Origin of the sequence: Mesorhizobium sp. M1403 (assembly GCF_040317695.1) — a bacterium.
Classification (GTDB): Bacteria; Pseudomonadota; Alphaproteobacteria; order Rhizobiales; family Rhizobiaceae; genus Mesorhizobium.
This window is the reverse complement of record NZ_JAMYKY010000002.1, coordinates 335,133-392,803: the sequence shown is the minus strand read 5'-3', so window position 1 is coordinate 392,803 and position 57,671 is coordinate 335,133. Positions and strand designations below refer to the sequence as shown.

Below are 57,671 nucleotides of genomic sequence, written 5' to 3'. Positions count from 1 at the left end.
TGTAGCGCTCCAGCCTGCCGCCGGAGACGATCAGGTGCGGATCGACCTTGATGCCGGGGCTCGGAGCCGGCATCGCGGCGCCGTTCGGGATGACGACAAACCGTTCCCGCGGTACACCCATCCTCATGCTGAAGAAGCTGGCTTCGAATTCGGAGACGCCAATCAGCCGCGCGGCCCGGGCCACCAGGGGCCGGAGCAGCGCGTGCTGTGTGCCGCGGACGGCGTTGCGCAGCCGGGAGGAATGCCCGCCGCTGTGGAAGGTCAGGACGAACGGCAGGTGCCCGCGGACGGCCGCGAGCAGCCCGATCGGCGCCACGAAGGTGTTGTAACCTTGGAAATGGATCAGATCCCAAGCCCCGCGCCGGATTGCGGTATAAATGCCGGGCGCAAAATAGAGGTCCAGCTCCCGCGGCCAGGCCCGCACGCGCCGCACGCGCATGCCGCGCACCTCCTCCTCAACCGGCAACTCCCCCGAGGGATCGGTAGTGAGCACGTCGACGGCGTGGCCACGCGCCACCAAGCGGGGACCGACTTCCTGGATGTGAGTTTCGATGCCGCCTATGAGGGGGTAGCAGCGAGCGGCAACCATCAGGATCCGCATCAGGTCTGTCCACCGACAACACAGGCTGTCGCGCTCCGCCTGCGCTGTTGGTGCACCCTCTCGCGCAGGATGGTTTTCAGGACGCGCCAGCCGTCCGGCATGGCGCGCAGATGGCTCACACCGCTGATGCGCGGAGCTTCGAAACTCGCCACCTCGACGATATTGAGGTGGTTCTTCAAGGCCCGCACGTTGATAAGGGTCTCGATCTCGAACCCATCGCAATCACAGTCCAGCGTGGCGACGTGCTTGGTCCAGAAGGCTATGTATCCGTAGCATAGATCGGAGAACCAACCGCCATAGAGCAGCCGCACGAACAGTGTCAGCCCCTTATTACCGAACATCCGGAACAGCGACATGTCGTCGGTGCCGGCGCCCTGGATAAAGCGTGAACCCTTGACGAGATCCGCGCCGGCCATCAGCGCACTGACAAAAACGATCGCCTCCTCCGGCACCATGGAGCCGTCGGCGTCCAGCATGACGATGATTTCGCCTGTGGCGGCCAAGAATCCCGCTTGCAGTGCCGCGCCCTTGCCCCGCCGGGGCTCCATGACAACCTTCACGTCCTCGCGCAGGCGGCGCGCGACCGCGACCGTGTCGTCGGTCGAGCGACCATCCACGATAATGATCTCATGCGCCCAGTCGGGGATGCGCGGCAGAAGCCAAGGGAGGTTCTCGGCTTCATTGAGCGTCGGGACGACGAAGCTGACCCGGGGCAGAGTCAGCGATCGGCGCAGCGCGAAATCAATCGGGTCAGGCGGCGATACGGCGCCGACAGGGGCGAGAATGCTGGCGAGACGGGCGTTCATGACAGCGCTTTGAGGTCGTACGATGGAACCCATCCGGGGGACATGTTGTGCTTCCATGACCCTATGAGCTCCCTGCAAATCCGGTGCTCCACATTACGCGCACGCAAATGCGCGGCCAGCGCCAAACCGTAGCGGCCAACTCCAATGACCGCCACATCCACGGATGTGCTTGATCCAACCATATGCGGGCTCCTGATCGTAATAAAACAAAGATTAAATGAAAGAAGATTGGTACCCTTGTGGCCCCCTAATCTTAGTTTGTTGTTCAAGCATTACTGATGCATATCTGAAATGGAAGGACGATGATGGTTAGGAAAAGACAAAAGATGATTAGCTCATTTGGGGTATCCCTCCAGGTTATTTCCAGCCCATACCCCAGCGTGGATAGTACGGCAGCGGCACCGATCACCTTCAGCAGCTGTGTTGGCAGCGTTGCCAAACCCGTTTAGACCTCTGGGGCCACCTTCAACGCCAGCGAGGACATTCATCGACCGCGGCCGGCACTAGCGCACAAGCGACAATTTCTACCGAGCGAGCCGTTCAGAAGGCAGCGAAGGTTGCCGGCAGCGCAACGCTGAGATTGCCACTGGCCAGAAGTTGCGAAGTGCAGGTGGACTCTCTCCTTCAATCGGCCGTGATTTCCGAGCTTATTCTGTGCTCGAGATAGGTCGAGCGCGCCCGGCCCTTTGCAGGCGGGGTACCTTGCGCTCGACCGTCTGGCTACCGGTAACTAACCCGGGCGCGAGACCGGTCAGGAGGGGGGCTGTCACGCGGCCCGAGACCGGCGCGTCGGGTACCAGCGACCGATACGAGGTCGTGACCTCTCGCGAACCCCGGATATGCCCGAACAGGTCGATCACCTCCAAGCCAGACCGGCGGTTGTAGGTGTGACACCCAAACCCTCCGCACCAAATGCGACCGACCGGGGTCTGGGCAAACTCCGACGCGCCGAGCGCATCGATCTGGCAGAACGTCACCGCGCCGCCATAGCCGCCCCCGCAGTCTTGGACCGGGCGTAGCGTGCGTCCGCCGTGTCGGATGACGGCGCCTGCGGGGCGGCTGAGCCTGGCATCGAGCAGGACGGGGTTGCCGGCATGGGGCGTCCAAGACCCGGTCAGGCTCTCGGCACGGTAAAGGCTGAGGACGTCCCAGGACGTGGACCTCCACAGCCTTGGGCTGACGAAAAACCAAAAGCCGCCCTCATGGCAGAGCGGCGTCGTATCGTAGCCCTCAATGCCTTCCATGAGGCAGGCCTCCCGCGTCCACCGGTAAGGGAATTCAACTGCCCTGTAGAGGCTGACATTCCTGGCCGCCCCCGATTCGGGGATCATCCAGATCTGCCCATCCTGCTCGAACACGAACGGGTACGAGAGGTGATGCGGTTCCTCCAGCACGATCCGGGATGCGCCGGCTGTCCCGTCCCGGTTCACTGTCACGACCGCAATGCACCCCCGGTTCTTCGAGTAGAGGAACTGTTCGACAAAGATGAAATCCTGCCCCTGGTGCCGGAACGGGAACGGGTCGGCAAGGTAGCTGTCGGCCTTTCCGGTGAGCACCCGGAAGGCTGCTTCGCCTTTGTCGAGCAGGCTCGCCGATTCATCGAAGCGCCAGCCAATCTCCCACGTCCTGCCGCCCCTCGCCAGGACGTCCAAAAGCCCGATCGCCTTTGATGCTACCGTGCCGGTCGCCCTTGCAAGCGCGGAAAGCGCGCCAAACGAAGGCACTGCCGTCCCTAGACGGGGGATACCGGACGCAGTTGAACCGGTTTCCTCGCACAGGACTTTGAGAATCAGCGGCACAGCGCAGGAAAGGGCGCTGTCGAGCCTCGCTGCCAACACTTCACGGTCTGCACAGGCCGGACGCGCCGTCCACGGCCGCAACGGGCGCGCGGTGTCATGCAGGTCGACGAGAATATCCTGATGATTCACCCAAGCCGCCACGACTCCGATCTCGCCGGGTGCGCCGTTGAAGACCGGGGTGAGCACGCGCCGCCCCGCCGGGAGCGATTCCGCCCCGCTCAAATCGATCACCACATCCACTTGGTCGGCCGGAGGCGGGGGCAGGCACCGCAGCGCCGCCTCGACGGGGTCGATGGCGCCGTTCCCGCGAAAGCCATAGACCAGTCGTTCGAGTTCGAGCAGCAGACGGCAGATTAACGGCAGCGGGCGGCGACCGGCCGCCAAAGCGCAGGAGACTTCGTTACCGGGCACTTCAGCAAGCGCTTCTGCCAGCCAGAGGTGCCACCGCAGTAGCCGGGATGGATCAAGACTCAGGCAAATGCGCATTGTTGTTCTCACGGCGGATTTCAAAAGGACGCCAGCTCACAGCTCCCACGAGAACCACCTCAGGCGATCCGCCTAACCTGCACTCCGCCGCGGGCTCGCGAGCCAAGGGCGGCAGATGGAAAGCCGCAGCGCGCGCCGCAGCGCGAGGATGGGTTCCACCTACTGCGGTTGCGGGGACTGGCCATGGGGGGAGCCGAACGCTTGATTGGGAGATGCCTGAGAGCACGGGTCCATACTCGAGCGGCTGGAAGTCAGCCAGGCACCACTATGCCCGATCGACGCCGGCCTGTGTGAGGCCAGAGGGGGTAGTCCTTCGGGGGCTCTTGCGCTGTGCTTCCGGCAAGGGTCACGTGGAGGGATGATTATCGACTGGCAACGGGCGAAATACGGACTGCGCAACGCATGGTTGTATGCGCTCGTGTTCGCGTTCGTGTCCGTTCCGGCAGTCGCGAGCGCCGCGGACCATCCATCGGCAACGTCCTTCATCAAGACTTCCGGAACGAACTTCACGTTGGACGGCAGCCCGTTCTTCGTGACCGGGGTAAACAACCACTATCTGACCTACGGTTCGCAGGATGAGGTCACCCGCGTTCTCGATGACGCGGTGGCGATGGGCGCCAATGTGGTCCGCATCTTCCTCCAGCCGGTGATCGGGTCGCTCGACGGAAACGTCGCTACGATCTGGGATTGGCGGCGTGAAGGCGATGCCAGCAATCTCGCGGTCAAGGGCACGTACCTGCTCTACTGGGATCCGAGTCAAAGCAGGATGGCGATCAATGACGGCGCCAGCGGCATGCAGAAGGTTGATTTTCTCATCGCCGAGGCCGGCAAGCGGCGCCTGAGGCTCATCATCGCCGTCTTGGATTTCTGGGCATTCACGGGCGGCGTCCAGCAGATGCGGGCCTGGTATGGGAGCCGCGACGAGTCCACGTTTTTTTTCAATGACGCACGAACGAAGCGGGACTACACGACCTGGGTCCGCCACGTCGTGCAGCGCGTCAACCCGCTCACCGGACTTGCCTACCGGGACGACCCGACCATTATGGCCTGGGAGCTGATGAACGAAGGCAATGCGCGGCCGGAGGCCTTGCGGCTGGCCTGGACTGCCGAAATGTCAGCGTACGTGAAGTCGCTCGATCCCAATCACCTTGTCAGCTCAGGGAGTGCCAACATTCTCCAGAAGAAGTTATCCGATTTGACGATCCCCACTCTCGATTTCGGGACCTGGCACGGCTACCCGCTCTATTACAACCTGACGGTCCAGCAATTCAACGACATGATTACCGAGTTCTGCCAGCTAGCGGCCCGCGCCAAAAAGCCGGTCCTTATGGAGGAATTCGGCTACGCCCGCTCCAATCGGGACTCCGCCGAGGCTTACGCCATGTGGCTTGATACGCTTACCCGTGATCCCAGCTGCGCTGGTTGGATGGTGTGGCGGCTGGTATCGCTGCAGGACAGCGGACGCTATCCCATCGACGAACATGACCAGTTCGATGTCCGCAATGACGGAAGCGCGATCTGGAACATCCTCAAAGCCGCGACGGCGCGGGCGGCGCAGACCCGCGAAACCGCCTCAGAAATCATCCGGCAAGTCCCATGACCGAAGCCTCTGTCGTGATCTGCGCGCAAACGCTCGACCGCTGGCTGAACGTGGCAACCGCTTCGGTGCGCCGCCAGACCCGCCCCGCCCGCGAGATCATCCTCGTCGACAACAATGAAGCGCTTTTGGGGCGCACGCAGCGCGAGATCAACGGTGTCGTCGTCACACCTCTGTGCGGCTGTCGCACGACGGGAGCCGGATCGTCGACGGCGCCGGTCCTGGCGTTTCTCGATGACGATGCGATCGCCGATGAGCGCTGGCTGGACGAGTTGCTGATGCCTACGCCGACCCACGCGTGCTTGGCGTCCGCGCCCGCATCGAGCCTCTATGGCGCAAACCTCGGCCCTGGTGGTTTTTTATGCCGAAAACCGGATTCCGGGTAGGCCGAATCCCGCGTGGAAGCCTGGCATCTCAAAACCAAGACCATCGCACTGTCTATCGAAGGGCTTGGGCAGATATTGGCAGCTCAAGTCGGGAGAATTCCTAGATGCGTATCCTGATGCTTGCGCAATCTTATCCGCCGATTGGCGTTGGCCAGGAGGGCGACGTCCGAAACCTAAGTATCGGTCTCGCACGCCGCGGTGATGACGTTGCCGGTGCCACAACCGGGCAGCCTGGATCAAAAACCGGGCAGACAGAGGATAGCGTCAGTAGCGAACACCGGCAGATTCCGCGGTCCCCGACCATCTCGGTGATTATCTGTGCCTACACGCAGGACAGATGGGAGCTGATGCTTCAGTCGGTGGCCTCGGTTCAGGAGCAGAGCTTGCAACCCTGCGAGACCATCGTATGCATCGACCATAATGAGATCCTGTTCCACCGTTGTGCCGCGTACTGGGCTGACTTTGCCGCATCCACTCCTCCGATACGGGTGATCCAGAATAAGTATGACGGGCACCTGGGGTCGGCCCGAAACACGGCAGCCGAAACAGCTGCCGGAGAGATCCTGGCGTTTTTGGATGACGATGCAGCGGCCGACAAGGACTGGCTGCAAATTCTTACCCATCCGTATCGTGATGAGCGCATCGGCGCCGTCGGCGGGCGTCCCTTACCAGTTTTCGAGGCTGGCCGCCCGGCCTGGTTTCCTGTGCAGTTCGACTGGGTGTTCGGATGCGCTTATGACGGTCTTCCGACCAGCCGAGGCCCTTTGGCTCACCTCATAGGTGCCACCATGTCGGTGCGGCGGCCCCTCCTCGAGCAGGTGGGAGGGTTCCACTCCGACAATCACGACGACATGGACATGTGCCACCGCTTGGCGCACATCAAGGGCAGTGAGGCGGTCATCTACGAACCGGCAGCGACCGTCCGCCACTTTGTACCCGCCTCACGGCCGAGTTGGAAGTACTTCTGGCGCCGCTGCTTCTTCGTCAACAAGGGGAAGGTCGAGGCCTTTGCCCAGATGGGCGACGCCGCTACTCTGGGTGCAGAGACCCGCTTCGTCTGGTACGCGCTGACCAAGGGCGTACCGCGGGGGATTTCGCAAGCGGCCAAGGGTGACGCCCACGGGCTGGCCCGGTCCGCGGCAATAATCGCTGGCCTGGGGCTGGCCGCGGCAGGCCACGTCGCCGGCCGGATCGACCTGGCGCGGCGATTGCGCCGGCAGCGCCAACAGGCTGCCAGGCAGGTATTTGACACAGCCGCGCAAGCCGGTGGGCGAGAGAAGTGAATGCCATCTTCGATAATCATTGGTTCGGGTCCGGCTGCAGCCGCCGCCGTGTTGGCGCTGTCCGAGAAGCCGGACGAGACGATAACCGTGTTCGATCCGGGCACCGTGCTGGACGCGGAGACGCAGGAGGTAATCTCCAGGCTGTCCAAGCTGCGTGTCGACGACTGGGATGAGGAGGACGTCCGCCGGGTCGGCCTGCAACCCAAGCAGGTCCAGTCCGATTCGCTGCCTGAAAAGAGAAGCTATGGATCCGATTTCCCGTTTGTCAACAGGGGCCAGCTCGACGGAGTCCACTCCCAGGGTAGAGTCAACTCAGCTGTCATCTCATGCGCCTACGGGGGGTTCAGCAATGTCTGGGGGGCCCAGATCATGCCCTTCAGTGCCGCGACATTCAAGAGATGGCCGTTCGGCTTCTCGGATATGGAAGAGCACTATCGGACGATCCTGGGTCACATTCCTTTCGCTGGAGAGTCCGACGATCTCGATGAGTGGTTTCCGCTAATCGGATCCCCGAACCCGCTTCCGCCGCTGGCACCGCGGACACAGATGGTCCTGGCCAATTACGACCGGCACCGCGATCGTGTACGCTCCACGGGAATAAGGATAGGCCGCGCCCGGCTCGCCTTCTCAGCGCCCGAATGCCAGCCCTGCGGCCTATGCATGACTGGGTGCCCGCGGTCACTGATCTTTTCGGCCTCGCACAGCTTCGACCGCTTCAGGCGCAGCGGGAGGATTGACTACCACAGCGGGCTGCTCGCGGTGCGAGTCGGCCAGGAGGCCGATAGGGCCATTGTGGTGGCCCGGGAGCTGTCCAGCGGCCGGATCCAGCGATTCACAGCGGACCGGGTCTTCGTAGGTTGCGGAGCAATCGGGACCACCCGGCTGATCCTGGGCTCGCTCGGATCGGACCAGCCGGTCCATCTTTCGGAATCGGCTCAGTTCGTTCTTCCAATGATGTCGGCGAAGCCGACCCCCGATCCACGTGCAAGGCGCGAGTTCACACTCAACCAGTTCAACATGGTCATCGGCCGGGACGACGAAGGCTTCGATGTCTCACAGATTCACTTTTATCCGTTCAACCAGGCATACTACGATGCGCTGCCCGGCTTCCTCCAACATCCCGCCGCCGCCTTCGCGACGGATCGGCTCCTGAGCCGGTTGACGGTGGGCCTCGGCTATTTGCCGTCCTGGGCGTCACCTAAGATCCGGGTCACGGCCCAGCTGCCCGCAGCTCCTGATGAGCTACCCCAGATCACCCTTGCTTCGGAGGGCTTCAGCGAGGCCAGGGTCAGGGGCAAAGACGTGCCTCCGATGCTGCCTGACGTAATAAAGCGGATTTACAGGGCGGCACCTTATCTCGACTTGTGGCCAGTCACGTCGCAAATGCTGTGGTCGGGCGGGGCCAAGAGCTACCACTTTGGCGGCAGCTTTCCCCACGCCAGTGAGCCGGATACCGGGAGTGCGACGACAGACCGCCTCGGGCGGCTGGCGCGCTGGGATCGGATCCATCTTATCGACGGGTCGGTTTTCCCAAATGTTCCAGCTACTACCTTTACCCTGACTGTGATGGCAAATTCTCATCGCATCGCCTGCGAAGCGATGGAACTGACGGGGTGAGCGTTCGATGCGGGTCGGTATCACCGGGGCCAATGGATATGTCGGGACCATTCTGCGTGCCGCCTTCGCCGAAGAAGGGCATGAGGTCATCGCGTTCGCCCGTCCGAACCGGGTGACCTCCGAATCTGCCGCCGCAATGGCCGGCATCGCCGAGTGGCGCCCATATGAGATCAAGCGCCCGCCGTCGGCGGCCGCATTCAGCGACCTAGATGTGCTCATCCATGGTGCATGGGACCTGACTCTCGTCAGCGCCGGCGATGTCTGGGGTGTGAATGTGTCCGGCTCGCAGCATCTCCTACGCAATGCCGCCAACGCAGGGGTTCGCCGGGTCATTTTCATCTCCTCGATGTCCGCTTATACGGGAACCCGTCAGCTGTACGGCCAGGCGAAGTTGGCCTGCGAGCGCACCGCCAGCAGTCTGGGAGGCGTCTCCACCCGCCTCGGACTGGTGTACGGCCCCAGTTGGCGCGGGATGACAGGCGCGCTCCGCAAGCTCACCAACCTGCCGGTCACACCTCTCATCGGGGCGCGCTCGCATCAGTTCACCGTGCATGAGGCGGACGTGGCAGCCGCCATGGTGCGTATTGCCGAGTCGGACATGCCCCTCCCGGAACCGGTAGGGCTGGCCAACCCCGAACCGGTGCCGTTCCGACGGCTCATGAAAGAGATCGCCGCGTCACAAGGCAGAACACTGCGCGCCGTCCCGGTGCCCTCTCAGCTTGTCAGTGGCGTCCTCAAGGCAGCTGAGGCCCTGCATGTCCCCCTACCCTTCCGATCCGACTCCATCCTTGGGCTCGTGCACCCGGCGGCAGAGGTTCCCGGCGTAGAGCGGCTCAAGCAGCTCGGAATCGAGTTTCGGAGCTTCTCGCTGGACGGCGATCGACCTTGAAAGTATGGGAGATCCGCCCGGCCTTGCGGGGGTGACAGTAGCAGTTTGACGTTTCCTGGAGGCCACTTGCCACTGCAACTTTCGCCTTCGTGAGCCTCCACGCACACGAAAAGTCAGTTCGCGCTGGGCGACTTTGAGAGCCCAAGTCACAAGAGCCGGGTCTGCAATTGCCACGTCGGCTTCATACCGAAGGATCAGCGCAACGGGTTGTATGGGCATCTGCGCAAGCACCTTGGCGAGGTGTTGCCAAGAGCGCGAGGATCAACGGCAGGATCAATTGAATTCCTGGCGCTGACTTGTCACCTTTTGTGGCACATCAATCAGGGGCCGCGTCGCCGCTTTGCGTGACTCAAGTCCAAAGGCCCCGGCTTCGCCGGTGAATGGCTACTCTAGGGTGCGTGGGGAACACCCGAGATTGGTGGAGAGGAGAGGCGCCAGCGTCGAGCGAAATTCGATACCGCAGCGTCTCGCCCCTCGGGTCTCGCCATTTTCCCTTGCCGCTACTCCGACTCGGTTGTTCTGACGCGTGCCTAACACCAACTCAGCTAGTGAGGACCATCAGCGAGGCGCCGCCGAGTAAGCGCACCGACAGGTCCTCTCCGGCAATAGTCCGGACAATGTGCCGTGCGGCGTTACCGAGGATGGCCGTCGTAGTTCGCCATTCGGGATGAATCTGCAGGATATCTTCCGCCGTCCTAGTGTACTGTGCGCCAATAATCTCAAAGCCCGTGTCGCGCAGAGTCGCTAGAGCTGTTGCTTGATCAAAGTAATGCAGGTGACCGACCTCCTTACGTTGCTTAAGGTGCTGACCGCGCAAAAGCCCGACGATACTAATGTCGAGAGGAATATGAAACACATAGTATTTCGAACGTCCTCTGAGCCTTCGAAGAAAGCCCATATAGTCATCGATATGTTCGAAAACATCGATGCACAAAAGAAGATCGCAATTTTCGTTTGTTTGAAAGAAATCGCCGCAGTGAAAGCTTAGGTTGTTTCTTTCTCGCTGTTTGGCCAAATTTATAGCATAGGGAGCGATATCGTAGCCGATGGCCTTTGAGTCACGGAAGATATCGTGCTGAAGAAGGGCATTCAGAACGCCTCCCGTCCCGCAACCTGTGTCGACAATTTTCTGGCAGCTGATGTTGTTAGCGCGCACGATCTTGGCGATGTTCGCGGCCTTGATACCGCCATCTTCATCATGCCAAGTCGGATTGGCAGCGGCATAATCTTTTCCGGTGTAGAGGTCATTACTTGACATCGTCTCTGCCCATCTGCGTGTGCTCGAACCAGACTAAGTTGCCTCGCCGAATGCTTCGATGTTACTAATAATTGCTTGTGGCTTTGAATGAAAAACAACCAGCGATCGAAATCTCTGCATGGCCCCAAGGCCAGTCCAGAACGGGAATCCTCGTCAACTTTGAAGTCGCCCCGTTGATCGCACTTCACATTTTGGGGAAGAACGAATCTCGGGACGGCACCGTCCGCGTTGAGGTCGCTCCAGAGTTCGAGAGTCCCTCCCTTGCCCCGGGCTGCACACTAGGTGCAAACCGCGCACCTCAGAAAGTGGGCGCAACCGGATAAAAACAAAACCTAGTCATTACAAATGTAACGACACTCTCGATGCCGTCAAGCCGCCCCTTCGGGCTAGGCAAGGCAGCGACAAGTCGGTTCTCGTCAGATTACATGGGCGAAGCTGGCGCCGTTGGGCCCATCTGAGGTAGCTCATGGGAACCAAAATCTCCGCGTTCCACAGCGACCCTGACTGCTAGAATGCTGTCGCCGATCAGGGACAAGCGATGCCGCATTACCGGCTCTACGTTCTGAACGAACACGGCTAATTCATGGGCGCGGTCAACCTTGCCTGCATAGACGACGATGCAGCGAAAGAGCACAGTAACCGGTTGGCAGTTGGCCACGAGGTGGAGCTTTGGCGACTGGTTGCTCGTTCAAATTCGGGGGACGTCCCGCGGCGACGAGGCGCCCACACCCAGGGGCCCGTTTCAGCCATTTCAACAATCCGCTTGAGCGATCGTACTTCCCTTGGATGCGGTTGCAGGTTTTACCGCTGTTCGATGCAGGGACGTTGGCGTTGCGATTGAACGGCCTGTCCGGTGCTGTAGGGGCTGCGCTCGACAACGGTGCCCGCTTCCACTTTCAATCATTGAAAGCGGATGATGCGGACATCGCCGCCGTGCCACCGGCGACGTCGCTCAGCGACACGTGTAGAGACTGGAGCGTAGTCGACGCCGCAATGGCGCACCTCGGCCAGCGCATCGGCCGCGCACACGGCACGGTCGAGCATCCAGGCCGGCAGCTCCGGCCATTGGCTCGACGGCTCGTCCGCCACGCAGCTCGGAAGACATCCCGGCCGTCCTTCTCGACGACCTCATATGTGAACGACCCGCTCGAACCGCGGGCCCCCAAACCAGTGCGACATTTTAGCCGACGGACACGGTTTTCCTAGGACGTCCGGAAGGCTGTTTCGGTGCGGTTGTTCGACACACTATCTGAGAGTGTTTATAGGTTTTCACACTATATGAGAGTGTTGATAAGTTTTCGCCTAGCCTCATTCTCGCCGCAAATGGCAGTAATGTCTCATAGCTTGCGTACATCGTCCACGAACAATCCATTCACGTAGGTACAAGACGGTGTGCGGATAAGCTAGGAATCGTAAATGCTGCGTTTTACTTAGGGCGCTGGTGGAATGACAACAAAAAAAACGCAATGAACTAAGGATCTACCGTTGCTTTTACTAAACGGCATGCTTGGCGGCGCGTCCGCCGGAAGAGCTGCGCTCGGCTTCAATGCGGCTGCGGCCCGAACCGTTGAACACCTTGCGTGCGTCAGCTGCGACACCGTTTCAAGGGAGGGCCTGATGGGCATTCCCGTCGACAAAACTCACCTTCGATGGCGAGTTCAACGTTAAGCTCGCTCGACAATAATGTCTGGGCGACTTCCAAAGCTCCGCTACTTTGAAATCCGTTCGCGGTGCCCAACTGCGAGTATGCGATATGTCGCGCGCCTGGCGATGCGCGGCAGTGGAATTCCCTGTTTTCAACGCCAAATAAGGATCACCGAATGGCTCTTTCCGCACCTGCAGGCTTTGCCTCTAGCGACCTCGTCTTCGAGGAAAACTTCTCCGGTACGGCCCTCGACAGCGACTGGCATACCTACATCACCAGCAATGCCGCCAACGGCTGGCCATGGAATAGCAATGGATCAGGAGGAAGCAACGCAGGCTCGCAGTATTATGCCGACTATGATGTGCCGAGCCAAGTGTCCGTGAGCAACGGGCAGTTGGATCTCACGGCGATCAAGCAGCCCATCAGCGGCATAAATCAGGGGACGACACAGACATACCCGGTCACGTCCGGCGGGGTCAGCAGCTACGGCAACTTCGAATTCGATGGCGGCTACCTTCAGATCAGCATGAAGGCGCCGAGCGGCGACGGTGCATGGCCAGCCCTCTGGCTGTTGCCCGGGCAAGGCGCCGGCAGCAGCGGCGACAATTTCGAGATCGATATGCAGGAGGGTGGATTTACCGGTTCGGGGCCGGCAGACCAGATGTTTTCCTGGCACCTCCACTCGCCGTCAGGGTGGGTCGGCGACAGCATCGATACCGGCATCGACCTCACGGCCGGCTTCCACACATACGGCATCAACTGGGTGCCCGGTGAATCGATCACCTGGTATCTCGACGGGAAACAGATGGCGCAAGTGACCAGCGCACAGGGCCCGATCCCGGATGAACCGATGCAATTGATCATGAACAATGGGGTCGCGAATTCGAACGTGACCGGGTGGCATACGGCTCTGGATAGCTCGACCCCTTCGTCAATGCAGATGCAGGTCGATGGGGTTCAGCTCTATCAGAAGGCGGGCAGCGGCGACACCGTCACGGGTGCGAACGTCGCTCCCCCAATCACTGGCTCGACCGGGACCGAGACTGGGTCTGGAACCGGGACTGTCCCTCCTTCCGGCGACACCAGCGATGGCACCTTGTACGGCACCAGCGGCGCCGATGTATTCCACGGAACCAGCGGCCACACGATGATCGGCTATGGCGGCGACGACACCTACCATGTCGATAATGCCAGCGAGAAGGTGGTTGAAGCGGTGGGCGGCGGCAACGACAGTGTGCTCGCCTCGGTGAGCTATGCGCTTTCGGCCGGCTCGGAGATCGAGCATCTCGCCACCAACAACCCGTCCGGCACGAAGGCGATCAGCTTCACCGGCAACGAGTTCGCCCAGACCATCCAGGGCAATGCCGGCAACAATGTCATCAACGGCGGGCTCGGCGCCGACGTCTTGACCGGTTACGGAGGCCACGATGCCTTCTCGTTCAATACTGCTCTTGGAGCCGGCAATGTCGATAAGATCACCGACTTCCAGCGCTCCCAGGACACGTTCCATCTCAGCGATACCGTTTTTGCCGGGCTTCAGCCGGGAGGGCTTCCATCCAAAGCTTTCTTTGTTGGTGCAGCCGCGCATGACAGTTCCGATCATATCATCTACGACAGTGCAACCGGGGCGCTCTCTTTCGACAGCGACGGGGCCGGCGGCGCATCTCAAACACAGTTCGCCACCCTTTCCCCACATCTCTCGCTCACCGCAGCCTCATTCTATGTGACCTGAAGGAACGCGGGGCTGCCGTGGCCAAATAAGATTGGATAAACAGCACCTCAAAGCCATGATCCCGAACCGAAGTCAGTGTAGCAAAAGGCGGGAGCCGGTTTTCGGAGAAGATCCTGCTCAAGCAAAAGACATGGGGTTCCATCCCGATGCCATCGGGATGGAACAGGCTCTAGTTGTGAGCTTTCTGTAGGTTGTCCATTCGGACCGAACCGAGGGAACTGGAGTTACCAAGCTTCGGGTCCGAATGAACCTCCCAGACCGGCACGCGCAACATCATCAGCTACTTTCTCTCGCCAATGATGCAATACAAGCAGGAAACACTGCGAGAGCGGTAAGAAGCCGGTTTGCAGCCGACGAAAGTTCGCCCTCCGGTTTCAACTCGAGAGCGGTGCAATCTTGTCGAGGCGCAGCCGAAGCATGCGATACGTCAAAGGCGGGAAGCGGTCGGCTCGAAGCTGGATGACCAAAGCCGGTTGTGGAAGGTCGAACTGCACAACTCGCTCGCGAGACAGGCCTCGCGCTCCACATTGCATCACCATCCGACGGGCACATCGACGTGGAGCAACATTGAACACCCCTGTTCTGCGCATCACGCAAACCTGGCGCGGACCGCGCCCTCCTCGATCGCGTGGCCCTGGTCGAGCTGATCGCAGTCACGACAACCAAACGGGCCTGAAGTTGGGCGCGCGGTCGATGCCGCGACCGAGGAAAAAAAGGGATCAAGTGAACGATGTCGAGATGGAGGCGCTCGCCATTAAGGCGACGCATTCATCCGGAATGGAACTACACCATCCGCCCGAGATCAGTGGCAAATCGGAGCAGTTGACGGGTCCTAGCCCGAGCTCCCTCCCCTGCGCCATAAAGACCGATGCTTGCAGGTGACGCCGATTTGGGAAACTATTGACCCCGCGAGGCCTCTCACGCGATTGATTTGGTTCAGGCTGCCGCAGCTGAATTCGTGGCGATCTCTAAAACCGACCTCGTTCTGCTGGGAAATACAAGTGCTGACGTCGCGGCGGTCATTCCTGAAGCTCTTTGGCGCCATGTCGCTCGCGGCATTCGGGCTGGTGAGTTATGCCGTCGCGATTGAACCTCGGTTTCGACTGCGTGTCACTCGCTACAAGCTCCTACCGCCGCGCTGGCCGGCGGCTGCCAAGCCTCTGCGCATCGTCGTGATCGCTGACATCCATGCCTGCGAGCCCTGGATGTCTGTTTCCAGGATCGACGAGATCGTCGGTGTTTCGAATAGCCTGCAGCCCGATATCATCCTTCTCCTTGGCGACTATGTGATGGGCGTGCGGCCGCGCTATGCCACCGGGATCGTGCCCGACACTGTTTGGGGCAGTTCACTTTCAAAACTTTCCGCGCCACTTGGCTGCCACGCCATTCTCGGCAACCACGACTGGTGGCACGGTGTCGACAGCGTCCGCGCAGCCCTCGTCGACAATGGAATTCCGGTCCTCGAGAACACCGCGACGCTTATCCGGCAGCAGGATGGCCCAGCGTTCTGGCTCGCGGGTCTTGGCGACCAGTGGGCCATGCAGTTTTCTCGCGGCGTGTACAAGGGGGTGGACGATCTGCCTGGAACAATGGCCGGAATACCCGACGACGGCAATCCGATTTTGCTCCTTGCGCATGAACCCGACATCTTCATCGCTGTTCCTGACCGTGTCAGCCTGACGTTATGCGGCCATACACATGGCGGGCAGGTGCGCTTGCCATTCATAGGCACCCCCATCATCAATTCAGCCTACGGACAGCGCTTCGCCTACGGGCATATCGTCGAGGGTGGGCGGCACATGATCGTATCCGGGGGTTTGGGCGTATCGTGGCTGCCGGTACGCTTCGGCGTGTCGCCGGAGATCATGGTCGTCGATATCGGCCCCAAAACGTCCTCTCGTCCTGTCGACGAATGACATCTGCTGTCCCCAGAGAGACCTGCCGTCCGCGGACCGTTCCGCGTGAGGGTATTGATGGTCGTGTACATGCGGTCGGGGTTTCGCCGTGTTCCCATCGCCTCCAAGACGAACGCGGCGCAGTCCATCATCCTTTCCCTGGACAGACGGAGTTCCGCTGATCCCTTTCGATTTCCACTTGAATGCCATTGAGAAGGCGAGCCAGGCGTCCGAAACGCCTTTCGTCGACATTCTCGCGGAACGGGAACTTGAATGCGGTCAGCGGCATCTAGCAGCCCACCCTTGTCGTCAGCGCCTGAGCAGGAAGCACCTCCAGAATACAAAGCCCGAGAGATCCTTTCGGCCATCGGCAGGCATGGTCCTGTTGAATGAGGGGGGCGAACCAGGGCGTTGGGGCTACCCCCATTCCCGAAGGGGCCTGCGCCCGGCAGCGTGCTAGCATTGTTGCCCGCAATTGCGGAGCAAAAACCGTGACCCTGAACATAGTCGGCCAAGCCAGACCAAACACTTTTGAATTCGAAACCTCGGCGTTGATCAAGCCGTCCGGGTTTCGCGAATATGATGCACGCTGGTGGTTCGGCCATCCGGGCTCGAACGAGCCGCCGGAACTCAATCTGATCGGCGTCCAGGCGCTCGGCATGGGGCTCGGCACGCTGATCCGGCGCCTGGGTGCGGGACCTGATATCGTGACCGGCCATGATTTCCGCTCCTATTCGCTTGCCATCAAGCTGGCGCTGGTTTCCGGGCTGATGGCCGCCGGCGCGCGGGTCAAGGATGTCGGGCTGGCCTTGTCGCCGATGGCCTATTTCGCCCAATTCGCGCTCGACACGCCGTCCGTCGCCATGGTCACCGCCTCGCACAACGAGAACGGCTGGACCGGCGTCAAGATGGGCGCGGCGCGCCCGCTGACCTTTGGTCCGGAGGAGATGAGCGCGCTGAAGGCGATCGTGCTCTCAGGCGATTTCGACCTTGTCGGTGGCGGCTCCTATGACTTCGTTGCGGATTTCCGCAAAACCTACCTCGACGATCTGACAGCGGGAAAGCGTATCTCGAGGAAGCTCAAGGTGGTGGCCGCCTGCGGCAACGGCACCGCCGGGGCTTTCGCTCCCGAGGCACTGGAAAGGATCGGCTGCGAGGTGATCCCGCTCGACGTCGCGCTCGATCATACGTTTCCCAATTACAATCCCAACCCCGAAGACATGAAGATGCTGCACGCCATTCGCGACAAGGTGCTGGAAACCGGCGCCGATGTCGGGCTCGGCTTCGACGGCGACGGCGACCGCTGCGGCGTGGTCGACAATGAAGGCAACGAGATCTTCGCCGACAAGGTCGGCGTCATGCTCGCGCGCGACATTTCGCACCTCTATCCCGGCTCGACTTTCGTCGTCGACGTCAAGTCGACCGGCTTGTTCAAGACCGACAAGGTGCTGCGGGAAAATGGCGCGGTCACCGATTGGAAAACCGGCCATTCCTACATCAAACGGCGCGTCGCCGAACTCGGCGCCGCCGCCGGTTTCGAGAAATCGGGCCACTTCTTCTTCAATCCTCCGATCGGCCGCGGCTATGACGATGGCCTGGTCACGGCTATCGCCATCTGCCAGATGCTGGATCGCAGCCCGCAAAGCAGCATGGCCGACCTCTACCGCGATCTGCCGCTGACCTTCGGCACGCCGACCATGTCGCCACATTGCGCCGACGAGCTCAAATACGAGGTGGTCGCGAAAGTTGTCGGGGAATTCACGAAAATGAAGGCGGACGGGATCGAGTTCGCTGGCCAGCCGCCGGCCAATCTCGTCACCGTGAATGGGGTGCGTGTCGTTGCCCAAGCCGGCACGTGGGGTCTGGTCAGGGCCTCGTCGAACAAGGCGGAAATTGTTCTCGTCGTGGAAAGCCCTGTCTCGCCGGAACGACGTCGCGAGATGTTCGAGGCTGTCGATGCCGTGCTGCGTCGCAATCCAGAGGTCGGAGCCTACAACCAGACATTTTGAGAGGACTGGCCCATGCCGGAGCGGATCGTAAGTTTTGTGATGAGCGGCGGCATCGGCTCGCGGCTGTGGCCGCTCTCGCGCGAAGACAATCCCAAGCAATTCCACGACCTTTCGGGCGACGGCTCCATGCTTGCGAAGACTGTCCGACGCCTCAAGGCGCGGTCGGACGGCGAGACGCCGATCTATGTGGTAGCCTCCGAACGGCATGCCGACCGCGTTATCTCGGACATCGGTCCGCTCGGCCTGAACGGCGGCAGCCCGATTTTCGAACCCGTCGGCCGCAATACCGCCGCTGCGGTGGCCATAGCCACCTTGCACACGATCTCCAAATATGGCGGCGAGGCGCTTGTGCTCGTGGTCCCTTCCGACCATCAGATATCCACCGAAACGCAATTCTGGGAAACCGTCGAGGCGGGCATGCCTGCCGCCGATTCAGGCAGCATTGTCGTATTCGGCATCAAGCCGACGCATCCCGAAACCGGCTACGGTTACATCGAGGTTGGGGCAACTGGTGACGGAGTGGCCGCCGTTTTGCACTTTGTCGAAAAGCCCAATGCCGAGACGGCCCGCAAATATGTGGCTTCGGGAAGATTCTACTGGAACGCCGGCATCTTCCTGTTTCGTGCCGACACGATGCGGAAGGCATTTCTCGAGTTCCGGCCGGACATCTGGGACACCGCGGAACGGGCCTTTAAGGCTGCACGGACCGACGTCTTGGGCATCTACCTGCCCCAGAGCCTCTATTCGGCTGTCCCGTCGACGTCGATCGACTACGCAGTCATGGAGCATGCACGCGGTATTGCGATGGTTACGGCTTCTTTCCGCTGGAACGACCTTGGATCGTGGCAATCGCTTCTCGAAGCCAGCCCGACGGACCGCGACGGCAATGTCGTAATGGGCGACGTTGTCGCCATGGATTGCGGCAACTCCTATCTCAGAAGCCAGGGCAGACTGCTGACAGTCATTGGAATGAAGCATGTGGCGGTGGTGACGACACCGGACGCGGTATTCGTCGCTCCTGTCAGCCACAGCCAGAACGTGAAGAAAGTCGTCGAACAACTCGAGAAGAGCGGACGCCTTGAAACGAAGTTCACGGGGTCGGACGACCGGGTCATCATCAGCGGGTCATGGCGCAAGCGGGTCGAGCACTGGCTCTTCAACGAAACCTTGCCGCTGTGGTCCACTGCAGGTGTCGACGATGCGTATGGCGGCTTCCACGAGGCGCTCGGTTTCGATGCAAGGCCGTTGGGCAAACCCAAGCGCATGCGGACGATGGCTCGCCAGATTTACGCCTTCGCGGTGGCCAAAGAACGCGGCTGGGCTGGACCGGCCGACAAGCTCATCGACCACGGCATCGAGTTCATCGCCAGACACGGCCGCACCGATCGCGGTGGCTGGGTGCGCACCCTCAATTGCGACGGCAGCGTGGCTGACCCGACGGAGGACGCCTACGACCATTCCTGCGTGCTCCTGGCGCTTGCCCATGCTCACCGATGCGGCCATCAGGATGCCATGCAGCTGGCACAAGAGACGTTCCATTTCATCGACACCCATCTCGAGGACGTCAGCTTGAACGGCTTCCTCGAGACCCCCGGCTGGAAGGGGGTGCGGTTCTCGAACCCGCACATGCACATGCTGGAATCCTTCCTTGCCTGGCATGGCGTCACCGGCGAGCGTGCATATCTCCGTCGGGCGGCACGCGTCGTCGATCTCTTCCGGTGCCATTTCTTCGACCAGGAGAGCTGGACGCTTGGGGAACATTTCGACGTCGATTGGTTACCGTTGCCGGGAGACGAGGGACAGTGGACCGAACCAGGGCACCATTTCGAATGGGCTTCGCTCCTCGTCGAGTTCGCGCGGGCAAGCGGGCAGAAAGACTTGGCAGCCTACGCCAGGAAGCTCTACTCGTCGGCGATCGCCAGCGGATTGAACCGGGCCACGGGCCTGGCTTATGCAGCCGTGTCGCGGCAGGGAATTCCCTTCGACCGGCTCTCCCGCAGCTGGCCGCAATGCGAAGCCGTCAAGGCGGCCGTCGCCCTCGACGGCATCGGCGGGCCTGATCTGAAACCCGAGATCGAAGCTCGTGTCGCCCGCCTCTTTAAATGGCATATCGATCCCGCACCGCTTGGCTTGTGGATCGACAGGATTGACGAGCGCGGAAGGTCACTGGCAACGGAGGTCCCCGCGAGCATTTTCTACCACCTCGTGACGGCCTTGATGCAGTATTTGGACAAGACCGGAGGGCAGGTCGAACCATTCCCGCTGCCAGCTTTGGATACGAGCAAGAGCGTTGCGATGCAGGGTTACGGCTGACCCAACTGTCCGCGTAGCTGCGTGTTGGTCAAACGATCAATAGCGAAACTAGTAGAAGATCGGGAGGAATACCCATGAAAGTGACAATACTGGCAAACTATCCGCCCCATGCCTACAAGGGGTTGATACAAGGCTCAGACAGAGAAGCTGCAATCAAGGCGGTTTTGGAAAGCGTTGGTGGCAAGGTGTCCGGTGTGATGTTTACTCGCGGCGCCTATGATATTGTCATCAATGCTGAGGTTCCGGACCAGGCCGATGGGATGGGCCTAGCACTGGCGGTGCGGGCAAGCGGCTGGGTAAACGACCTCGTTGTCCTCGAAGAACTCGACATAAATGCGGTGCTCGCAGCTGCCAAAAAGGCTGCCGGCGTTTACAAGCTCGCCGGCTGATTGGACTGGCTGTACATTGAAGGCAGCACGGTTCCGATTGAACGCGCCGTGCTGCCAAGCCTCAAGGAAAGACAAGCTGGGGTTTCGGAAAGCCGAAGCAGGCGCCGCATTGGTTCTGCTTCGATACCGCGCCGACAGCGAACACGCCCGGCTCAGGGGTCAGAAACGGAGGTCATGCCGAGCTAATTTTGGAATGTACACCCTAGAAGGTGCGCCCGACGGATCGGCGAGATCCGGTTTTGTAGAGGTTTCTTGTCGGAGCGCTTCTTTATCTAATCGGAGCGCGACAAGGCAATCGAGATCACATTGTCAGTATCTGTTTCAGGTAGCTCGAACAGCATTGGCAAAAATTGGCGCTCGGGCGGCGTTCTCATGATCACCGTCCCTAAGCGAGCTCGGACCTTACGACTTTCCAGGATACTTATGGTCATGACGCAGCGGCTGGAGCTAGCCGTCACCTCCCTGCACCCTGTGCGCCGCCACCAATCTCGCGTAGAAGGGCCCTGGCCGAACCCGGCCCTGCGACGCGAGAATTCCATGCGAATAGTGTTGCCTGTCCTGTTTCTCGGCGCCGCCCTCGCCAGCCTGTCGTCCGCCCGGGCAGCGGCCGGCGATTGCGGCGATGCCGCCGCCCTGGTGCAGCAGGCCTATCCCAAGGCCCGAAAGAGCGCCGACGGCGCCTCGTTCACGCTTGCACCCCATACGAGCATCGCCTCAATGATCCCGGAGAGCGATGCGCCATTCGGCCTGGCCTGCAAGATCTGGCCGGCTCATGACGACCTGCTTTTGGTCGCGGTACCGCTGATCGACAGCGCTAACAGCGACCACCTGCATGTCGGCGACATCGAGCTACTGGTCGTCGATAGAAAGAGCCTGCGGGTGCGCCAGCGCCTGCTCCAGCCTGGACTGATGACCGATGATGCCATCGCGATCCGTAAGGTGGAATTCGACACCGGCCGCTATGCACTGGCCCCTGAGGTCACCGCCTTCGGCCTGCGCATCGAAATGGCAAACCATTCGCAGGCTACTCCCTTCACTGAAACCGACCTGCGGCTCTATGCCGTCGCCAGCGATGCGCTGCGCTTGGTGCTCGACGGCCTCGTGGTGACCGGCCATGGCGGCGAAGGCGATGCCAGTTGCGCCGGATCGTTTCATTCCAGCCAGGTCAGCCTGGCGATGAGCCCGGCGAGCCATCACGGCTATCATGACATCATTGCGGTCGAGCGGACGGACACCGACGATCCCTCCCCCGACAAGGATGGCGAGTGCCAGTCCCATCCCGGCAAGCCTGTGAAGCGGATCTACCAGCTGCGCTATGACGGCAGCCGCTATTCGGTTCCCGCGGCACTCAAGGTGATGGGGTTGTGACGCGGCCGCACACGTCCCTGCCTTGGTTCATCAATGTGATCAATTCCAGTTGAATGGGTATCGACCATTAATTCTCTCGTGGTAGGAGGCGCTCAAGGGGGCTCTTCCCAAAGGAGCTGATGATTTGTGGTGGTCAAGATTCAAAAGGGGTTTTGCCGGAACGTGGGACGACAGACTGGACGGGCTATTCTCCGCAAAGGTCGACTACGCCGGGAAATCCATTCTCGATGTTGGCTGCAATATGGGTGTTGTCGCCTATGAGATATCCAAGCTGAAACCCAGCTCGATCCACGGGATCGACATTGCCAAGCCGCACATCCAGACTGCAAAAATGTTATTGAGCGGCTCCCCGGTGCATGCCCGGTTCGATCGCCTGAATCTTGGCAGCCGGCGCCTCGGCAATATCCTTCTACCGAAATACGATATCGTCCTGCTGCTGGCCGTCTATCAGCACATGCAGCGCAACATCGGCCCAGGCAAGGCGCGAAGGGTGCTTTCCAATATTGTGAGGCGCACCTCAAACGTTGTTGCCCGCGTTCCGCCTGGAACGGATGGCGAATTCATCGAAACGCTGTCCGACGAGGGATTCCAAGTTAAGAGCACTCACACATCCCCTCTTGGTAGTCATGTGCTCGTTCTTGAGAAACCTGCCTTCGGAAATCCGCAGCCATGATGACACATTCCTTGTGGTAGTCTGCCCACTAACATCCATGTGCCAGCAGCGGGCGCAGACCAGCTGCCTGCCTGCAGCTCGGCCCGGGGAGCGCTGATTCGCCGGCAGAAAGCATCTTGCGGATGGACTTCGCGCCAATACCGATGACATTGAGGGTTGCGGCTACGGTGTTGTCTGCTAGTGCCTTGACGGCCAGGATGCGCCCGTTGGCATAAGTGGCGAAAGAAGAATTTGGCGACCACGGCGAGAGCATTGGCCGTCCCGCCTGCGGTCAGCGCGCCGCCACTATCGAAATTCAGCCAGGTGCGCCATCATCTCGCGGCGCCCTCCCAGCGCTCATGGCTCATGGCGCCGAACGGGTGAACAGGGTTCGGAATCGCTCCTGCGCACGCCGCAGTCCTTCATCTGTCAGAACCACTGACTTCGCCTTGTTTGCTGGATTCGCGATCAGCCCCTTCTGGTGCAAGCGATCCAGAGCGCTCCAATCGAATCCCTTCCAGACGCGCCTCTCTTCATGCAGCGTCAGCCAAAGCAGGCCCAGAACGGCTTCGTCGATCTTGTCGGTGTCGATCTCCATGCAAGCAGTCTAACACGCGAAAGGGCCTCTGCCACGATCCACACCGGATAGTTACTCCCTGCCACGAGGGTTCGTCTGAAAATAAGTGCTTCACTCAGGCGTCGCATGCGCGACAGCGTCATTTGCGCGGGCGACGAGCCGGGATGGGATCGGAGTTCATCATGGTGCCTAAGCGGCCGTGGCAGCCTTGCCGCTGGCAATGAAATGCGGATTGGCGGAATCCTCGTCGTCGCTCTGGTTGCGCTTACCGCAGGCGAGCGGCGCGCTATCCAGCGTGCGCGTCATGCCGCCGGCAGCGCGCAGCACCGCGTCACCCGCCGCGGTGTCCCATTCCATAGTGCGGCCGAAACGCGGATACGTTTGGCGGGACACTTTCTTTTCCGACGCGCTCTCCGGCCGCAGAAGTCTCAACCTTGCCAGAGGTGAATTTTGACCCCTGAGCGGTTATCGCGGAGCGCATTCCGGGCCACAACCGACTTTGCGACATCCCCTTCACTGATTCACTGCCCGTCTAGCGCCAGAATGCGAAATCCGCTGTGAGGGTCGGGTAGCAACAACCGTTCAAGGTCGGTCCGACGTTGCAGGGCTGACGTGTTTTCATCGAGCCAAGACTGACTCTAGTACCGTGCCGGGAATGAGCTATAGTTCAGATACTGTGACGGCCGGGGGCTTGCACAATGGCTGGACTGGGTGAACAGATTGCGCGTCAGCAGCGCACCATGGGACCGCTCCTGGTGACGGCAGTGGTCATCGGCCTTGTCGGTCTGCCCGTCGCAGCCTGGCTCGACCTCCGAGACCTATCGGAACGGATGCTGCGCAGGCAAGCCAGCGAAATCAGCCGGATCATCGACGAAATGCGCGGATTCTACGGCAGCGACGTCGTGGGACGCGTGCTGCAAGCTAACGGCGCCGTGACCGCGACGCACAACTATCGGGACGTGCCAGGTGCGATCCCTATTCCAGCAACCCTCTCGATCGAACTCGGCAAGCGCATCAGCGCTCATGACGGGTCGGTCAAATATCGGTTCGTCTCGGATCTGCCTTTCAAAGGTCGCGCGCCCCACCAGCTCGATGTTTTCGAGCGGAATGCAATCTTGGCTTTGCGCGCCAACCCGAAGGAGCCGATCATCGAAGTCTCGGGCTCACTGTTTGACCGGCAGGTCCGCGCCGCGGCCCCTGTCATAATGGGACAAGTGTGCGTGACCTGCCATAACTCACACCCGGACAGCCCCAAGACGGACTGGAAGGTAGGGGATGTCCGAGGGATCCAGGAGATATCAGTCAATCAGCCTATTGCTGCGAACGTGCTGACCTTCAAGTATCTGCTCCTATATTTCGGTTTCGCGGCGGCGGCGGGCCTGACGTTCATTCTCCTGCAGCGTCGGCAGTCCGCGTTGATTCAGGGCATCAACAAGGAGCTTTCCGAGGCAAACGACTTTCTGGCCGCGATTTCATTGAAGATCGCCAAATACCTTTCGCCTCAAATCTACAAAAGCATCTTCAGCGGCCAGAAGGACGTCACCATCGCAACCGAGCGCAAGAAGCTCACGATCTTTTTCTCCGACGTCAAGGATTTCACCGCGATCGTGGAACGGCTCCAGCCCGAGGACTTGACGCTTCTCCTCAACGAGTACTTCACCGAGATGTCGACGATCGCGCTCAAACACGGCGGCACCGTCGACAAGTTCATCGGCGACGCGCTTCTTGTGTTCTTCGGAGACCCCGAGACGCAGGGCGTCGAGGAAGACGCGAGAGCCTGCTTGCGCATGGCTGTCGACATGCAGCGTCGGCTGGAGCAGTTGAACAGGGTGTGGCATGACCGCGGAGTTGAACGGCCCTTCCGAGCTCGCATGGGCATCAACACGGGCTATTGCAATGTTGGGAACTTCGGTTCCGATGATCGGATGGACTACACGATCATTGGAGCCGAGGCGAACTTGGCGGCCCGGCTGCAGTCGATTGCCGAGCCCGGCGGCATCTGCCTCAGCTATGAGACTTACGCGCTCGTGCGCGACCTTGTCCGGGCGCGTCCATTAGCACCGATTGCCATGAAGGGGATCAGCCGGGAGGTTGTCCCCTACGAAGTCGAGGGCCTCCTGGGTGAACTCGCCCAGCGCCCTCAGGTCATCAGCGAGCATACGACTGGTCTCGACTTGTTCCTCGATGTTGAGGCAATCGACGAGAACGGGGTGGAGCGGGCGAAGAAACGACTTTCGGAGGCGCTCCTGGCCTTAACCATCCGAAGCAAGCCCGCCGCATTTTAGGTTCTTGAACGTGATCCAATCTGGACCGTGGCCAGCCAAGTAAAGTCCGGTTCAACACCGTTCAGCCGCGCCGGGTCCCGACCAGGAGTTCGCGCGCATCATCCTCGTTGGTCATCAGCGCCGTCAGGGCCGAGGCGTCGATGAACATCATCATTCTCGTACAGGCTGTCGCGAAACGCCTTGTCGGCGGGCCTGCCGTGATCAGGCTTGCCCCGGGCTCGCAGATCACGGCAGAACCTGACGCCGATCTCTACGAGGGACGGTCTAGCCTGTTCGCGCTCAAGCTCATGCTTGAGCGCGGCATGGACGGCCTCTGTCAGACCAGTTCTCTTAAGTGCGGCGACCCGGCGGGCCAGTGCGTCGGTCTCGGGATTTTTGATGTGGAACGCCATCACTCGCTCGTATAGCCGTTCAAGTGTATCGGTATACAGCAATTTGGATACACCGTGTGAAGGCCCCGCAGCATCGGCCGGACACGAAGAGAATCGCCACGCCGACCCTACTGTAGGCCGGATGGGGATCGTACCGTTGTGTTTACAGATCTCGAGCAGTATCTGAGGTCGCTTCCGTAAGTCACTTGCAACACCCGCACTTTCGTACGGGTCTGGAACTGCGCAATCATCGCCTAGCCAGATCCAGCAGCCTTGCCGCTGGCGATGAAATGCGGATTGGCGAAATCCTCGTCATCGCTCTGGTTGCGCTTGCCGTAGGCGAGCGGCTGGCCGTCCAGCGTGCGCGTCATGCCGCCGGCAGCGCGTAGCACCGCATCACCCGCGGCAGTGTCCCATTCCATAGTGCGGCCGAAGCGTGGGTAGACGTCTGCCTCGGCGCCGGCGACGAGACAGAATTTCAGCGATGAGCCGACCGAAACGATCTCGGCAGCGCCAAGCGCGCGGATATAGGCGTCGGTTTCCGGCGTGTTGTGGGAGCGGCTGGCAACGACGGTCAGCGGCACCATACCGGCCCTCGCCGAAATCGGCTGGCGATCGACGATCTCATAGTCGTCATTGATCTCGATCGCTTCCGCTTTGCCCGGCCGGCCGGAAAAGAAGCGGCCGGTGCAAGGCGCGAAGACAACGCCGATCTCCGGCACGCCATGGCGAACCAGCGCGATGTTGACAGTGAAATCGGTCCGCCGGTTGACGAACTCCTTGGTGCCGTCGAGCGGATCGATCAGGAAAAAGGCGTCGCCGAGATCCGGCGCCATGATGCCGGCAGAGGCTTCCTCCTCTGCCACGCATGGAATCTCTGGAAAAGCGGCGCGCAGCCCGGCAAGGATGATCTTCTCGCTCTCGCGATCGGCTTCGGTCACCGGCGAACTGTCCAACTTGCTGTCGACCGCACAGCCGGCACGAAAGACGCGCATCACCTCGCGCCCCGCCGCCAAGGCAAGGCGCTCGAAGACGGCGAGCATCGCTTCGTCGTCAGATACCGCCGCCGCTATCATATTGGTCTTCGGTAATGTCACGCTCGATCAGCCAGTGTTCTAGGGCCTCTACCATCTCCTCGGCAGATCTGCCGAGTGTTTCGAGATGGATTTCAGGTTTTTCCGGCACCTCATACGGTGAATCGACGCCGGTGAAATTCTTGATCTCGCCATTCAACGCCCGCGCATAAAGGCCCTTCGGATCGCGCCTGGCGCATTCTTCGAACGGTGTGTCGACAAACACCTCGACGAATTCGCCCTCGGCCATCAGTTCGCGTGCCATGCGCCGCTCTGCGCTGAACGGCGAGATGAACGACACGATGACGATCAGCCCGGCGTCGGCCATCAGGCGTGCCACTTCGGCGACGCGGCGAATGTTTTCGACACGATCGGCGTCGGTGAAGCCGAGATCGCGGTTGAGGCCGTGACGGACGTTGTCGCCATCCAGAATGTAGGTATGGCGCCCGGTGGCGAAGAGCTTCTTTTCAAACAGGTTGGCGATGGTCGACTTGCCCGAGCCCGAAAGCCCGGTGAACCAGAACACCGCCGGCCGCTGGTTCTTCATATCGGCGCGGGCGCGCTTGCCGACATCGAGCGACTGCCAGTGAATGTTTTCGGCTCGGCGTAGCGTGTGCAGGATCATGCCGGCGCCAACCGTGGCATTGGTGATGCGGTCGATCAGGATGAAGGCGCCTGTGGTGCGGTTTTCGGCAAATGGATCGAAGGCGATCGGCGACCGCGTCGAGATGTTGCAGATGCCGACTTCGTTCATTTCAAGCGACTTGGCCGCCTCATGGGCAAAGTCGTTGACGTTGACCCGGTATTTCAGGTCGGTGACGGTGGCGCTGGTCTGGTCGGTCTCGGTGCGCAGGATGTAGGAGCGGCCGGGCAGCAATGCATGTTCGTCGAACCACACGATGTTGGCGGCGAACTGGTCGGCGACCTGCGGCCGCGCTGCCGGCGACACCAGCATGTTGCCGCGCGAGACCTCGACCTCGTCGTCGAGGACGAGGGTAATGGCCTGGCCGGCGACAGCCTGCTGAAGGTCGCCGCCATGCGAAACGATGCGCCTGACACGGGAGGACTTGCCCGATTTCGCCACGACCACCTCGTCGCCCGGCGCAACCGAGCCAGAGGCGATGGTGCCGGCGAAACCGCGAAAATCGAGGTTGGGACGGTTCACATACTGGACGGGAAACCGGAACGGCAATTCGACCGCGGCCTCGTCGACCGAGACGGTTTCGAGATGTTCGATCAGCGTCGGGCCGGAATACCAGTCCATCCTATCGGAACGGCCAGTAACGTTGTCGCCGTAACGGGCCGACATTGGAATGGGCACGATCGTCTGGAAGCCGAGCTCACGTGAGAACTGCGCGTAGTCCGCGACGATCCGATTAAAAACCGCCTCGTCGAAGCCGACAAGATCGATCTTGTTGACGGCGAGCACGATGTGGCGAATGCCCAGAAGCGAGGCAATGATCGAATGCCGCCTTGTCTGGCGCAGTACGCCCTGGCGAGCATCGATCAGCACGATGGCGAGATCGGCGGTCGATGCACCTGTCGCCATGTTGCGCGTGTATTGTTCGTGGCCGGGCGTGTCGGCGACGATGAACTTGCGCTTTGGCGTTGCGAAGAAGCGATAGGCGACATCGATGGTGATGCCCTGCTCGCGTTCGGCCTCGAGGCCGTCGACCAGCAGCGCGAAGTCGACGTCGTCCCCGGTGGTGCCGTGCTTGCGTGAATCGCGCTCGAGCGCGGCCAGCTGGTCCTCGAAAATCTGCTTGGTATCGGAAAGGAGACGCCCGATCAGCGTCGACTTGCCGTCGTCGACCGAGCCGCAGGTCAGGAAGCGCAGCAGCGACTTTCGTTCCTGCGCCGCCAGATAGTCGCGGACGCCATCGGTCGGGGCGAGGCTCTTGGCCATGATGTGGCGCATGCTCAGAAATACCCCTCGCGCTTCTTCTTTTCCATCGAGCCGGCTTCATCACGGTCGATCAGGCGACCTTGCCGCTCGGAAGTGCGCGCCGTGAGCATTTCGCCGACTATCGCCTCCAGAGTGTCGGCTTCCGAGTCGATCGCGCCGGTCAGCGGATAGCAGCCCAGCGTGCGGAACCGCACCATCCGGTTCTCCACCGTCTCGCCGGGCCGCAGCTGCATGCGCTCGTCGTCCCTCAGGATGAGCATGCCGTCGCGCTCGACGACCGGCCGCTCCTTGGCCAGATACAGCGGCACGATCGGGATGTCCTCCTGGAGAATGTATTGCCAGATGTCGAGCTCGGTCCAGTTCGACAGTGGAAACACCCTGATCGATTCGCCGGCAGCGATACGGGTGTTGAAAATCTTCCACATCTCCGGCCGCTGGTTCTTCGGATCCCAGACGTGCTGAGCGTTGCGGAACGAAAAGATCCGCTCCTTGGCGCGCGACTTCTCCTCGTCGCGACGGGCGCCGCCGAAGGCTGCGTCAAACCCATATTTGTCGAGCGCCTGCCGCAGGGCAACCGTCTTCATCACATGCGTGTGGGTGTTGGAGCCGTGGTCGAACGGATTGATGTTGTCGCGCACGCCGTCTTCATTGACATGGACCAGGAGATCGAAGCCGAGCTTTTGCTGCATCTGGTCGCGAAAGGCGATCATTTCGCGGAATTTCCAGGTCGTGTCGACATGGAGAAAGGGAAACGGCGGCTTGGCCGGATAGAACGCCTTCATCGCCAGGTGCATGAGCACGGACGAATCCTTGCCGACCGAATAGAGCATGACCGGCTTGGCAAAGGCCGCGGCCACCTCGCGAAAAATATGGATGGATTCAGCCTCAAGCCGCTGAAGGTGCGTAAGCGCGATATTCATGAAATGTGAGCGTTCTTTCGTACCGATCCACGGAAGGGCCTGCGTCGGAGGCTACCCTCAGCCGCCCGATTCAAACTGCACTTCTGGACAATCCATTCTCGTGCGGGCGTTCTAGCAGATCGTTTCGGTGCAGAACAATGCAACACAGGCCTGCGGCCGAATGGTTCGGGAATGAATTTTTCACATAGTCGGCAAAATCTGGAAATTTCTGCTCAGCGACTGATGTCGTTTGGTAGGTGCCGGAAATATTGCTTAGCGCATGGAAGGGCGCTGGTCCATCTTTGGCCTGATCGACGCGGTGCAGCCGCCGGCGGAACCGAGCAGACCGCGTGGCCGCGAGCGCCGGAGCGATGATTCGGGGTTGGCCGAATCGATCTGAGGCAGGGCCGCCTTCACTTCCCGTGGTGACCACAAGCATCACGCAGAGCCCGGGTACGCCTCGCCAAGCCGCTCGCCTGTATAATGTTCGCGGCGGATCGGCCCCCACCACCATTCGTTCTGGAGATACCAGTCGATCGTTTTGGCGAGGCCGCCGGCGAATGTCTCGCGCGGGGCCCAGCCCAGATCGAGCCGTATCTTGGAGGCGTCGATCGCATAACGGCGGTCGTGGCCAGGCCGATCCGCGACAAATGCGATGAGATCGCGATACCGCCGAGACCCGGAACGCGGCCGTCGGTCGTCCAGAATGTTGCAGATTGCCTCGACCACCTCCGTGTTGCTGCGTTCCGAGCCGCCACCGACATTGTAGCTCTCGCCGACTACACCCCGGGTAGCGATTATGGCCAAGGCGCTAGCGTGATCTTCAACGAAGAGCCAGTCGCGCACGTTACTGCCGGCGCCGTAGACCGGCAGTGGCTTCTCTTCGAGAGCGTTCAAAATAACGAGCGGAATCAGCTTTTCGGGAAACTGGCAAGGACCGTAATTATTAGAGCAGTTGGAAAGCACAACCGGCAGGCGGTAAGTTCTGTGCCACGCACGCACCAGATGATCGGATGCGGCCTTTGAAGCCGAATAAGGCGAGGATGGCGCGTATGGCGTCTGTTCAGTAAAAACACTGTCGTCGAAAGGCAAATCGCCGAACACCTCGTCGGTCGAAACGTGGTGGAAGCGGAATCGGCTCCTTCTCTCGCTGGGAAGTCTGCGCCAATATTCCAACGCCGAATTCAGCATCCGGTAGGTTCCTACGATGTTGGTCTCGATGAAGGCAGCGGGCTTGTCGATCGACCGGTCAACGTGGCTTTCGGCGGCCAGATGAATGATGATGTCTATCTCATCGCGATTTAGAACCTCTAGAACTGCCCTCGCATCACAAACGTCGGCGTGCTCGAATCTATAATTTTGGACGTTCTCTATTGGACGCAGCGAAGTGAGGTTTCCTGCATAGGTGAGCTTGTCCAAATTGGTTACACGGTAGTCTGGATTGCTACACAAATGACGGCAGACCGCCGAGCCAATGAAGCCGGCCCCTCCGGTTACCAGAAAGTTCATGCCACCCTCTCACGCAAAACTGTCTGCGAATACCTCGGAGGCGGTGAGCGTCGGCGTGTGCAACGCATTTCGACACCAGGAATTTGATGGCTATTTCGCCGAAGAGTTCATTGCCACCCGAATGAAGGTGCGGCAAGTGTCGGAGTGCGCAGTCTGCTACGACGAAGTTCCGATGGGAACAAACAGCTTGTCACCGTTGTGGTCGATTTCGATCAATTCGGTTTTCTGGGCCAAACGCTCTGCAAATCCTTTGTGGAAGATAATGGCGTTCATAAAAGCGAAGGTCATGGCAAGTGCTTCGGTCCGCAATGGATAGTCGACGAGTGAATGGATGAGAAGAAATAACACGGAAAGAAACGCCGCCTTTTGAAGGGGATCGCGACGAACTTTGGTAAGCGCCATGAAAAGCATCAAGAAATAAGTCGCCACCAACAGAACAGCAAGAAGTCCGCCCTCGAAAGCTATTTCGAGATATTCATTGTGTGCATGATTGACATATTTTGCAAAAATCATATTTTCCTTTTCGTATATCTGGTAAGCCTTTTGAAAATTTCCAAACCCGACACCGGTTGCCCAATTCTCACTGATTCCCTCAATGGTGGTGCGAGCAAACTCTCCTCGCCCGAAAGCCGGGTCAATCGTCTCGGCCTCGATCTTCGTCCATGCGCCTAACGTATAGGCCGAAAGTCCCATGAAAATTGCAAGGATGCTGAATCGACTCACCCTGGAACGCGCTGAAAGAAAGACGATGGACAGCACGGTGATCGCCAACCCGATCAGAACGCCGGCCCGCGAGCCGGCGGCCAAAAGGAGCAGCAAAAGCGTGACCACCCCGATCAGTCCAGACAAGAGGTATCCGCGGAACAGACCGTGGTAGACGACGAAGGGAATGGACACAAAAAGCAGAGCAGCAAAATGGTTCTGGTTGGCGAACAGCCCGGCATTGATCGTAAAAGGCAACAATCCCTCAATGGCGACATTGTCAGAGAGCGAATACTGAATCGCCCCCGCCAAACCATTGCATATAACGCCCATAAAGAAGAAGGGGAGAAGTGCCTGGACCTGCTCGGTTCGCAAACGCAATACACTCAAGAAAAACGCTGCCGCTGCCACCAGGTACAACAGGCATTCGATCGTGCGTCCCACGCCAAGGCTGACGAATCGAAATCGGGCTTCTCCAACAAGCGAGGAATCTGCGAGCAACAGTTCTGGCCGCAATCCGTTGAGCATCGAGGCCGGTAGCGGGACGATTTGCAAAGCCACCAATGCCACGGCGAAGACAAGCAGCCATACAAGAGTCGGGGGAACCCTTTGGCCAAACGGCTGTGAAAGGACAGCCGCTGCTGAGATAATCGCCGCGACTTCAATCAGCGTGTCGGTATAGAGGCCGCTTGCAGTCCCCCCGCCGATCAGCAGCGATATGAACAAAACCGACCCGAGGAGATATTTGTCCCATTGCGATGGCCGGTCGTTCAAGATGGAAGTCTCTCGATGCTCAACTTGTGCATTATCAATGTGCCGACATATCGAAACCGCCAGCTCTCAGCGATGGCGGCAGTCTCCAGCCGCAACAATTGCATGGGACAGGTATCGGGGCCAATCAAAAAATCCTGACTCAGGGCCTGGCGATTGAATGTGCCCTCTGGAATATTGAACCGGGCAATTTCGCCGGTTTGACATCTGAGAGACCAGAATAACTCCTTTGGAAGCTTCAGGTTTCTTGCAGATGCGATCAGAGAAATCTCGTAAGACCCCGGCGGAAGCGCGATATACTGCTGAAGACCATAGTTCTTGACTGGCGTATTCAGGAAACGGACCGTTGCTCCGCCCTCGCCTTCGACTGCATCCTGGGATGTTGCGAATGTAACTTCCATACCCGACTGATCGCGGATCTGCCAATCGAAAAGCTTTCTGCTCGATACCGGCTCGAACGTGCTGTTGAAAATGTAGCCACCCAACTTCCGTTCCTGATCGGACAGGCTGAAAAGAAAAAACCGATATGCCGCTTCGAACTTCTTCTGACGGACATAGCCGTTGATCACAATGGACAGCTCTCCCGAACTCGGTGGTACGGTTGACCCGGACAACTCCAGCAGCAACCGGTTTACGAATTCGAGCCCCTCGGAAGTGTTGCCGAGAACGGACAGCAGACTGCCTCTCCACGGCGCCCCAGCCTTGAGGGCTGCCAGCACCGCTTGGTATCCGTCAGGATTGGAGAGGATTGTCGGCAGACCCCCGGCGATCGCAGGAAATTGATCCGGCCAACGCCGCAATAAAATGTCAATCTCTCCGACGGCCTTTGGCAGATTGCCCATTTCAATCGAGTGGCCGATGGACCTCTGAAGCGCATGGATTTCTGTCTTGGACAGTTTTCGAGCTTGATCGAAAAGCTCATAAGCTTGGTCTTTTTCGCCCTGCCGGTATTTGATCTCGCCGATCAAGCTGTAGAGCCGCGCGTCCACCAGATCGAAGCGAAGCGCGCCTTCGGCCTTGGCAAGCAAGCCATCGAGGTCAGGAGTATTGTTTGTGTCGTTCAGCTCGTCGGTAATTTTGCCGATCACCGCGTCGACGTTCAACGGATCCAGCGCGAGCGAAACGGCCGGCGTCTTGGTCTCAAGAAGCCGACTTAGACCGATCGACGAAGCCGCCAACACTAGAACGGATGCGACGAACCAAACGCTTGAACGCCGGAGATTTTGCATAAGCGGGCTGGCCTGCTCCGTCATCCACTTTACTCTCAATTTTCGGGGTACTCGAGCCGTAGTCGTAATACTGGTAGTTCATGTATTTGTAGGCGTAGTTGTAATCGAACTTGTTCACCGCGAATTTCGACATCGCAGCTCCGACCACATTCGCGCCGGCGGCTCGCAGGCGCTTCAACGCTGTCTTGGCCGACTTGCGCGTGACCTGATTGGTGGAGATGACCATCAGCGTACCCTCGGCAAGCCGGCTGAGGATAGGTGCATCTGAAAGACCGACAACCGGCGGTGCATCGATGACGACAAGGTCGAAGCGCTTGCCGAGATTGGTGATGATCAGCGCCATCTTGGGCGAGGAAAGCAGATCCGCCGGGTTCGGCGGGATCGTTCCGGACGTCAAAACGGTCACATTCGGATATTTCGTCGCCCGGAAAATGCTCGCAAGATCCTCCTTGCGAACGGTGTTTGTCAGGAGATTGCTGAGGCCGATCGTGTTGTCGAGGCCAAACAGCCGATGAAGGTTCGGCTTTCGAAGATCGCCATCGACGATGAGAACTCTCGCACCGAGCGCTGCAAAATCCTGCCCGAGCTTGAACGACGTCGTCGACTTGCCTTCTGAGGGCTCCGAGCTGGTGACCAGCAACGATCGCGGTGCGCCTTCGGCACCGGAGAACTGCAACGATGTTCGAAGCGAACGGTAGGCTTCGGACAGCCCTGATTTCTGATCGGAGATGCTGGCTATGAGTTCCCGGTCATCGACAAGCGGGAGGATACCGAGCATCGCCAATCCCAGTTCCTTTTCGATCTGCTCAGGATTGGTGAATGTATTGTTTAACAACTCGATGATATATACTATCGACGCGCTCAGAGCCATGAAAAGGGCCAGAGCGACCGCAAGATTGATGCTGAGGCGCGGAGAATAGGGGGCCGTAGGCTGCGTCGCGAAATCGACGATTGCGGCACTTTGTGTCTTGAGCTCAGAGCTCACGCCAACGTCATTCAGCTTGGCAATAAGGTTGTCATACTGCGACCGGTTCGAATCGACCTCGCGCTTGAGGATGGTGTATTTGATGTTTTTATCGTTGAAGATAACCTGTTGCTTCTCCATCTCGGCGAGTTTTGACTTAAGGTCGGCTTCCTTGTTCTGGGCTTCCTGATATTTCTGCCGCAGAGAGTCGGTTATCGTCAAAACGCCATTGTTATAGAGCCTTTGCAATTCCTTGATCTGCGACTGAAGCTGCTGCATTTCCGGAAAACCGGGCTTCAGTATGCCTAATTTTTGCTGATACTGGCTGGTCAAATCCGCCAGTTTTTCGCTGAGTTTCTGCAGGCCTTCGCTTTCCAGGACCGGGCCGAGGCTCGAGCCGCGACCTTTGTCGATTTGTTCCACGACCCGTCCGGCGTCAAGACGATCCTGGATTGCCGTCGCCAGCGCGGTGTTCAGGGCCTCGATGTTCGACCCTATCAGCGATTTGTCATCGCCGGTCACCGTGATGCCGGCGTCCTTTGCATAGGCGACCAGTTCCTCCTCGGATTTCTGGAGCTTTTGCTTTACCTGCAAAACCTGTTCCTGAATGAATTGCCGTGCCAGGTCGGAAGTCTCGCTGGTCTGATCGAGGCGTTGGTCCATAAAGCTTTGCGCGACCTGGTTGGCTACATCGCTTGCATATTTCGGTTTCTGGTCGGCAAACGTTATCGACAGCAGGCTTGTGTTGGTGACCAGATTGACGGTGAGGTCGTTTAGAATACGATTGATCGCAATCGCCTCGCGTTCCTCGGGGGTTTTCTCCTCGATGGAGGGGGTTTTGGCAACTCCAAACGCACGGTAGAAAATATTGCTAGGCGAGAAGTTCGGGGTCGGAAACAGGAAGTCCGGCTTTTCGCTGAGACCCAGCTGGAAGACCACGCGCTGCGCCAGTGCGCGGCTTTTCAGCTTTTCCTTGGCCGTCAGAAAAGCCCGCACGTCGGTGCTTTCGGAAACTGCTTCAATGTCCTGGAAGACCTTGGCCGAAGGAACCAGCACTTCCAGTTGCGTTGTCGCCTGATATTTTGGCGTCTGCATCATGGTAACGATGACGCCGGCGACAACCCCCGCCGCAGCCATCATGACGATCAGCCAGCGATACTGGACAACATAGAAAAATAGCTTGAGTGGGTTAAATCCCTCCTCGGCCTCCAGGTGATCGCGACCGTACGGACTATAGTTTTGCGCCCCGTCATAATACAGGTCCGCGGACAAGGCTTGGCCGTGTCCTGGACGTGCGATTTGATGCTGTCTGTTACGATCGAGCATGGTGCAAGGCAATCCTAAGTTCGTCGTGTGCTAAATTCCGACATGCCGTGGGTTATAGTCCCGGAACCACCGCAAGTCGGGCTGCGCTTGAGGCGACACCGAGAGCATCCTTGAGATTGTTCATCGCTATTTTCGATTTCGAGGCAAAGACGACAATCTTGTCGCCACCATAGATGCGTGGATTGCGGCTCTTGCCGGCACGAATCTCCTCCACATTGTAATTAGCAACCAGCGTATTTGAGCCAACATTACGATAGACAAAGACCTTTTTTGCGTCACCAACGGCATTGAACCCTCCGGCAAGGGCGATCGCATCGATGAGAGAGGAGTTGCTGGATACTGGAAAGATTCCGCCCCTGGTGACTTCACCGTCGACAGTAATGCGCTGGCCAATCGACTCCTTGACAAAAACCGACACATCGGGCGACTGCAGATATTTGGCGCCGTATGCCGTTTCGATTTCCTTCTCCAATTGACGGACAGTTTTTCCCGCCGCGGTCATGGTTCCGATAAGTGGAAGCGAAATCTGCCCGCCAGCATCTATCTGAACGGTTCTGTTCAGATTGTCGACCTGGAACACATTCACCTCGAGCACATCGTTCGGAGACAAAGGCTGCTCGCTGCCGTTCTGGGTGTTTTGCGGCGCAGGCAGGTCTTTTACGACCTGCAGAGCGCCGCCGCCCGAAAGTGGCGTCGACGACGATGTTAATTGCAGCGCATCGACCGAACCCGATGAAGATGGTCTCGTTGACGAGGCGCTGGTGCATGCCGACACCGAGAGTGAAGCAAGCACGACTAATATCGCGTCCATACGGCTTTTTGGGAACGTGAAAATGCCCATCACGCCATCCCGCCTTTGAACAAGCGACCCAATCCCCCAAAACGGCCGGCGCTGCCGGCGCTTGGTTTTCCTTGACGTGCTTTTCCGATCGGCTCGATGGGCCGGTTCGCCAATATTTCGCCTGGACGTTTCAACACCATATTGCGGGCCTCGTCGTCCCCACATCGCTTGGCAGCAGCAGCAACCGCCTTGGACAGCCCCGGACGGCGGCGCGTTGCGCTGTGAGTGTCCGATGCGATGATATCCACCCTGCCCTCGTCAATCAGCTTTTCTGAATAATAAAGGGCCGTGCGCCCAAAAGCACCAACAATCGAGTCTGCGGTAAGCTGGATAAGGCAGCCCACTGCGTTCAACCTCTCGATAACGTCGTAATTCGTTTTGATCCAGGTCAAACGCTCTGGATGAGTAAGAATCGGAATGAAACCGGCGTTTATGAGGCGTAGGGCAAGATCCTCCATTCGTGGAGGTAAGACATGATGCGGCGGTTCGAACAGAAAATAGCGGGACCTGTTCAAGGTCGGTACGCTGCCCGCCGCCAATTGGTCCGGAAGATCCGGCGCTATATGAACATCGGCGCCGACGTAGAGAGCAAGTGGTATGGCGGCGCTACGCAGCGCCTGGTGCAACTCTTGGACCGCTCGGACAATATTCGATGTTCCGTTCTCGTAAACGCCCGGTGTCACGTGTGGCGTGCACGCCATGTGGGTCGTTCCGTCGGCCACCGCCAGTCGAGCCATTTCCAGCGATTCGGCAAGATTGGGCGAGCCGTCATCGAGGCCGGGCAAGATATGGGTATGTAGATCGATCATGGGCGTTTGTGACTGCAGCGAAGCAACGTGGCGAAGTCATCCCCAAACAATATTAATGCGTCACCCGCAAGACAGCGAATGACGCATTTGTCGAGCGCATGCGATACGATGGATGCCAGGTCCCGGCTACTGGCGGACAGAGTTGTCGTCATCACGTAGGCCGATGACCAGCGTCGCACTCGCGGCAAAGGCTGCGCCTAAAGTTTCGAGCGCTAGACACATGCCGCCTTCCGCAGGATTAATCTTGACTGTCGCGTTTGCCGGACGTGTATCCAAAAGTTGCACCAACACACGCAGCAGCAAAGATTGCGATTCAACTATTTTGCCTGGATATACCGGCACTTCACCCTATCCGGCATGTTCGCCAGACTCAGAACGATACCCGGTCACGACACCAGCATGAACGCCAAGGCCATTCCATCTAACAACAGACACGCAGAAGCGCCATGCCCCTGCTACCGTTGCCCTATTTACGGTCAACTTAGTCGCTAACGGCGTGGCCGTTGTCGTTGTCCTGCGTTGCCGCCAGAATACCAGCGCCGCCGGCTAACCCAAGGAAGATCCACAACGGCTTGTTGTTGGTAATGCCCCCGGAATTGCCAGTTTGGGCGGTGTGCTCAGAACCGAGGACATTGAGGCAGATCTTATTCTCGACACGCGAGATATCGAGCGTCGAATTCGCCGGGACGCTCACATTGCAGCCACCGACCTGAACCGAAGCCGAGCCCTTGGCGCCAACCACGACACGACTGCCAAAATCCAGCGCGCCGCCCGCTTGCGCCGGGCCATAGCCAGCCACCTGCGAGATCATCACGTCGCCATTGACGCTGCCGAGCGATCCAATCGGATTTACGCCGTTATAGGCGGTTGCACAGGTGCACGACCCATCCTGCGCGAAAGACGGCACCGGGGCGAAGCCGGCCAACACAACAACTCCGGCCAACACACTTTTCACAACTAGGTTCATCCGCATCAATCCTTCTGTCCCACGTTACCTGACGCCCACCGAACCGCTAAGGTACTCAAAAGCGCGTAACAGCTTTCTACGCCAATTCCAACCCATTTCGCAATTGCGAGATAATTTTTGGTTTCGGTGTGGTTGATTGAACACACCATTAGAATATCTTAATACTCACCTTTACAGCCGCCCAATGGCAGGCTGCCGGCGGGCAGATCTGCCGTTCCTTGTGGCCGCTGACGCCACAGTGGCTCCGACGCATTGCACAATACCTTGCAACCAACAATTGTCCTGACGTCGTCCATCCATCTTTCGGCATTCCATGCAAGAACTACAAGTTGGGCGCGCAAGGTTTATACGTCGAGCCCGCCTGCGCGGGCACCCCGCACAGGAGCCCGGCATCGACGAGTTTCGCAGCCAGATCCGCGCCATTCGAGGTGAGGCATTGCACGACCACGGCGTCACCGAATTTTGACGCGACATTGCCATCGCAAGGCGTGCCTGTGCCGACAGGCTTGCAGTTCAAGGCGAGCCCTTGGTAATCCCGACGCACTGCCTCCGTCACAATGGCGCGCAAGGACTGTGGTTTGGCAAACGCGACGCCGCACAGCACGATCTTGCGGCCGGCGACGCGAAGATCGTCGATCGATTGAATGGCAAGCTTGCCCTCAAATGGCTCAAGCGTCGCTAGCGGCTTCGGCGGGTGCGAACGAACCTTCGTTCCTCGGTCCATGATGATGACGAAAAAGCCAATCGCAAAGACAAAGGCGACCAATGCAAACAAGCCTATTTTCTTGAGCGACAAATCCTTGCTCCCGCCGTGCCAAGCACACCTGTCTGTCGCCGATGCCCGACATTGCCTCGTTCAATCGGCGAAATTCTCTATTCGGTCAAACCATTCTACCGAGGCTTGCCCGCGGTGCTGTCGAGATACTGGGCAGCGCACAGACCAGATGGTAAAAGATGCCTGCCGGCACGTCTGTAGCCAGCGAGCGGCCACGCTCGTCGATGCGGTCGACCCACAGGCCAAGCGGCGCCGGATTGATGTGCCAGCGGAACAACCGGCCGACACGCGCCTCTATCTCAGGCTTCAGGTCAGGACCGCCCGAACCGTCCAGCGCGATTGCTGCCTTGATCGCTTCGGCCTGCGGCCAGCTGCGCGAGACGTGGTCGAGCGGCAGCCCTTGCCGCGAGACGGCGCCGTAGGCGAGGCCTGTGGCGCGGTTCAGGCCATTGGCAATCGCCGACGCGTAGAGTTTCCTGGCGAGGCCGGTCAAGCCGCTCTGGCCGCTGCGGCCGGCAAAGTCGACCAGCAGAGAGGCCCATTCGAAATGATGGCCGGGTTCGGTCCACGTGCCTTTCTCGCCAGGAGCCGGCCGCCATTCATGGTCAAAATATTCGCCAAGGGTCCAGCTTTCCGGGTCGAAGAAATGGCTGCGGAACAGATCGACGATGCGCGCGGCGCGGCGAAGATAGGCGCGCTCGCCGGTCGCCTGATGCCAGGCCAGGAACGCCTCGAGCAGATGCATGTGTGGGTTGGAGCGGCGCTCGCCCTCGCCGCTTGAGGTCTCAAGAAAGCCGGTCAGGCGCTGGTCCTCGAGATGCTCGTCGAGGAACGCAAATGTTTCCTCGCCTAGCCGCAATGCGTCGGGATTGCCGCACATATGGGCATGCGCCAGCGCCAGAAGCACGCAGGAATGGTCATAGGCATCCTCGGCGGCATCGGCGACGGTGCCGTCGACGTTGAGCGTGCGCACCCAGCCGCCATTATCGGTGCGGCCGTTCCTGGCCATGAATTCGAGGCCGTGGCTAATCAGCCGATCGGCCGGGCCGTTCCAGCCGCGCCCCTTGGCGACGGCGAAGGCGTAGATCTGCCTGGCCTGCGTGCGCATGCGCTTGGGTTTCATCAGCGGGGTGGCGTCGAAACCGAGCGCCTCATGGAACCCGCCATGGCGCTCATCGACGCCGACCGTCGACCACAGCGGCACCGTCTCCTCGAACAGCCAATGGTGCACGCGGCGTTGCCAGGCGCCGCTTTCGATGACGCGATCGTCGGCGGGCGTGAACCTGGTCTCCAGGCGGCCGCTCTTTTCGAGCTGCTCGACGATCTTCTTGACGTTCTGGCTGTGGCTGACCGGCGCGACGAAAGTGGCGTCGGCGGTCGAGACGATGGCGACGTCCTTCAGGCCAATGGCCGACAGCAGGCGGCCGTCGCTGCGGATATAGGAGTTCTCGCAATCGATGGCGACGACGTCGCCGACAATGACGTTGCCCTGCTTGTCGGACGGCCCGACGTCGAGCAGCGATTGCCAGGAACCGAGATCGTTCCAGCGAAAGCCGGCCGGCACCATGGCGATGCCGCTGGCGCGCTCCATGATCGCATAGTCGATCGATGTCGAAGGGATGGCGGCATAGAGCTCCAGAGGTGGAGTGCTGTCGGGGTGCATTGTTGCCGCCTCAGCGGCGTGACGATCAGGGTGCTTGGGAAAGCCATGCGCGGACCAATGTCAGGCGTCGACTTGACATTGGGCAGACGATCGCTGCCATACGCAATCAGCTGTGTCCCTCAGGTCAATAGATCTGCAGCCCTCGTCTGTTCAGGACCGCCAGCGTTGTGTGCCGGCCGTCGACGCTTATCTGGGCGCTGAGCTGGCCGCATTGGACGGGATATGTCGTGCGCTTGTCGTCACTCTGCCATGGGTTGATCGCCATGACGATACATTCATCGTCATCCACCATCACTTTGCGGATCAACGGTCCGTGTGCTTTCCATACCTCATGGGCAGGCCGGTCGATCAGCAGCCGGCCACGGGCCAATTTCTCGGAAAGCGTGGCGACCCTCTTCAACGACCGGACAAAAAGCGGAAGCTGCTCGTAAGGCTGTTGCGTTCCACTTTTCACTTGGGGCTCCCAGCCCCAGAGAACCACGCCCTTGGCGCCGCTGAAATAGGGCACGATCGCCATCGCCTCCACCAGATAGGATGGCAGTTCCTTGCCCTTCAACTCAGGATCTATGCGAGTGAACCGCATCCATTCGTAGGCGTATACCGGCTTGCCCCCCGAGGAGTGGGTACGCAGATAATTCGCCTCGACATTGGCCGCCATGTAGAAGACGGAGTCGGGATTGTCGTAATTGAAATAGATGCTGGCCACGGCGAAATCGACATATGGTTCGACAAGCTTCCACAGTCGCCAATCAGCTTGATGCGTATCATGGATTTGACTAGCGTTTTTTGTGAGAATATGGTCATCCCAGTCAAATGGCTGGATGCCGTAGATTCCGGCGTCGACGCCGGGATAGCGTTCGTTCGTCCATTCCAGTGGGAGCTGGAACCATTTCGCCCACTCGGAGAAGTAGTTCTCGTCGAATGTTTCCCTCGACACGCTACCGGCGGCTTGCCGCGTTGCCTCGTTCATCCAGGCTTGCTTCGTATCTCTCACGATGGGCAACTCGATATCGTGGACGTATATCCCCCTTGATACAGGCCGTGCTTTCTCAATGTTGTGCCGAATCGCCGCCTCGAAAGACGGCGACCTAAGCCATGGATTAAGCCAGTGATTGGATAAATCTTTCGCTCCGGAGCCTTTTTCATTCCGCGCATAGGGAACGTCTCGATAGGTGCTCAAAATCGTTACAGGCTTGAAACCCCTGTCGTGGGCGTTCTTGGCCATTTCGCCCATCGAAGCGTCGACCACGTTCCAATATGCCTTGAGATCACCCGCCATGGAGAATGCCGGAACGTTGCTCCAGCTAAAGTTCTGAGGCGATTGCGCAAGGCTGCTTTCGCTGTCGAGGAAAGAAAAAACGATGGCAGCAATACCCAGCATGGCCGACAAACGTTTGATCTCCTTTCGCTTCGTATATACCGAGAAGGTAACCTTCATCTCGACCTCACGCTTCCAACGTCATGCTCCGACAATTTAATTCAAGGCTCGCCACCGCCGCGCCTTGAATTGCTTCACACGATTCCACCAAAGTATTCAACCGTTCTGCGGCGACCCTCTTCCACACTAACTTTTCGCTCCCAGCAGAATTTCCCCGGGGCGTGCTTATATCGGGCAGCCGTAACCTGGATCATCTTGTGGACTCGCCTTTTTTATATGACTGGGGGCCGAAGATTTTGTGATCGGGCGTAGGATCACATTTAAGTTCTGCAATTCAGCGAACCCGGTGGACCGCGACTTCAATCAAATATCGCGATATTCTTCGGACCCCGAATTAAGCTCGGAACGCCCGCTCATCGCAATAACCGCGATCATTGCCTCATATGTGGCCAGCATCGTCGCATATAAAAGGCCGCTGGAACCATCCATAAAACCCCTGCGCCAAATATATACATAGAAGAATCGCGCAAATGGACGGGATAGTAGTGGAAGACGGTTGGCAAGGCGTTTTGCCCAGCGGCGACGACTGACCTGTGAGTGGACAGTGACGTGATCCTCGCCACTATCGCTCCTTAGCAAGACACGGGCTTCGTCCTCCGCGTAGCGAACGTGCTTTCTTAGCCATGCCGCTACTCCCTGCGAAAAATTGAAGTGTAAGTACGGCTCCGGGAACATTCCGACTTGCTCAGGCGGCAAATCCTCCCTCTGGCCATGACCTACCTGTTTGAACCGTAACTTGTCTCGGCGACCAAGACGAACCTGATATGACGGATACATCCCCGCGTTTTTTAGCCAACGGCCATTCAGCATAGTCTTCGAGGGAACAAGATAAGCGTATATCCCTTGACTGGGTTCAAGGTTATTAAGAGCTTTCGTAAATTTATCCGTCGCGACTTCGTCAGCGTCGAGATGCAAAATCCATTCATGCTTGAAATCAATCTCATTGAGCCCAAAATTTCTTTGGCGTGCAAAATCGTCAAAACGTCTGTGGTATACCCGACCACCTGCAGCTTGCACAATATCAACCGATTTATCGATGCTTCCCGAATCCACCGCAACAATATCATCACACCAGCTGAGTGCGTCTAAACATCTTGGTAGATTCTTCTCTTCATTGTATGTTATTAATAAAACTGAAACCTTCATTCTTTTGTCATCCAGGCCCACGCCGTTGAGACTATGGTTTCTATATCGGAATGACGCGGGTACCACCCCAGAATTTTCTGCGCCAGCGAAGCATCTGCCACAAGGAGAGCGGGGTCTCCACTTCGACGATCCTTATACTCTACCGCAATCCGACGCCCGGTAAATCGCTCAGTGACCGCAATGATCTCCTTGACCGAAATACCCACGCCTGCACCAAGATTAACACCCCGGAAACCCAGAGGCGGCGCGGACAGTGCTAAATTCAAAGCAGCAACATGTGCGGTCGCAAGGTCAGAAACATGGACATAGTCACGAATACATGTTCCATCCGGAGTGTCGTAATCTGTCCCATATACGCTTACAGTTCTTTTCTGGTCACGAGCCGCCAACAACACGAGTGGTATCAAATGAGTTTCTGGATCATGCGATTCACCAATCTCACCATCGATATCGCAACCCGCCGCGTTAAAGTAGCGAAGAGCTATACTTGTTCCCCCATAGGCCTCTGAATAGTCCTTCAGCATACTTTCAGAAGCGAGCTTTGTTCTCCCATATGGATTTATGGGTCTTTGATCGTCAGCTTCGGTTATGGGCAACCTCTCTGGAATGCCATAGGTGGCGCAACTAGACGAAAAAACAATCTTGTCGACATTCCGCGCTCTGAGCCGGCTTACCAAGGATATAGTTCCTGCAACATTGTTGTGGTAATATTTCTCCGGATCAACAACCGACTCGCCGACATAAGCAGCGGCAGCGAAATGAATAGCGGCAAGCGGGTTGTAGGTCGAAATTACTTTATCGAGACGTTGCGGGTCACTTATGTCGCCCACTTCTAGCGGTCCCCACTTCACGGCACTGCGGTGACCGGTGACTAAAGAGTCGTAAGTGACCGGGGTATATCCATGTGCCGATAGAGCCTTGCAAACATGGCTACCGATGTATCCTGCGCCCCCAGTTACGAGGATATTTCGCTCACTCAAGGCTTTACCCCTCAACTTGTCAATTTACTTTGCGTTTAAAGATGCGCTGCCCGGATCGACATGAGCAACAATCGATGGTTTGATTGCTGATGGCGTAGAAGTTCCTTACGGGTGAGACCGGTTTCCCTTGCGAACCAACTTACTGTCTTGATGGAATTTCTTGGCGATTCGTCTACTCTTTTTCAACGAAGGCCGACTTTCTTTGCGGGGTTTCCGACCACGATGGTTTTTTCATCGACATTCTTCATTACGACCGATCTAGCCCCAGCGATCGCGCTGGCACCAACCGTCACACCGGGACCGATGAAGGCATCCGCACAAATCCAAGCCCCTGATCCAATGACGATCGGGCGCTTTTCCAGAGGCATGGTAGGGTCGCGGTAGTCATGCGTGCCCGCGCACAGATGCGCTCCCTGTGAAACGGTGACCCGGTCGCCCAGTGAGATGGGTCCGAGGGCGTAAAGGATGGCCCGATCGCCAACCGCCGACTGATCGCCGATCGTGAGGTTCCATGGAATGGTGATCCGAACAGTCGGATAAATATGCACTTCGCGCCCAATCCGGGCGCCGAACAAGCGCAGAACAGCCCTTCGCCATCCCCAAAAAGGCCGCGGGCTCCAGGCAAACAACGGGCGCGAAAGATCCCAGAAGAAGCGGCCGGCGAGCTCTCGTCTCGACCATTTGCGCGCGGCGCGGTTGCCGGCAACGTCGAGCTTGAATTCATCTCTCACGTCGACTAAATCCACGCGCGCGCAACTAGGTCGGTCATCATTTTCGAGAACCAGCGATAGACCGCCTGCACCTTTCTGGCAATGCCAGCCTAGACGAATCACGATCCGTCACGCCCGATCCCGTCGCCCTATCGCGGTGCAACTCTCTGCGAGCGACACCGCCTTAGCCCATGCGACTACTTTCCGCGCGCTGAGTTCCCCGCAAAATGTTCGTGTACGCGGCAACCATATCGGCTGCAATCCTTGTCCACGAGTAATCGCGGATCATCCACTCTCGCCCTCTTGTCCCCATGGAAGCAAGCACTTCCTTTGGCGTTGCCATGGCTACCGCCAGCGCCTCGGCGAGTGGTTCGACCCCGTGATCGATCCACCAACCACAGCCATTTTCGATCAGCCCTTTCCAAGGCGCGCCTTTTGTGGAGATGACTGGTGTCATATTGACCAAAGCTTCAGGGACAACCAATGCGAAATTTTCATTTCTTGTGGGCAGCACAAAGATCTCCGCATCTTGGTACGCTTCCTGCTTTTCCTGTCCATATATGGCTTCGCCAAACAGAACGCTTTTCACACCAGAAATTGCCACCAGTTGCTGCAAATGCTCCAGGTGTCCTCCCTCGGGAGGGCCAATTATCTTTAATTGCCAGTCCTTGTATTCACATTCGATACGCTGCCATGCGTTTATGAGCGTATCGAGGCCTTTTTTGGGGTGAATCCTTCCAAGGTACAGAATTGTTTTCTTCCCAACTTGGCGGGATTCAATATCGTTAAGTTCTGGAACATCAATTCCGTTCGGCACAACAACCGTATCGTTGTTTAAGCCGAAAATACGAAACTCAGCGGCTTCTTCCTCGGCAGTTGCATGGAGACATGCGGCTTTTGCAAGACTCTCTCTCTGGAATAGAGCGAGCGATATCCGTTTCTTTGTAGGGGAGAAGCTTAAGGCGGTTGGCGACAGCATTCCATGAGGTGATACGATATAGGGTCTTCCGGTTGCGTTCGTCCACTGCAGGACCGAGCGGGACGGATGCATCCAGAGACCATGAAGGTGAACTAAATCAGGATTCCAATCTATCAGCCCACGCGCCATCATGGGTGCGTAACCTAACGACCGAGGCCCTATCCGCGTATAGATTTTTGGTGTCGGTCCGCTCCATGTTTGATTATCGCCAGCGCGCCAAGCCTCATCGGCGAGGCTGAATACGCCCACCTCAACGCCGGAGTCCGCCACATACCGCGCGAGGGACTCGACAACAGCCGCGACACCGCCGCCTGAGCGCGAAATGCTAGCCACCACCATTGCTACTCGCATAGGCGCACACTCACCGAAGCAGCCGGTCGATAGTAAATGGGGATAGACGACATCTCTTCCGTAGATCATCAGTCATATTTTGTTCCAAATCTTTCGAGAAATTGGGCAACGGCATTGGCGAAAGGTTCGGGTCCAAATTTCGCGGCCACCGACCGAGACGCGACCTCGGCCTCCTGCCAGCGGATTGTATCCCAGGAAGCGATCGACCGCAGTGCCTCGGTGATGGCGCCTACTTCACCAGAACGAAACAAAACCGAGTTGCTTTCTGTTGCCAGGTCTGGCGCCGAGCCAACAACCTGCGACAAGGCAAGGGCACACCCACTAAGGGTAGCTTCATGCGCCACCAACCCCCAAGGCTCGTACAAGGACGGAAGGACTAGGCAGCGTGCATTTCGAAACACGTCGGCCAGTTGTGCCGGCTGAAGAAAATCGGTGACCTGAATTTGCGGATGATCCGGCAACTGGTCGCGCAATGGCCCGGCCCCGCAGATCTGAAGAGACCAGTCTGGATTGCCCACAGCGAAGTCTGCGAATGCCTTCGCCAGGCCGACGACGAACTTCACCTCGACGAATCTTCCTACAAACAAAAAACGCTTGGGGCGCGAATGCAGCGCCGCCTCCCCGTTGAATACTGCGGGATCGGCGCCATACAGTCCCTGCAGCACCGTGGCTGGCCGGTAACCCATGCGCGCGGCGTATAGCGTTCCGGAGACGCCCGGCACGAACACGCCGTCGAAGCGCCGCCTAAAAAAAAGCCGATGTCGTATCGGATCTAGCAAACGCTGGCGTGGAGTTCCTTGCCAGTTCGAATCGGTTTGCAGCACCACTTTTCCACCATCCGACCGGCAGCTCGCGCCAAGCGAATTGAACGCAGGCCAGTAAAACCCTCCTTGGAAAAACAGGTCGGGCGAACGCAGCCCGAGGCTGGCCCAGTCTGTTTTGGCATCTCGGCCGTCGATCCAGTGCACAGCCTGGCCGAGATGACTCTCCATGCCGACGAGGGGAAAAACAGGCCGGGTTCCAATGACCGTTACCTTTCCGGGAAATCTCTCGATAACGGAGCGAATGCAACGCGCCGCGTAATTAGGAAGGCTCGGCCAGGCAAACGCTATAGACTCAATACTGCGTGAGGTCATGCCCAGTTTCCACCTTTGCATCCGCTGCTAGCGGCCAACATAATATCGCCCAGCTCCAATAGGATACCTATGCCTACCGTACAGCAACCGCCTCGAGCTACTGGCAAGTGATCCTGCTCCTGCTGCATACAGATAAACCATCATTGTGTGAGTCGCGAAAACGCCAAGAAATGCAGCTTCAATAAAGCTCATAAATACACATACAACAATTGCCATCATGTAGAAATCTATGTACTCACTATTGACAACTCTTTTACCCCTCAAAAAATTCAATTTAAATAAGTATCCAATTACCAAAAAGAGAAAAACCAGCAAGATTCCGAGCGCAACAAATCCGCCACTGTATGCTGCAGATATCCACGTGCTCTCGATAAAGCCGTATCTTGGAGGATCTCCGCCTGGTGCCCCACCAAACCAAGGATTCTGAAGAAATGCGTCCCATCCAGACGCCCATGTATCAGAGCGGGTATCGGTGCGGCCCTCAATAAAACGTGACCAAATCAACTCGGACGTCGAGGCATAAAATGAGACGTAAGCTATCGGCAAAACCAGGATGCCCAGGCTCATCAGGTAAAGGAAACGTCGCCAATCCAGAAAATAGCGGCTCGCTGCAGCGATACATATCATGGAAGAGAGAAACCCAAGGCGCGATCCGGTCAAATATTCGATGAAAAGCACAATTGACAACAAAAGAGCGGAGGAAAGACCAGCAATCCTAAACACCCCATATCGAACAATATAATACAACAGTACCGGAGTGCACAACGCAATTGACATTGCCAAATGCTGAGGGTTTGCCGTTATTCCAAAAAATCGTTTACTGAGGAGAACTGTCGAACTGTGCTCAAAATATATGTATACGTATATGTTAGTTAGAATAAATAATACAGAAAAAACGTATAGAGCCTCCGCCACATAGGATACACCGCTTCTTCTCATAATATCGTCTTGCTCGTGCACGTATGTGCACAGAACGAATAAACTTAATTGAACGAATATTGCGAATGATCCTTGAAAGAAAATGCTATAATTGCCGTACAGCATCAATTTTATGAGAATAATTAGGTTAACCGCCGCGACGTAAAACGATGCGTTACGCCAAGCTGCGCGATTAAGCCGTTTGCCAGATTTCAATGTGACCGCAATCGCCAGCAACATTGCGCCTAGCGACAAGGTCCGCCCCTGAGAGAATAGTGCTTCGAGTGGGCCATTCATGGGAGCATATAGTTGGCCTTCGAAATCTTGCGCCCTGGCGAAAGCGGCAAACCACAGCGCGGCGCCCGAGGCCACCACAACAATCAATCTCCCGATTCGGGAGGATTTACCGACTTCATTACTTGCCATCATCTCATCGGAGGTCCGCGCTCATTACTTTACAGCCAGGGCAGTTAGCCGTTTCACAGAAACCTGGACCTGCCCTATTTGTTTCAGCCACATTTCCGCGACGCTAGATAATTCCGCATGGTTGGAAAAATACTCTAGTGGCTTCCGTCTGGCATAGCGACCCCGAGCGGATTCCCTTTGACGCGCATTCATGCGAGTCTTGCAATGCGCACAGGAATATCCTTGCGCCGTCCGGCGGCCGTGATTGAGGATCGTAGCACGCCACAGAAGCAGGCCTGGCGTGCCAAGATCATCGTGTAGAATGCCGGGAACGTGGACGCCATCGAGATTATTGAACGAATCGGCAAATCCAGGACTTGTGTGCAGCCCTGGCAGGCGCGCTTCGCCGCGAAAAACTTTGAGGAGATGTTGAGGCGGAACGGGGACTTCACGGAACCGTCCAGCCGGTGGTGGTGCTGACGATGAGGCCCTGCCGGCGAAGACGACGCGCTCACCAGGAACATCAGCGTCTTAAAAGCGACTTCCAATATTCGATCAGCAATCGTTCTACGACATAGGCGCATCTAAGCGACCAGCGAAAAATACCCAGAAAATCCATCTTACCAGACAGGAGGAGATGCGCGAATAGACGTGAAAATGAGCCGATGTCTTTCTTTCGCCCTGCAAGATCTAAGTTAAACGAGACACCGCCCCCCATGTGGAGATCGTATATCGAAACGGGAATATCAACGACAGCAACGTTCGATTTATACGTAACATCCAATACAAATTGTGTGTCTTGGAACTTCTTTAGCTTTGGCATAAATAGATTGCCTGTCGCATGCTCACGCCTGACACAGACCCCACCAATCTGAAACCTGCTAAATTTACGAAGATTCCCGTAAAAATCGAAACTGCCGTCGGGCTTCACAAATCGCTTTTTACACTCCTTTTCAGAAATAACGTAAGCATCTGAGCTCGATCTCACCAAAACAGGAGCAAGGAGTGTGTCCGGCAGAACTCCATGTTGCCGGCGATATCGCTCGATCTCTTGACGGAACACCTGGTTTCTATCCGGCAATGCCTCGTCGTCATCATCCAGGAATATAACAAATTCGCACCTGGATGCGAGCATGCCAAGGTTTCTGGCGCCTGCTCCTCCCAACCGGCCACCAGTAGAAATCACACGAACGCCATCGATGCTGCCGGCGGCAAGCGACACCGATTCACCCAGGAATCTCTCCTCGTCGTCGACGATAACTATTATCTCATCATTTTTCGTCATCGCCAAACTCTTCAGTGCCCGTTCCAGCAACAGAGGACGACGATACGTTGGAACGATGCAAGCGAACGTTACCGACAGACGGCTGTCAACATCATCTTTAACGTCCATCTACGCGCTCGAAATAGGCATGGCTCTCAAAGCACCATTGCACAGATGTGACGCTAATTACCTCTCTCTTTCGCAGAAAAAACATTATCTCACCCTCTTGTTTCTCTGATCTTGAACTTTATTGGCGTTCGCCAAGAAGGAACATGCTCCAGGCTCTTGGAGAACGCGTCACAAACAATGACCAACCTCCCACGCACCACGCATTTACGACTTCGATCCTATATTGACGCAACATCTGACCGAGGCATCTCAATAACGGTTCTTCCTCGGGACCGCCGATATCGAGCGACCGCTGCCCGTAAGTCCGTGGGTTTTCAAGCGGCACGTTCTGAGCCGGAAATGCCGGCTCCAATCGTGTCAATGAACTGCTGCCTCCATCCGCCGATGAGTGCGCCCCGGTCACTTGGCAGGAGGGAATTAGTTGGCCCTGAGCATATAGGAGGGCCCAACAAAAGTTCGCCCAGTGCCTCGTGATGTCCGTAGGCAACGGCGATATGGCCAATGCCGTTAGCTGCCGCGAAGGCGGCAATCACCGATCCCTCGCGCGTCACTGGCTCGATACCGAGCTGCATTGCGCGACCGAAGATGCCAGACGCCTGATCATAGTCCGGCGAGTAGCAGGCCCAAACCATATCGGTGACGCCGTAGAGGCTCTCGAGTTCCGAGTCGGTGATGAACCGGTCAATGATCAGCGCTCCGGCCCTCTTAAGCCGTGCAACGAACTCGGCAGCTGGCGCTGGCACGGAGCCTGCCCCGACAACCAGCACTTTCTCGGTGATATTCGGATGACGCTCCAGCGTTTCCACCAGGAAGGCGAGCCCCTTATTTGCACTCAAGGTCCCAATGACGGACAGCACGGACCTGCCTGCGGCACGCCTTACCACGTCTTCCGACAGTTGGGTGCTGCCGGGCCGTCGCAAGGTCTCGCCATCATGCAGGTCCCAATATTGCGGATCGAACACACCACAATGCGCGACCTCGGCATGGCGGGGAGCCACGTCGAACGGCGTGATCGACGCCACCGTCAACCGCGGCAACAAGCGCAACGCGCGAAAGGCGTAGCGCTTCAAAGGATGGACCCAGCGCCCGGTCTCGAAGCATTTCTGGGCACGTAGGAATAGCGCCACGGTTGGGCGGCCAAGCGCGCTACGAGCGGCCGCGATCGCTGCAAAGGACACCATGTCCTCGTCGAGCATGGCAAACAGCAGACGCTCCGCGGCCACGAGTCTCCGGAACAGGGTGAAATTCATCCGTCCTGATACTGGCTGGAGCGCGAAGATTGCGCTTAGTGTATCGAGATAGGATTGACGATGACCGGTGGTCGTGACTGAGTAGACGAGATGTTCCCTCGCGGTACGCACCCTATCGATGGCGGCCGGCACGTTCGTCATCCTCGAATCTTCCCCAATATCACAAGGATTTTTTCGACGTCTCGTTCAGTGGAACAAAAGAACCAAAATGAGCACGGCTCACACAGTAAAATGTGCCGTGCCGTGGACACCGCGCGATATGTTACCCTTTGAGAAATATCGAAGAAATTTTATGCCAAATTGATCACTCCAGAGCTGTAGTATCTTCTGTTCTCCAGCGCGATGAATATCATCAAGAAACACGACGTAATCTTGCGCAAGGTGTTCCTTGAGCGCCGGCAGTGCAGGATATCGCGCCATTTCATAGCCCACTTCATAAGCAGGAGGGCCATCGATGAGCACACAATCAATCGACAAATCTTCTAACGCTGAGGCAACGATTCCTTGATCGTACCAGTTTAAGTTGTTTCTGCTCAATTTGGAGGGTCCCAATGGGGCGCGAACGACCGATACAAATTCGGATAGATTCAAAGCCGATAGACGGTCTTCAACGAAAGTTGCCCACTCTACATCGCTCTCGAAGCTGACAATTCGACCGCCAACCCGCGACAGCACTTTAGCAATGTAGATTGTGGATATGCCGCTTCCAAATTCCACGATTGTTTTGCGAGAGTTGATTTCAATTTCGTTAAGAACGACCTGCAGAGCTGAAGGAAGCAGGGACGCATCGGACCACGGCAAGTACGGCAGCCCCAGCCGGGATAACTCGGCTGCGGCTCGTGTGTCATTGGAAAGTTGGGCAAAGCGGTTCAGCTTTGTCGTGATCCTGTTAATCACCGTCATGCGCTCGTAACTCCGCTTCGTTTCAGTCATTTGAATTCCCTTCAAGGGGTCCTCCGCGCGGGAGGTCGCCACAGAAGGTTAAAAGATCCTGCTATTGGATCGCCCAGTCGTCAGGCATGGGCACTTCGTCTTGCATAGTCAAAGAAATCCTTGGGAGTGCGCCACGGCATAAAGGCAGAGCGCGACATCATAACAAAGATCGGTCTTGTGCGGCGCGGGATGGCCAAGGTGAGGTAGGTAGCCGTGGCATACGACAGGAGCGTCGCAAACGCGGCCCCCACACTCCCGTAGTGAGGAATAAGAAGAAAGTTAAAAGCCACATTAGTAAGCGCGCCGAGCCCTTCGGTTAAGACGAAAAATGTGGCGCCCCCCCCTATAATTGTCCACCTCGTGAATGCAATCCGCATGAACAGGAAAGGCGCAGACAGAACGTGAACCATCAAGATCGGAACGGACGGGCCATATTCAACTCCGAACAGAAAACGGATAAGCGGCCCACCGAGCAAGTACATCGTGGCTATCATGCCAAGTCCAGCAAGCCATAAGATGTCGAAAACGGTCTGGAACTGTCTGTTAAACAAATCCTGATCGGCTTTTGCCGTCTCGATCAGCTTAGGGAATACACTAGCCACCAAAGCAGCAGGGATGAAGTATGCCGCCTCAGAAAGGGTCGCCGCCACTGCATACCTGCCTACCTCTGCCGGTCCAGCTAACCAGCGAAGCATCATCACATCAATTTTTAAGTAGATTAGCCCAAATATCGACCCAACGAAAAGCAACCAGCTCTCAGCAAGCAACAGCCTGGCCAATGCCGGAGAGAACCGCCATTGCGACAAAGGCGGCCCTTTCTGCCGCTTGTAAAAGCGGAGCGAGAGCGCAACACCAATTAGTACCTGAACGACATTCGCAGCTGCGAATGCGATCACAGTAAATCCCATCCATACGAGCCCTAGTTTTCCCAAACCGACCAACAATACTGACATGCTGGAGGAGATCGCGTTGTACCGCGCTTGAACGCGCGAGTGAAACCAGAGACCGAAAAATCCTGACAGTGATGCCAGGGGAATAAAGACTGCGGCTAGAAGCAGCATCGTCCGCTCGGTCGAATTCACGCTCGTAAAGAGCGTATAAACGACCAAACCCGCAGCTCCTAACAAATGGCCAGCAAACTTCAACGTGAACACTGTGCCGAGTACTCTAGGCACATCATCAGGGCGATTGATGATCTCTCGAATCACTAACCCATCGAGCCCAAGTTGGCCAACTACTGAGAACAGCAATGCCGTAGAAAACGTATATGATAGCAGCCCAAAGTCACTCGGCCCAAGATAGCGCGCCACCACCGCTACCACTAGAAGACCCATTAGACTTGTCAGCAGCCTATCGGATATTAACCAAAGCGAGTTCGCTATATACCTCCAGTATCGCCTAGTCAATTTTGAAAACAATCTGAATAGGACAAGGCTCTTATGCACGACCGGGCTCGCTTCTATTACTCATTTTTCTACCGCTTCCTCGGATGACATATTGATTTCTCTAAAATAAGAACTTTTCACGCGAAGTTTTTGCGAAGCAACGCACAAACAATATCGCCATCCTCCCAAGCTGCTCGTCATCCCGCTCTTCTTCCATTCACGGGCCCGATTGACCTTGCCGGCACTCCTCCAGCTAATGTATCCGAACCTACGCTTTTCGTTACCACACTACCTGCCGCTATCACGCTCCTCGCACCAATTCTTACTCCTTTCAAAATAGTGACACCTTCACCCAGCCAAACATCATCCCCAATAATTATAGGTGCAGTATTGCAAGGCCGCCCGTAGCGCCGTTCCATAAAATCTATTGGATGAAAATCCGTATCATAAATTCTACAATTCGCACCAATAAGCACATGATTGCCAATAGTGATCGAGTTGGAGCAGAAGATTGCAGCTCCTGATATTCCAGTATTGTCGCCAATCGTCAACGTGGCGCCCTCTCCAGCTACCAACTGTGTAGGATGATTGATGCCAGCACGATTAAAACGTGAGCTATTTACGATTGTTACGTTCTCACCAATAACGATCTGGCCACGCGCGCTCAATCCCAACGGGCCAAGAACCACAAGGCCCCTTGGTGGAGATACTCCCCGGACGCGCAGTTGAACACGAGCTCTGAAAGACCAATACCATTTAGTTGCCAAATTATAAATATATACAACATGCGACATCATTTATTATCTAACATTCTGTCATAAACAGACATCGTTTTCTCGACGCCGGCCCCGCCACTGAAATTTTTTATAGCAAATCCGACTGAATTCCGGCCCATTTTTACTCTCTTGTGGCTGTCACACAGTTCGTTGACAGCAGATACAAACGAGTTTGGATCATGCCAACTGAATACCTTTCCGGTATGACCATCAATCACCAATTCAACCAAATGCGGAATATTGGTCACTAGGCTAGGTTTCCCTAATGCAGCACCTTCGAAAACACTTCTCGCGCTATGAGGCTCTGTGAAAGGAGCGATTATAACATCAGAGGCCAACATCAGAGGAACCGGAGTCTCCACAAAATCCAGCGCAGCACATCGGGCGCTCTGTCTTGTGGCCTCGTATGCCTCCAAAGCGTAGCCCGTCTTGATTTTTGGAAACCCAGCAATGACAAATCGGGCCGCAGGATGCAATTTTTGCGTAATCGATTCGACCAACCTCACCAACTCAAGGACGCCGTTTGACGGAGCAACACGAGCTAGGAATAGGAAAACTACATCGCCTGACTCCCAGGCTTGATCACGCTTATATTTCTTTCCCAATGTGATGTCGGTGTGAAACGTGGCCTCGTCCACGAAGTTATATACAACGGTCCCATCTATATTGTTGCCTCCTAGCGTCTTCAAACCAGCTTCGTCAATGCTGATAAAGGCATTCACGTGCCTCCTATTAAGTCCAGCCAGTGCTCTACCCCACCTATTTGAGAGCAGAGGTTCGCGCACGTGAGCGATCACCGGCAACTTTGGTGACGCCGTATGAGCACCGGCTGCGGCCGCCACCAAGCAGGTTGAATTCAGATGCACTAGGTCAGGGCGCACTGCATTAACTACACGCCTCGCGCATCTTGCGGTCAGTGGATATGAAGCGATCGCGTAGGCGCGGCCTGCAAATTTGTGATTGGGGGCCACTGATGAACCATTAAATGGCCGGATATTTCTCTCTTCAAGGACCTCAGCACCGGCTTCAGAGAATAGCGCCTTGACCGCATCATTGTCGATCCGCTTGGGCATAACTACGATTGGTTGAAATCGTTCGCGATCAAGACCTTTGATGAGCAACGAAAGGCTACGTGGCGCACCTCCCAAACCGGTAGCATGGTGAAAATACAACACTTTCTTCACCATCCCATTTCAAACCTCTCCTTGCAAATACCTAAAACCAGCTGCCTGCAGTACTTGAGCGAAATGACAGCAAGCCGTTTCCAAGCCCCAGATCGGCAAACGACAGAAAGGCAACGAACGAACTCATCGTCATCCACATGCCGGAGCGCTCTGGCCCGAGATAATTTAGCGACAATGGAACGGAGATCAGGGCGGTGGACACCGACGAGACCTTTGCGAACGCCGATGCAATGGCACTTTTCGCGATCTTGCGCTTTCTGTCGGCTGCCCTGTTTTCAGCCAGCGTCGGGTCATCAACGACCCCCGATGGCTGAAATGAGCGAAACCTGGATGCAATAGAAGCGCTTGCCATTCTTAGATAATGTGTGATCTGAGTACTCGATCGCGGTTAAGTTCTTGCTGATCACTAAATAATAGACTTAAAGTACTCAACGGTTTTCTTCAGCCCATCATTCAATTTTACTTTAGGCTCCCATTTAAGGTTCTCTTTGGCAAAAGAGATGTCCGGGCGACGGCGCGCCGGATCATCGGCTGGAAGAGCCTGACGGACCAGTTTTGAACGAGAGCCGGTAATTTCCAAAACGGCTTCCGCAAGCTCCACCATCGTATATTCGACTGGGTTACCCAGGTTGATCGGCCCGGTAACCGTGGCATCCGTATCCATCAACCGAACAAATGCTTCGATAAGATCGTCGACATAGCAAAATGAGCGAGTCTGGCTGCCGTCCCCGTATAGGGTAATGTCTTCACCAGCTAAGGCTTGCGATATGAAGTTGGAGACGACCCTGCCATCCCTCAGGTGCATGCGGGGACCGTAGGTGTTGAATATTCGCGCAACTTTGATGCCTACGCCATGTTGCCTGTGATAGTCGAAAAATAATGTTTCGGCACACCGCTTTCCCTCATCGTAGCAAGAACGCGGGCCGATCGGATTCACGTTCCCCCAATATGCCTCGGTTTGCGGATGTACGATCGGATCTCCATACACTTCGCTGGTTGAAGCCTGCATGATCTTGCACTTCAAGCGCTTAGCCAGGCCCAGCATGTTGATCGCCCCGTGCACGGACGTCTTCGTCGTTTGCACCGGATCATGCTGATAGTGAATTGGCGACGCAGGGCAGGCCAGATTATAGATTTCATCCACTTCGACATATAACGGGAAACATACGTCGTGGCGCATAAATTCAAAACGTGGGTGATTGTAAAGATGGTCGATGTTTCGCTTTGTGCCGGTAAACAGATTGTCCACGCAGATAATCTCGTGACCTTGAGACAACAGCCTGTCTATCAAATGA

General features: G+C 57.6%; 45 protein-coding genes and 3 pseudogenes (2 of these 48 cut by a window edge). 13 read left to right on the top strand and 35 right to left on the bottom strand.

Annotated elements, in window-relative coordinates; all coding sequences use genetic code 11:
• The 3 genes from NKH01_RS06560 to NKH01_RS06550 form a co-directional block, all read right to left on the bottom strand.
• Positions 1–601, bottom strand: partial view of a glycosyltransferase family 4 protein gene (locus NKH01_RS06560; RefSeq protein WP_353019658.1) — the 5' portion only. The gene continues 545 nt to the left of window position 1, outside the view; only the first 601 of its 1,146 coding nucleotides appear in the window; the start codon lies at positions 599–601; its stop codon lies off the left edge, out of view.
• Positions 601–1,407 (bottom strand): glycosyltransferase family 2 protein, encoded by an 807-nt coding sequence (locus tag NKH01_RS06555; protein ID WP_353019655.1) that lies wholly within the window; start codon positions 1,405–1,407, stop codon positions 601–603. The genes NKH01_RS06560 and NKH01_RS06555 overlap by 1 nt, the downstream gene beginning before the upstream one ends.
• Positions 1,408–2,054: 647 nt before the next feature.
• The gene (locus NKH01_RS06550; RefSeq protein ID WP_353019653.1) at positions 2,055–3,692 is read right to left on the bottom strand and encodes a glucosamine inositolphosphorylceramide transferase family protein; all 1,638 of its coding nucleotides are present in this window, start codon (positions 3,690–3,692) and stop codon (positions 2,055–2,057) included.
• Positions 3,693–4,050: 358 nt separating this feature from the next.
• Between NKH01_RS06550 and NKH01_RS06545 the strand changes: the two genes are divergently transcribed.
• From NKH01_RS06545 to NKH01_RS06525, 5 genes are all read left to right on the top strand, one after another.
• Positions 4,051–5,292, top strand: a complete 1,242-nt coding sequence (locus tag NKH01_RS06545) for a glycoside hydrolase 5 family protein (protein ID WP_353019651.1) — start codon at positions 4,051–4,053, stop codon at positions 5,290–5,292.
• Complete coding sequence (locus tag NKH01_RS06540; RefSeq protein WP_353019649.1) at positions 5,289–5,675, top strand: glycosyltransferase family 2 protein; 387 nt, start codon at positions 5,289–5,291, stop codon at positions 5,673–5,675. Before NKH01_RS06545 ends, NKH01_RS06540 begins: the two co-directional genes overlap by 4 nt.
• 104 nt (positions 5,676–5,779) lie before the next feature.
• The gene (locus NKH01_RS06535) at positions 5,780–6,958 is read left to right on the top strand and encodes a glycosyltransferase family 2 protein (RefSeq protein ID WP_353019646.1); all 1,179 of its coding nucleotides are present in this window, start codon (positions 5,780–5,782) and stop codon (positions 6,956–6,958) included.
• Positions 6,959–8,575, top strand: a complete 1,617-nt coding sequence (locus tag NKH01_RS06530) for a Rossmann-fold NAD(P)-binding domain-containing protein (protein ID WP_353019644.1) — start codon at positions 6,959–6,961, stop codon at positions 8,573–8,575.
• 7 nt (positions 8,576–8,582) lie between these two features.
• On the top strand, positions 8,583–9,464 hold the full coding sequence (locus tag NKH01_RS06525) for an NAD-dependent epimerase/dehydratase family protein (RefSeq protein ID WP_353019642.1): 882 nt from the start codon (positions 8,583–8,585) through the stop codon (positions 9,462–9,464).
• A gap of 541 nt (positions 9,465–10,005) precedes the next feature.
• On the opposite strand, the gene NKH01_RS06515 is transcribed toward NKH01_RS06525, so the two are convergent.
• Positions 10,006–10,722, bottom strand: a complete 717-nt coding sequence (locus NKH01_RS06515) for a class I SAM-dependent methyltransferase (protein WP_353019640.1) — start codon at positions 10,720–10,722, stop codon at positions 10,006–10,008.
• A 1,820-nt stretch (positions 10,723–12,542) separates the two neighbouring features.
• On the opposite strand from NKH01_RS06515, the gene NKH01_RS06510 reads away from it, so the two are divergent.
• From NKH01_RS06510 to NKH01_RS06480, 7 genes are all read left to right on the top strand, one after another.
• Positions 12,543–14,099, top strand: coding sequence for a family 16 glycosylhydrolase (locus NKH01_RS06510; protein WP_353019638.1), 1,557 nt, complete (start codon positions 12,543–12,545; stop codon positions 14,097–14,099).
• 1,001 nt (positions 14,100–15,100) lie between these two features.
• Positions 15,101–16,015, top strand: a complete 915-nt coding sequence (locus NKH01_RS06505; RefSeq protein WP_352857788.1) for a metallophosphoesterase — start codon at positions 15,101–15,103, stop codon at positions 16,013–16,015.
• A gap of 470 nt (positions 16,016–16,485) precedes the next feature.
• Entirely contained in the window at positions 16,486–18,003 is a 1,518-nt protein-coding gene (locus NKH01_RS06500) for a phosphomannomutase/phosphoglucomutase (protein WP_353019636.1), read from the top strand.
• A gap of 12 nt (positions 18,004–18,015) precedes the next feature.
• On the top strand, positions 18,016–20,316 hold the full coding sequence (locus NKH01_RS06495; RefSeq protein ID WP_353019633.1) for a mannose-1-phosphate guanylyltransferase/mannose-6-phosphate isomerase: 2,301 nt from the start codon (positions 18,016–18,018) through the stop codon (positions 20,314–20,316).
• 74 nt (positions 20,317–20,390) lie between these two features.
• Complete coding sequence (locus tag NKH01_RS06490) at positions 20,391–20,705, top strand: GYD domain-containing protein (RefSeq protein WP_353019631.1); 315 nt, start codon at positions 20,391–20,393, stop codon at positions 20,703–20,705.
• 537 nt (positions 20,706–21,242) lie between these two features.
• Positions 21,243–22,073, top strand: coding sequence for a PA3715 family protein (locus tag NKH01_RS06485; RefSeq protein ID WP_353019629.1), 831 nt, complete (start codon positions 21,243–21,245; stop codon positions 22,071–22,073).
• Positions 22,074–22,197: 124 nt separating this feature from the next.
• Entirely contained in the window at positions 22,198–22,746 is a 549-nt protein-coding gene (locus NKH01_RS06480; protein WP_352780232.1) for a class I SAM-dependent methyltransferase, read from the top strand.
• 343 nt (positions 22,747–23,089) lie between these two features.
• Here the strand turns inward: NKH01_RS06480 and NKH01_RS06475 are convergent, their stop codons facing one another.
• Together NKH01_RS06475 and NKH01_RS06470 are read right to left on the bottom strand one after the other, a co-directional pair.
• Positions 23,090–23,323: a DUF6429 family protein gene (locus NKH01_RS06475; RefSeq protein ID WP_352496292.1), complete on the bottom strand. Its 234-nt coding sequence runs from the start codon at positions 23,321–23,323 to the stop codon at positions 23,090–23,092.
• 168 nt (positions 23,324–23,491) lie between these two features.
• Positions 23,492–23,680: pseudogene (locus NKH01_RS06470) on the bottom strand (inositol monophosphatase family protein); the annotation flags it as partial.
• Between the two features lie 320 nt (positions 23,681–24,000).
• Here NKH01_RS06470 and NKH01_RS06465 point away from each other — a divergent pair.
• Positions 24,001–25,587 (top strand): adenylate/guanylate cyclase domain-containing protein, encoded by a 1,587-nt coding sequence (locus tag NKH01_RS06465; RefSeq protein WP_352852503.1) that lies wholly within the window; start codon positions 24,001–24,003, stop codon positions 25,585–25,587.
• A gap of 224 nt (positions 25,588–25,811) precedes the next feature.
• Here the strand turns inward: NKH01_RS06465 and NKH01_RS06460 are convergent.
• The 29 genes and pseudogenes from NKH01_RS06460 to NKH01_RS06320 all read right to left on the bottom strand — a co-directional run.
• Positions 25,812–25,979 (bottom strand): annotated as a pseudogene (locus NKH01_RS06460) (type II toxin-antitoxin system VapB family antitoxin); the annotation flags it as partial.
• Positions 25,980–26,212: 233 nt separating this feature from the next.
• Positions 26,213–27,001, bottom strand: a complete 789-nt coding sequence (cysQ, locus tag NKH01_RS06455) for a 3'(2'),5'-bisphosphate nucleotidase CysQ (RefSeq protein ID WP_353019831.1) — start codon at positions 26,999–27,001, stop codon at positions 26,213–26,215.
• 10 nt (positions 27,002–27,011) lie between these two features.
• On the bottom strand, positions 27,012–28,949 hold the full coding sequence (gene cysN / locus NKH01_RS06450; RefSeq protein ID WP_353019627.1) for a sulfate adenylyltransferase subunit CysN: 1,938 nt from the start codon (positions 28,947–28,949) through the stop codon (positions 27,012–27,014).
• A 2-nt stretch (positions 28,950–28,951) separates the two neighbouring features.
• Positions 28,952–29,857, bottom strand: coding sequence for a sulfate adenylyltransferase subunit CysD (cysD, locus tag NKH01_RS06445; protein WP_352464033.1), 906 nt, complete (start codon positions 29,855–29,857; stop codon positions 28,952–28,954).
• Between the two features lie 70 nt (positions 29,858–29,927).
• Positions 29,928–30,275, bottom strand: a complete 348-nt coding sequence (locus NKH01_RS06440) for a hypothetical protein (protein WP_353019625.1) — start codon at positions 30,273–30,275, stop codon at positions 29,928–29,930.
• Positions 30,275–31,345, bottom strand: coding sequence for a dTDP-glucose 4,6-dehydratase (gene rfbB / locus NKH01_RS06435; protein ID WP_353019624.1), 1,071 nt, complete (start codon positions 31,343–31,345; stop codon positions 30,275–30,277). Before rfbB ends, NKH01_RS06440 begins: the two co-directional genes overlap by 1 nt.
• 156 nt (positions 31,346–31,501) lie before the next feature.
• Entirely contained in the window at positions 31,502–32,821 is a 1,320-nt protein-coding gene (locus NKH01_RS06430; RefSeq protein ID WP_353019621.1) for an O-antigen ligase family protein, read from the bottom strand.
• On the bottom strand, positions 32,818–33,921 hold the full coding sequence (locus NKH01_RS06425) for a tetratricopeptide repeat protein (RefSeq protein ID WP_353019619.1): 1,104 nt from the start codon (positions 33,919–33,921) through the stop codon (positions 32,818–32,820). The genes NKH01_RS06430 and NKH01_RS06425 overlap by 4 nt, the downstream gene beginning before the upstream one ends.
• A gap of 37 nt (positions 33,922–33,958) precedes the next feature.
• Entirely contained in the window at positions 33,959–36,337 is a 2,379-nt protein-coding gene (locus tag NKH01_RS06420) for a GumC family protein (RefSeq protein ID WP_353019617.1), read from the bottom strand.
• Between the two features lie 52 nt (positions 36,338–36,389).
• Positions 36,390–37,178: a polysaccharide biosynthesis/export family protein gene (locus tag NKH01_RS06415; protein WP_353019614.1), complete on the bottom strand. Its 789-nt coding sequence runs from the start codon at positions 37,176–37,178 to the stop codon at positions 36,390–36,392.
• Positions 37,178–37,987 carry a tyrosine-protein phosphatase gene (locus NKH01_RS06410; RefSeq protein WP_353019613.1) on the bottom strand — a complete coding sequence of 270 codons (810 nt, stop codon included), beginning with the start codon at positions 37,985–37,987 and terminating at the stop codon, positions 37,178–37,180. The genes NKH01_RS06415 and NKH01_RS06410 overlap by 1 nt, the downstream gene beginning before the upstream one ends.
• A 126-nt stretch (positions 37,988–38,113) precedes the next feature.
• Positions 38,114–38,329 carry a hypothetical protein gene (locus tag NKH01_RS06405; RefSeq protein ID WP_353019611.1) on the bottom strand — a complete coding sequence of 72 codons (216 nt, stop codon included), beginning with the start codon at positions 38,327–38,329 and terminating at the stop codon, positions 38,114–38,116.
• A gap of 139 nt (positions 38,330–38,468) precedes the next feature.
• Positions 38,469–38,954, bottom strand: a complete 486-nt coding sequence (locus NKH01_RS06400) for a hypothetical protein (protein ID WP_353019608.1) — start codon at positions 38,952–38,954, stop codon at positions 38,469–38,471.
• Between the two features lie 322 nt (positions 38,955–39,276).
• The gene (locus NKH01_RS06395) at positions 39,277–39,750 is read right to left on the bottom strand and encodes a hypothetical protein (protein ID WP_353019606.1); all 474 of its coding nucleotides are present in this window, start codon (positions 39,748–39,750) and stop codon (positions 39,277–39,279) included.
• Positions 39,751–39,845: 95 nt separating this feature from the next.
• A pseudogene (locus NKH01_RS06390) lies at positions 39,846–41,371 on the bottom strand (AGE family epimerase/isomerase); the annotation flags it as partial.
• Positions 41,372–41,516: 145 nt separating this feature from the next.
• Positions 41,517–42,830: a hypothetical protein gene (locus NKH01_RS06385; protein ID WP_353019604.1), complete on the bottom strand. Its 1,314-nt coding sequence runs from the start codon at positions 42,828–42,830 to the stop codon at positions 41,517–41,519.
• Positions 42,831–43,133: 303 nt separating this feature from the next.
• Complete coding sequence (locus tag NKH01_RS06380) at positions 43,134–43,976, bottom strand: glycosyltransferase family 2 protein (RefSeq protein ID WP_353019602.1); 843 nt, start codon at positions 43,974–43,976, stop codon at positions 43,134–43,136.
• The gene (galE, locus tag NKH01_RS06375; RefSeq protein WP_353019599.1) at positions 43,973–44,956 is read right to left on the bottom strand and encodes a UDP-glucose 4-epimerase GalE; all 984 of its coding nucleotides are present in this window, start codon (positions 44,954–44,956) and stop codon (positions 43,973–43,975) included. The genes NKH01_RS06380 and galE overlap by 4 nt, the downstream gene beginning before the upstream one ends.
• A 182-nt stretch (positions 44,957–45,138) precedes the next feature.
• Positions 45,139–45,687: an LbetaH domain-containing protein gene (locus NKH01_RS06370; protein WP_353019597.1), complete on the bottom strand. Its 549-nt coding sequence runs from the start codon at positions 45,685–45,687 to the stop codon at positions 45,139–45,141.
• Positions 45,688–45,850: 163 nt separating this feature from the next.
• Positions 45,851–47,065: a glycosyltransferase gene (locus NKH01_RS06365; protein ID WP_353019594.1), complete on the bottom strand. Its 1,215-nt coding sequence runs from the start codon at positions 47,063–47,065 to the stop codon at positions 45,851–45,853.
• On the bottom strand, positions 47,065–48,132 hold the full coding sequence (locus NKH01_RS06360) for a glycosyltransferase (protein ID WP_353019591.1): 1,068 nt from the start codon (positions 48,130–48,132) through the stop codon (positions 47,065–47,067). Before NKH01_RS06360 ends, NKH01_RS06365 begins: the two co-directional genes overlap by 1 nt.
• A 27-nt stretch (positions 48,133–48,159) precedes the next feature.
• A complete protein-coding gene (locus tag NKH01_RS06355) occupies positions 48,160–49,476 on the bottom strand; it encodes an O-antigen ligase family protein (protein WP_353019590.1) in 1,317 nt (438 codons plus the stop codon).
• Between the two features lie 502 nt (positions 49,477–49,978).
• Entirely contained in the window at positions 49,979–50,848 is an 870-nt protein-coding gene (locus NKH01_RS06350; RefSeq protein WP_353019589.1) for a glycosyltransferase family 2 protein, read from the bottom strand.
• A gap of 314 nt (positions 50,849–51,162) precedes the next feature.
• Positions 51,163–52,239, bottom strand: coding sequence for a glycosyltransferase family protein (locus NKH01_RS06345; protein WP_353019587.1), 1,077 nt, complete (start codon positions 52,237–52,239; stop codon positions 51,163–51,165).
• Between the two features lie 78 nt (positions 52,240–52,317).
• The gene (locus tag NKH01_RS06340; RefSeq protein ID WP_353019585.1) at positions 52,318–53,031 is read right to left on the bottom strand and encodes a class I SAM-dependent methyltransferase; all 714 of its coding nucleotides are present in this window, start codon (positions 53,029–53,031) and stop codon (positions 52,318–52,320) included.
• An 80-nt stretch (positions 53,032–53,111) separates the two neighbouring features.
• The gene (locus NKH01_RS06335) at positions 53,112–54,476 is read right to left on the bottom strand and encodes a flippase (protein WP_353019583.1); all 1,365 of its coding nucleotides are present in this window, start codon (positions 54,474–54,476) and stop codon (positions 53,112–53,114) included.
• Between the two features lie 137 nt (positions 54,477–54,613).
• Positions 54,614–55,210 (bottom strand): DapH/DapD/GlmU-related protein, encoded by a 597-nt coding sequence (locus NKH01_RS06330; RefSeq protein ID WP_353019581.1) that lies wholly within the window; start codon positions 55,208–55,210, stop codon positions 54,614–54,616.
• Positions 55,210–56,379, bottom strand: a complete 1,170-nt coding sequence (locus tag NKH01_RS06325) for a glycosyltransferase family 4 protein (protein WP_353019579.1) — start codon at positions 56,377–56,379, stop codon at positions 55,210–55,212. The genes NKH01_RS06330 and NKH01_RS06325 overlap by 1 nt, the downstream gene beginning before the upstream one ends.
• A 403-nt stretch (positions 56,380–56,782) precedes the next feature.
• Positions 56,783–57,671, bottom strand: partial view of a UDP-glucuronic acid decarboxylase family protein gene (locus tag NKH01_RS06320; RefSeq protein ID WP_353019576.1) — the 3' portion only. It continues 65 nt past the right edge of the window; the window shows 889 of its 954 coding nt (coding positions 66–954); its start codon lies beyond the right edge, outside the window — the gene reads right to left on this strand; its stop codon occupies positions 56,783–56,785.

What these genes read in the sequence shown, in the direction of transcription:
- NKH01_RS06555 (WP_353019655.1), bottom strand. Translation starts at nt 1,407, where the DNA reads ATGAACGCCCGTCTCGCCAGCATTCTCGCCCCTGTCGGCGCCGTATCG.
- NKH01_RS06550 (WP_353019653.1), bottom strand. Translation starts at nt 3,692, where the DNA reads ATGCGCATTTGCCTGAGTCTTGATCCATCCCGGCTACTGCGGTGGCAC.
- NKH01_RS06545 (WP_353019651.1), top strand. Translation starts at nt 4,051, where the DNA reads ATGATTATCGACTGGCAACGGGCGAAATACGGACTGCGCAACGCATGG.
- NKH01_RS06540 (WP_353019649.1), top strand. Translation starts at nt 5,289, where the DNA reads ATGACCGAAGCCTCTGTCGTGATCTGCGCGCAAACGCTCGACCGCTGG.
- NKH01_RS06535 (WP_353019646.1), top strand. Translation starts at nt 5,780, where the DNA reads ATGCGTATCCTGATGCTTGCGCAATCTTATCCGCCGATTGGCGTTGGC.
- NKH01_RS06530 (WP_353019644.1), top strand. Translation starts at nt 6,959, where the DNA reads ATGCCATCTTCGATAATCATTGGTTCGGGTCCGGCTGCAGCCGCCGCC.
- NKH01_RS06525 (WP_353019642.1), top strand. Translation starts at nt 8,583, where the DNA reads ATGCGGGTCGGTATCACCGGGGCCAATGGATATGTCGGGACCATTCTG.
- NKH01_RS06515 (WP_353019640.1), bottom strand. Translation starts at nt 10,722, where the DNA reads ATGTCAAGTAATGACCTCTACACCGGAAAAGATTATGCCGCTGCCAAT.
- NKH01_RS06510 (WP_353019638.1), top strand. Translation starts at nt 12,543, where the DNA reads ATGGCTCTTTCCGCACCTGCAGGCTTTGCCTCTAGCGACCTCGTCTTC.
- NKH01_RS06495 (WP_353019633.1), top strand. Translation starts at nt 18,016, where the DNA reads ATGCCGGAGCGGATCGTAAGTTTTGTGATGAGCGGCGGCATCGGCTCG.
- NKH01_RS06490 (WP_353019631.1), top strand. Translation starts at nt 20,391, where the DNA reads ATGAAAGTGACAATACTGGCAAACTATCCGCCCCATGCCTACAAGGGG.
- NKH01_RS06485 (WP_353019629.1), top strand. Translation starts at nt 21,243, where the DNA reads ATGCGAATAGTGTTGCCTGTCCTGTTTCTCGGCGCCGCCCTCGCCAGC.
- NKH01_RS06475 (WP_352496292.1), bottom strand. Translation starts at nt 23,323, where the DNA reads ATGGAGATCGACACCGACAAGATCGACGAAGCCGTTCTGGGCCTGCTT.
- NKH01_RS06465 (WP_352852503.1), top strand. Translation starts at nt 24,001, where the DNA reads ATGGCTGGACTGGGTGAACAGATTGCGCGTCAGCAGCGCACCATGGGA.
- cysQ (WP_353019831.1), bottom strand. Translation starts at nt 27,001, where the DNA reads ATGCTCGCCGTCTTCGAGCGCCTTGCCTTGGCGGCGGGGCGCGAGGTG.
- cysN (WP_353019627.1), bottom strand. Translation starts at nt 28,949, where the DNA reads ATGCGCCACATCATGGCCAAGAGCCTCGCCCCGACCGATGGCGTCCGC.
- cysD (WP_352464033.1), bottom strand. Translation starts at nt 29,857, where the DNA reads ATGAATATCGCGCTTACGCACCTTCAGCGGCTTGAGGCTGAATCCATC.
- NKH01_RS06440 (WP_353019625.1), bottom strand. Translation starts at nt 30,275, where the DNA reads ATGCTTGTGGTCACCACGGGAAGTGAAGGCGGCCCTGCCTCAGATCGA.
- rfbB (WP_353019624.1), bottom strand. Translation starts at nt 31,345, where the DNA reads ATGAACTTTCTGGTAACCGGAGGGGCCGGCTTCATTGGCTCGGCGGTC.
- NKH01_RS06420 (WP_353019617.1), bottom strand. Translation starts at nt 36,337, where the DNA reads ATGCTCGATCGTAACAGACAGCATCAAATCGCACGTCCAGGACACGGC.
- NKH01_RS06415 (WP_353019614.1), bottom strand. Translation starts at nt 37,178, where the DNA reads ATGGGCATTTTCACGTTCCCAAAAAGCCGTATGGACGCGATATTAGTC.
- NKH01_RS06410 (WP_353019613.1), bottom strand. Translation starts at nt 37,987, where the DNA reads ATGATCGATCTACATACCCATATCTTGCCCGGCCTCGATGACGGCTCG.
- NKH01_RS06400 (WP_353019608.1), bottom strand. Translation starts at nt 38,954, where the DNA reads ATGAACCTAGTTGTGAAAAGTGTGTTGGCCGGAGTTGTTGTGTTGGCC.
- NKH01_RS06385 (WP_353019604.1), bottom strand. Translation starts at nt 42,830, where the DNA reads ATGAAGGTTACCTTCTCGGTATATACGAAGCGAAAGGAGATCAAACGT.
- NKH01_RS06380 (WP_353019602.1), bottom strand. Translation starts at nt 43,976, where the DNA reads ATGAAGGTTTCAGTTTTATTAATAACATACAATGAAGAGAAGAATCTA.
- NKH01_RS06365 (WP_353019594.1), bottom strand. Translation starts at nt 47,065, where the DNA reads ATGATCTACGGAAGAGATGTCGTCTATCCCCATTTACTATCGACCGGC.
- NKH01_RS06360 (WP_353019591.1), bottom strand. Translation starts at nt 48,132, where the DNA reads ATGACCTCACGCAGTATTGAGTCTATAGCGTTTGCCTGGCCGAGCCTT.
- NKH01_RS06355 (WP_353019590.1), bottom strand. Translation starts at nt 49,476, where the DNA reads ATGGCAAGTAATGAAGTCGGTAAATCCTCCCGAATCGGGAGATTGATT.
- NKH01_RS06350 (WP_353019589.1), bottom strand. Translation starts at nt 50,848, where the DNA reads ATGGACGTTAAAGATGATGTTGACAGCCGTCTGTCGGTAACGTTCGCT.
- NKH01_RS06345 (WP_353019587.1), bottom strand. Translation starts at nt 52,239, where the DNA reads ATGACGAACGTGCCGGCCGCCATCGATAGGGTGCGTACCGCGAGGGAA.
- NKH01_RS06340 (WP_353019585.1), bottom strand. Translation starts at nt 53,031, where the DNA reads ATGACTGAAACGAAGCGGAGTTACGAGCGCATGACGGTGATTAACAGG.
- NKH01_RS06330 (WP_353019581.1), bottom strand. Translation starts at nt 55,210, where the DNA reads ATGTCGCATGTTGTATATATTTATAATTTGGCAACTAAATGGTATTGG.
- NKH01_RS06325 (WP_353019579.1), bottom strand. Translation starts at nt 56,379, where the DNA reads ATGGTGAAGAAAGTGTTGTATTTTCACCATGCTACCGGTTTGGGAGGT.